Origin of the sequence: Fructilactobacillus hinvesii (assembly GCF_024029435.1) — a bacterium.
Classification (GTDB): Bacteria; Bacillota; Bacilli; order Lactobacillales; family Lactobacillaceae; genus Fructilactobacillus; species Fructilactobacillus hinvesii.
Map to the genome: position 1 here is coordinate 1,259,949 of NZ_CP097118.1, position 57,671 is coordinate 1,317,619.

45 protein-coding genes, 1 other RNA gene and 2 pseudogenes (2 of these 48 cut by a window edge) are annotated in these 57,671 nt (G+C 42.4%); 6 read left to right on the top strand and 42 right to left on the bottom strand.

The genetic code is table 11. The features are described from left to right. Nucleotides 1–754, bottom strand: partial view of an ROK family protein gene (locus tag M3M39_RS06490; RefSeq protein WP_252797037.1) — the 5' portion only. It extends 146 nt beyond the left edge of the window; the window shows 754 of its 900 coding nt (coding positions 1–754); its start codon is at nucleotides 752–754; its stop codon lies beyond the left edge, outside the window. A 119-nt stretch (nucleotides 755–873) separates the two neighbouring features. Continuing rightward, the gene (locus tag M3M39_RS06495; RefSeq protein WP_252797038.1) at nucleotides 874–2,049 is read right to left on the bottom strand and encodes a class I SAM-dependent rRNA methyltransferase; all 1,176 of its coding nucleotides are present in this window, start codon (nucleotides 2,047–2,049) and stop codon (nucleotides 874–876) included. A gap of 111 nt (nucleotides 2,050–2,160) precedes the next feature. Between M3M39_RS06495 and M3M39_RS06500 the strand changes: the two genes are divergently transcribed. From M3M39_RS06500 to M3M39_RS06510, 3 genes are all read left to right on the top strand, one after another. After that, nucleotides 2,161–2,934 (top strand): Cof-type HAD-IIB family hydrolase, encoded by a 774-nt coding sequence (locus M3M39_RS06500; RefSeq protein ID WP_252797039.1) that lies wholly within the window; start codon nucleotides 2,161–2,163, stop codon nucleotides 2,932–2,934. A 35-nt stretch (nucleotides 2,935–2,969) separates the two neighbouring features. Beyond that, nucleotides 2,970–3,339: a transfer-messenger RNA gene (gene ssrA, locus M3M39_RS06505) on the top strand. A gap of 59 nt (nucleotides 3,340–3,398) precedes the next feature. Beyond that, nucleotides 3,399–4,244 carry a flagellar type III secretion system protein FlhB gene (locus M3M39_RS06510; RefSeq protein ID WP_252797040.1) on the top strand — a complete coding sequence of 282 codons (846 nt, stop codon included), beginning with the start codon at nucleotides 3,399–3,401 and terminating at the stop codon, nucleotides 4,242–4,244. A gap of 177 nt (nucleotides 4,245–4,421) precedes the next feature. Here the strand turns inward: M3M39_RS06510 and M3M39_RS06515 are convergent, their stop codons facing one another. The 12 genes from M3M39_RS06515 to M3M39_RS06570 all read right to left on the bottom strand — a co-directional run bounded on the left by M3M39_RS06515 (nucleotide 4,422) and on the right by M3M39_RS06570 (nucleotide 18,512). Further along, nucleotides 4,422–5,291, bottom strand: coding sequence for an IS3 family transposase (locus M3M39_RS06515; RefSeq protein ID WP_338028471.1), 870 nt, complete (start codon nucleotides 5,289–5,291; stop codon nucleotides 4,422–4,424). Continuing rightward, the gene (locus M3M39_RS06520) at nucleotides 5,273–5,806 is read right to left on the bottom strand and encodes a helix-turn-helix domain-containing protein (protein WP_338028480.1); all 534 of its coding nucleotides are present in this window, start codon (nucleotides 5,804–5,806) and stop codon (nucleotides 5,273–5,275) included. The genes M3M39_RS06515 and M3M39_RS06520 overlap by 19 nt, the downstream gene beginning before the upstream one ends. Nucleotides 5,807–5,883: 77 nt before the next feature. Continuing rightward, on the bottom strand, nucleotides 5,884–6,414 hold the full coding sequence (gene hxlB / locus M3M39_RS06525; protein WP_252797042.1) for a 6-phospho-3-hexuloisomerase: 531 nt from the start codon (nucleotides 6,412–6,414) through the stop codon (nucleotides 5,884–5,886). A 10-nt stretch (nucleotides 6,415–6,424) separates the two neighbouring features. Beyond that, on the bottom strand, nucleotides 6,425–7,054 hold the full coding sequence (hxlA, locus tag M3M39_RS06530) for a 3-hexulose-6-phosphate synthase (RefSeq protein ID WP_476729706.1): 630 nt from the start codon (nucleotides 7,052–7,054) through the stop codon (nucleotides 6,425–6,427). 136 nt (nucleotides 7,055–7,190) lie between these two features. After that, a complete protein-coding gene (dld, locus tag M3M39_RS06535; protein WP_252797043.1) occupies nucleotides 7,191–8,873 on the bottom strand; it encodes a D-lactate dehydrogenase in 1,683 nt (560 codons plus the stop codon). A gap of 250 nt (nucleotides 8,874–9,123) precedes the next feature. Next, nucleotides 9,124–9,840 carry a gamma-glutamyl-gamma-aminobutyrate hydrolase family protein gene (locus tag M3M39_RS06540; protein WP_252797044.1) on the bottom strand — a complete coding sequence of 239 codons (717 nt, stop codon included), beginning with the start codon at nucleotides 9,838–9,840 and terminating at the stop codon, nucleotides 9,124–9,126. 104 nt (nucleotides 9,841–9,944) lie between these two features. Then, on the bottom strand, nucleotides 9,945–11,171 hold the full coding sequence (locus M3M39_RS06545; RefSeq protein WP_252797045.1) for an ArgE/DapE family deacylase: 1,227 nt from the start codon (nucleotides 11,169–11,171) through the stop codon (nucleotides 9,945–9,947). A 21-nt stretch (nucleotides 11,172–11,192) separates the two neighbouring features. After that, nucleotides 11,193–11,777, bottom strand: coding sequence for a GNAT family N-acetyltransferase (locus tag M3M39_RS06550; RefSeq protein WP_252797046.1), 585 nt, complete (start codon nucleotides 11,775–11,777; stop codon nucleotides 11,193–11,195). After that, on the bottom strand, nucleotides 11,777–12,565 hold the full coding sequence (locus M3M39_RS06555) for a 2-keto-4-pentenoate hydratase (protein ID WP_252797047.1): 789 nt from the start codon (nucleotides 12,563–12,565) through the stop codon (nucleotides 11,777–11,779). Before M3M39_RS06555 ends, M3M39_RS06550 begins: the two co-directional genes overlap by 1 nt. 672 nt (nucleotides 12,566–13,237) lie before the next feature. Continuing rightward, a complete protein-coding gene (locus M3M39_RS06560) occupies nucleotides 13,238–15,622 on the bottom strand; it encodes an Ig-like domain-containing protein (protein ID WP_252797048.1) in 2,385 nt (794 codons plus the stop codon). A 631-nt stretch (nucleotides 15,623–16,253) separates the two neighbouring features. Next, the gene (locus M3M39_RS06565; RefSeq protein WP_252797049.1) at nucleotides 16,254–16,949 is read right to left on the bottom strand and encodes a type 1 glutamine amidotransferase domain-containing protein; all 696 of its coding nucleotides are present in this window, start codon (nucleotides 16,947–16,949) and stop codon (nucleotides 16,254–16,256) included. 708 nt (nucleotides 16,950–17,657) lie between these two features. After that, nucleotides 17,658–18,512 carry a hypothetical protein gene (locus M3M39_RS06570; RefSeq protein WP_252797050.1) on the bottom strand — a complete coding sequence of 285 codons (855 nt, stop codon included), beginning with the start codon at nucleotides 18,510–18,512 and terminating at the stop codon, nucleotides 17,658–17,660. Between M3M39_RS06570 and M3M39_RS06575 the strand changes: the two genes are divergently transcribed. Next, nucleotides 18,481–22,530: a hypothetical protein gene (locus tag M3M39_RS06575; protein WP_252797051.1), complete on the top strand. Its 4,050-nt coding sequence runs from the start codon at nucleotides 18,481–18,483 to the stop codon at nucleotides 22,528–22,530. The genes M3M39_RS06570 and M3M39_RS06575 overlap by 32 nt on opposite strands. A 2,867-nt stretch (nucleotides 22,531–25,397) precedes the next feature. On the opposite strand, the pseudogene M3M39_RS07500 reads toward M3M39_RS06575, so the two are convergent. From M3M39_RS07500 to cdaA, 21 genes and pseudogenes are all read right to left on the bottom strand, one after another. Next, nucleotides 25,398–25,532 (bottom strand): annotated as a pseudogene (locus M3M39_RS07500) (KxYKxGKxW signal peptide domain-containing protein); the annotation flags it as partial. Between the two features lie 410 nt (nucleotides 25,533–25,942). After that, entirely contained in the window at nucleotides 25,943–26,794 is an 852-nt protein-coding gene (locus M3M39_RS06580) for a hypothetical protein (protein WP_252797052.1), read from the bottom strand. Beyond that, nucleotides 26,772–28,235 (bottom strand): glycosyltransferase, encoded by a 1,464-nt coding sequence (locus tag M3M39_RS06585; protein WP_252797053.1) that lies wholly within the window; start codon nucleotides 28,233–28,235, stop codon nucleotides 26,772–26,774. Before M3M39_RS06585 ends, M3M39_RS06580 begins: the two co-directional genes overlap by 23 nt. An 8-nt stretch (nucleotides 28,236–28,243) precedes the next feature. After that, nucleotides 28,244–29,020, bottom strand: coding sequence for an accessory Sec system protein Asp3 (gene asp3, locus M3M39_RS06590; protein WP_252797054.1), 777 nt, complete (start codon nucleotides 29,018–29,020; stop codon nucleotides 28,244–28,246). Next, a complete protein-coding gene (gene asp2 / locus M3M39_RS06595; protein WP_252797055.1) occupies nucleotides 29,021–30,643 on the bottom strand; it encodes an accessory Sec system protein Asp2 in 1,623 nt (540 codons plus the stop codon). It abuts the gene before it with no gap. Next, entirely contained in the window at nucleotides 30,636–32,231 is a 1,596-nt protein-coding gene (asp1, locus tag M3M39_RS06600) for an accessory Sec system glycosyltransferase Asp1 (protein ID WP_252797056.1), read from the bottom strand. The genes asp2 and asp1 overlap by 8 nt, the downstream gene beginning before the upstream one ends. 13 nt (nucleotides 32,232–32,244) lie before the next feature. Beyond that, nucleotides 32,245–33,486, bottom strand: coding sequence for a preprotein translocase subunit SecY (locus M3M39_RS06605; RefSeq protein ID WP_252797057.1), 1,242 nt, complete (start codon nucleotides 33,484–33,486; stop codon nucleotides 32,245–32,247). Nucleotides 33,487–33,509: 23 nt separating this feature from the next. Continuing rightward, nucleotides 33,510–35,864 (bottom strand): preprotein translocase subunit SecA, encoded by a 2,355-nt coding sequence (secA, locus tag M3M39_RS06610; RefSeq protein ID WP_252797058.1) that lies wholly within the window; start codon nucleotides 35,862–35,864, stop codon nucleotides 33,510–33,512. A gap of 409 nt (nucleotides 35,865–36,273) precedes the next feature. Further along, nucleotides 36,274–36,453: pseudogene (locus M3M39_RS06615) on the bottom strand (IS30 family transposase); the annotation flags it as partial. Between the two features lie 262 nt (nucleotides 36,454–36,715). Next, the gene (locus tag M3M39_RS06620) at nucleotides 36,716–38,071 is read right to left on the bottom strand and encodes an FAD-dependent oxidoreductase (protein WP_252797059.1); all 1,356 of its coding nucleotides are present in this window, start codon (nucleotides 38,069–38,071) and stop codon (nucleotides 36,716–36,718) included. Between the two features lie 153 nt (nucleotides 38,072–38,224). Next, entirely contained in the window at nucleotides 38,225–39,325 is a 1,101-nt protein-coding gene (locus tag M3M39_RS06625; RefSeq protein ID WP_252797060.1) for a M24 family metallopeptidase, read from the bottom strand. Nucleotides 39,326–39,404: 79 nt separating this feature from the next. Beyond that, a complete protein-coding gene (locus M3M39_RS06630; protein WP_252797061.1) occupies nucleotides 39,405–40,061 on the bottom strand; it encodes a class A sortase in 657 nt (218 codons plus the stop codon). Between the two features lie 83 nt (nucleotides 40,062–40,144). Then, entirely contained in the window at nucleotides 40,145–41,551 is a 1,407-nt protein-coding gene (locus M3M39_RS06635; RefSeq protein WP_252797062.1) for an MFS transporter, read from the bottom strand. A 100-nt stretch (nucleotides 41,552–41,651) separates the two neighbouring features. After that, on the bottom strand, nucleotides 41,652–43,043 hold the full coding sequence (gene asnS / locus M3M39_RS06640) for an asparagine--tRNA ligase (protein WP_252797063.1): 1,392 nt from the start codon (nucleotides 43,041–43,043) through the stop codon (nucleotides 41,652–41,654). A 317-nt stretch (nucleotides 43,044–43,360) separates the two neighbouring features. Then, nucleotides 43,361–44,407 carry a lactonase family protein gene (locus M3M39_RS06645; RefSeq protein ID WP_252797064.1) on the bottom strand — a complete coding sequence of 349 codons (1,047 nt, stop codon included), beginning with the start codon at nucleotides 44,405–44,407 and terminating at the stop codon, nucleotides 43,361–43,363. 62 nt (nucleotides 44,408–44,469) lie between these two features. Further along, nucleotides 44,470–44,784 (bottom strand): hypothetical protein, encoded by a 315-nt coding sequence (locus M3M39_RS06650; protein ID WP_252797065.1) that lies wholly within the window; start codon nucleotides 44,782–44,784, stop codon nucleotides 44,470–44,472. 14 nt (nucleotides 44,785–44,798) lie between these two features. Beyond that, entirely contained in the window at nucleotides 44,799–44,933 is a 135-nt protein-coding gene (locus M3M39_RS07470) for a hypothetical protein (RefSeq protein ID WP_274705459.1), read from the bottom strand. 81 nt (nucleotides 44,934–45,014) lie between these two features. Further along, nucleotides 45,015–46,829: a glutamine--fructose-6-phosphate transaminase (isomerizing) gene (gene glmS, locus M3M39_RS06655; protein ID WP_252797066.1), complete on the bottom strand. Its 1,815-nt coding sequence runs from the start codon at nucleotides 46,827–46,829 to the stop codon at nucleotides 45,015–45,017. Between the two features lie 166 nt (nucleotides 46,830–46,995). Then, nucleotides 46,996–48,342, bottom strand: coding sequence for a phosphoglucosamine mutase (glmM, locus tag M3M39_RS06660; protein ID WP_252797067.1), 1,347 nt, complete (start codon nucleotides 48,340–48,342; stop codon nucleotides 46,996–46,998). A gap of 24 nt (nucleotides 48,343–48,366) precedes the next feature. Then, nucleotides 48,367–49,092 (bottom strand): CdaR family protein, encoded by a 726-nt coding sequence (locus M3M39_RS06665; protein ID WP_252797068.1) that lies wholly within the window; start codon nucleotides 49,090–49,092, stop codon nucleotides 48,367–48,369. Beyond that, nucleotides 49,092–49,931 (bottom strand): diadenylate cyclase CdaA, encoded by an 840-nt coding sequence (gene cdaA / locus M3M39_RS06670; RefSeq protein WP_252797069.1) that lies wholly within the window; start codon nucleotides 49,929–49,931, stop codon nucleotides 49,092–49,094. The genes M3M39_RS06665 and cdaA overlap by 1 nt, the downstream gene beginning before the upstream one ends. 160 nt (nucleotides 49,932–50,091) lie before the next feature. Between cdaA and M3M39_RS06675 the strand changes: the two genes are divergently transcribed. Then, nucleotides 50,092–50,736, top strand: a complete 645-nt coding sequence (locus tag M3M39_RS06675) for a DUF1361 domain-containing protein (RefSeq protein WP_252797070.1) — start codon at nucleotides 50,092–50,094, stop codon at nucleotides 50,734–50,736. Nucleotides 50,737–50,784: 48 nt separating this feature from the next. Here M3M39_RS06675 and murB read toward each other — a convergent pair whose 3' ends face one another. Beyond that, a complete protein-coding gene (murB, locus tag M3M39_RS06680) occupies nucleotides 50,785–51,684 on the bottom strand; it encodes a UDP-N-acetylmuramate dehydrogenase (RefSeq protein ID WP_252797071.1) in 900 nt (299 codons plus the stop codon). 121 nt (nucleotides 51,685–51,805) lie between these two features. Here murB and M3M39_RS06685 point away from each other — a divergent pair, with 121 nt between their 5' ends. After that, complete coding sequence (locus M3M39_RS06685) at nucleotides 51,806–52,339, top strand: 3'-5' exonuclease (protein ID WP_252797072.1); 534 nt, start codon at nucleotides 51,806–51,808, stop codon at nucleotides 52,337–52,339. A 69-nt stretch (nucleotides 52,340–52,408) separates the two neighbouring features. On the opposite strand, the gene M3M39_RS06690 is transcribed toward M3M39_RS06685, so the two are convergent. From M3M39_RS06690 to rnr, 6 genes are all read right to left on the bottom strand, one after another. Continuing rightward, a complete protein-coding gene (locus M3M39_RS06690; protein ID WP_252797073.1) occupies nucleotides 52,409–52,879 on the bottom strand; it encodes a GNAT family N-acetyltransferase in 471 nt (156 codons plus the stop codon). Then, nucleotides 52,872–53,348, bottom strand: a complete 477-nt coding sequence (tsaE, locus tag M3M39_RS06695) for a tRNA (adenosine(37)-N6)-threonylcarbamoyltransferase complex ATPase subunit type 1 TsaE (protein ID WP_252797074.1) — start codon at nucleotides 53,346–53,348, stop codon at nucleotides 52,872–52,874. The genes M3M39_RS06690 and tsaE overlap by 8 nt, the downstream gene beginning before the upstream one ends. Before the next feature lie 8 nt (nucleotides 53,349–53,356). Next, nucleotides 53,357–54,331 carry a phosphate acetyltransferase gene (gene pta, locus M3M39_RS06700; protein WP_252797075.1) on the bottom strand — a complete coding sequence of 325 codons (975 nt, stop codon included), beginning with the start codon at nucleotides 54,329–54,331 and terminating at the stop codon, nucleotides 53,357–53,359. 9 nt (nucleotides 54,332–54,340) lie between these two features. Then, nucleotides 54,341–55,033, bottom strand: coding sequence for a uracil-DNA glycosylase (locus M3M39_RS06705; RefSeq protein ID WP_252797076.1), 693 nt, complete (start codon nucleotides 55,031–55,033; stop codon nucleotides 54,341–54,343). Nucleotides 55,034–55,096: 63 nt separating this feature from the next. Then, nucleotides 55,097–55,570, bottom strand: a complete 474-nt coding sequence (smpB, locus tag M3M39_RS06710) for an SsrA-binding protein SmpB (RefSeq protein WP_252797077.1) — start codon at nucleotides 55,568–55,570, stop codon at nucleotides 55,097–55,099. Nucleotides 55,571–55,582: 12 nt separating this feature from the next. Continuing rightward, nucleotides 55,583–57,671 carry the 3' portion of a ribonuclease R gene (rnr, locus tag M3M39_RS06715; RefSeq protein ID WP_252797078.1) on the bottom strand. Its footprint extends 251 nt past the window's final position, so 2,089 of the gene's 2,340 nt are visible here — the last part of the coding sequence; the start codon falls outside the window, past its right edge; it ends in the stop codon at nucleotides 55,583–55,585.

Below are 57,671 nucleotides of genomic sequence, written 5' to 3' on the forward strand. Positions count from 1 at the left end.
GCAAGGTAAATTGTGCCCGTACTTTAGCAATGAATTCTGGCGTGCAGACCCCACCACCTAAAACAACTTTGTCAGGACGGAAGGTTACCGTCAGATCAACTACCGCTTGGGCTGCATAGTAAGCAATGATATCCCAAGTTGGATCAGAAATTGGCGTATCTTGACCTTTAACTCCGTTTCGAGCTTCAAAGGTTGGACCAGAGGCAACTCCTTCTAAACAGTCACCATGCCATGGACAAGTTCCTTTGAAATCAAGGTCATCACGGTGGCGTTTAACTTTGATGTGACCAAATTCAGGAGTTCCTTTAACTCCGAGAAAGTCACCGTTAATTACAGAGCCCATTCCAATTCCAGTTCCGATGGTAATGTAACTAACTGACTTGATGTTTTCGTCGTGGCGTTTAGCACTTACGTATTCACCGTAAGCAGAACCATTTACATCGGTCGTCCAGAACATTGGAACGTGGAAACTTTCTTTCATCTTGCCTAAAAAGTCGATGTTACTCCAACCCTTTTTCGGCGTTTTGATAATCCAACCATAGGTATCAGAGTTTTTATCAATATCAATTGGTCCAAAGGAAGCGATTCCAAAGGCATCAATGTGATCAAATTTCTTAAAGTACTTAACAGTTCTTGCTAATGTTTCGTCAGGAGTTGTGGTCGGAAATTGGGTTTGGTCAACCACGTTAAAGTTTTCGTCACCAACCGCACACACAAATTTAGTCCCACCAGCTTCAATACTTCCATATAACATAATTTCATCCTCCTTGGACGGCAATTCAACTTACAAGTTAATTATAAGGCGGGAAAAATTGGAATGCAATAACTTTTGTAAACGTTTACACAAAAGTTATTTAAATTACCGTTTTCAACCTAGCGTTGTAATTTAAACCAAAGCCCTTTAATCGGGCTCTCTCGTTGGTATTCCGAGTTAAACGGAAAATCAAGCGGTTGCTTGAAGGCTTCCTTTTCGATGAAGGATTGCCCCCTTTGTTGGAAAGCAGCTTGGGCAGCCTGGCGCAATCCCTTGAGTGTCACTGCTGGAGTTTCAGTCGTAATAAAGACATCCGCTTCCTTAGTTGCCAACGTAAAGACCAGCTGCAAAAAGTGGTTCAAGTCCTTACGGATGTTAAAATTCCCCTTTTTGGAACGCAGGAAGGCCGGCAGATTAATGGTAATGACATCAAACTTCAGATGATGCTTGGTAGCATAATCCAAGTATCCGAATAAATCCATGGTCCGAACCTTTGGCATCTTTTGGGTAATCTCGTTAGCACTCAGTTCCGTCACCAAATTGGTTTTCGCATTGTTTTTTTGATCTACAGCCTCACTTTGCACGGCACCCCCAATGAGGCTAGCGGTCACAAAGCCGGTTTGATCGTATAACAAATGTAAAGCTAGTTTGGCATGGGAATTATTTTTGAGTTGCTGACGAACTTCACGATAGGCCAAATCCAAGCCTGGCTTCATGCCTCCAGCAAGTTGAATATCAAAATCAATCCCATTTTCCGTTACTACTTGTTGTTCATCTGGAAAAGCAGCTAAGTCTGAAACGGGAGTAATAGCAACTTGGGGCTCATACCGCTTGATTTCATAGACGTTTTTGTAATCAGCTAACGTCTGGCTAAGTGCATCCATGATAAAGCTACGTTGGTGGTAAAGGCCCGCATTTTCCCAGGTCAATAAAATTTGACCTGCAAAATTATCAATGGCTAAGCCACCGAGTCCATCTCCAATCCCATTAAACAACCGGTAGGCCGTCACGTTTTGTCCGACTAACGGAGCCCGTTTTTGGAAAGCCTGTTTCAACAGGTGTTCAAAAAAGGCTTCATTAATCGCTTGATTTTCTTTCCGACTTAAAATCCAACCGATACCGTTTCCTTCTGGGGCCAAATAGGCACTAGCAACGAAGTGTCCGCCTTTTTGCAGTGCCACAAATTCGCCGTTATCAGTAGCGTCCACTGGTTGTTCCAAATCCTTTAAGCTCAACTTAGGATAGCCGCCTTCAATTTTACTGGCCGCTGCTCCTGTAATTTCAATTGCTCGCATGAAAATTCCTCGTTTTTCTATAGTGTAGTTAGTTTCATTGTAACTTGAATCATTACCAATTAGTAGCGATTGAATGTTATAATAGAAACTTGTTTTGAAAGGAGTGAAATTATGTATAAATATTTAGTTTTCTTTGACCTCGACAGTACCCTCTTTGATAAAAACTCCCAGGTAACAGATGAAGTGGCTGCTGCCATGGATAAAATTCGGGCCAAGGGCGGACTACCAGTCATTGCCACCGGTCGAACCCTCTACGAAATTCCAGAAACTTTAAAAAAGACCAAGATTGATACTGCAGTGACTTCTAACGGGGATCACGGTATTTACCAAGGTAAAGAACTTTTTGAACGTCGGATTGATCCGCACACCATTGATGAGTTAGATGACTTTGCCAAACAAAATGGTAATTCAATTACCGTTTTAGACCAAAAAGGCAAGGGAGCTTCGCGCCACGATGAACTATTGAAAAAAGCCTGTGCCTTCGTGCACGCTCCACTTCCCAAGCTAGTTGATCGCGACTACTGGTACGAACGGCCGATTGACATGATGTTTGTCACCACTACTGATTTAGACGACGTCTACGAAGAAAAATTTGGCGACCGCTTAAGTTTTTACCGAAACTCTCCCTTCAGTATTGACGTTGTAGATCACGGGGCTTCTAAAGCCAGCGGAATTAAACAACTCATGGAAATGACTGGTTTGACCGGAATTCCGACCTACGCCTTTGGAGACGGAAATAACGACATTCCAATGCTCGATTTCGTTGATCATCCGGTCGTGATGGAAAATGGTCGCGAACGTGTAAAAGATCATGCAGAATTTGTAACTACGACCAACACTAACCACGGAATTGTCAATGGTTTACGGCATTTTGATTTAATTTAACCATTGGATATGGTACAATTGCAATTGTATCTATCGGGGTCGTTATGGATTCGACGGGTATGGTTCGTGCTCGAACTGCATTCCGCACGACGATGCGTTAAATCGTTCAGTTTAAATTATAACTGCAAAAAATAATACAAACTCTTACGCCTTAGCTGCCTAAACACCAGCTGACGTAGATCCAGCTAACTTCGTCCATGGGTTAGTTCTGGGTCCTAAATTTAATGGACTAACGCTTCTTTGTCTCCACCTGGGGCAAGAAGAAGAGACTAATCAGGTTAGCTTTTCATATTAGCCTTGGTTAATGGCGTGATGAAAAGCGAAGTTTAAATAATCAACCTATGAATGTAGACGTTCGAGTGGCGGCATATTCGGACGCGGGTTCAAATCCCGCCGACTCCATTAAAACCTGGCAGATTAAATTCTGGCAGGCTTTTTTATTTTTAAAATTAGGAGAATTATCTATGGAAATCAACAAAGGAAATTCAAATAAAGAAACATTTTTGAAAAAATCATTAAAAATTTTAAAGAAAACCTACTTAGTTGGATGGTTATTATTTATAGTAATTTTCTCTTTTTCTCTGTTTGGTTATATTACTGCAAATGGAGCTTATGATAAATATAAAAATCTCACTTCTTCCGAATTAGTAGGCCATCTAATGTCAGAAATAAGTACAATGGATTCTAGATTTTCAACAACTATAACCTGGTTATTCAGCATTATGACTGTCTTAATTGCATTTATAGGATTTTATTCATACCAACAATTAAAGATGTCTAAAGATCAAATAAAGCAAATTAGAAAAGAATTTGGAATTGAAGAAATTAATGGAAAGATACAAATGTTAAATAACGCTATTGAAAACGCAAGTTCATCCTTATTAAAGCAACAACAAGATTTCGAAATATCTTTAAAACAACAAAAGATTGATTACTATATAGTATCTTTAGAATTAGTAACATCGAATGTTGAAAATATTACTGAATCTACTAATAGTAATACGATTTATAATGATATATTAGGCGTATCTAGAGTGTTAAATAACATTAAGAATACAAGCAGTGAAATTAATAAAGATAAAATGCTTAATTCTTTAATTGCCTTTGGTAATGGTTTGTTCTTAATTGAACACAATAATAATATGAATAAAGATAAAAAAAATTATCAAAATTTTTTAAAAAAATTAAATGAAATTTCATCTTTATTTGGAGATATCCCTAAACAATCACAAAATACTAATAAAAATGATGAATATAACGAAGAATTAAAAAATATAAACGATATAATTAGTAAATTTCCAAATGAATAATAGTGGATATTAAATTAATGCATAAATTAAATATAAGTTATAAATTTATTGAAAATAATACTCTTTGTCAAATGGTACTGATGAGCAAATAATTTAATAAATGATTATATCACTAGGCGATGGAATCCTTAATGGATTCTGTTGCCTTGTAGTGCCCTATAAAAGTTGGACATGACATTATTCAGTTTTTAAGGATTTATTCCGATATTCAATCGGAGTAAGTCCTTTTTTGTTACCTGAAATTCTTTCCTTGTTAAACCATTTAACATATTCTTGGCAGACCTTCTTTAACGAAGTTAAAGAGGTCAATTTAATTCGATTTAAACATTCTCGTTTCAACAAGTTAAAAAAACTTTCAATTGGCGCATTATCAAGACAATTACCTTTCCTAGACATGCTTTGAGTTACGTGATTAGCTTTAATCCAGCTTTGATATGCTGGAATTTGATAATGGAATCCTTGATCTGAGTGAATTGTTACTTGCTTTAAGTCTTTTATTTTGCTCTTAGTTTCATTTAACATTCTTTCCACTAACTGAAACCTTTCATTATTATCTGCTACTAATGAAATGACTTCACTAGAAGCTTCATCAATAATAGCCGAAATATAAGCCTTCTTACCGTCAACTAGTTGAACCTGGGTAATATCAGTGTGCAGCACTTTAAACGGTATCTTTTCACTAAAGTGTTGCTTTAATAAGTTAGGCGCAATTTTCCCCACTTTTCCACGAAACGAGCTATATCTTTTGCTGGTTGGTTTAGAATACACTTTAGTTTTAATTCCCAATTGAGTCATTAATTTTCTAACTGTTTCTGGACAAATACTAATTCCACATTTAACCAATTTCAGCCAGATTCTTCTGTAACCGAAGGTTTCTAGATTTTTACTAAAAATGGATTTAATTTCTGATTTAACTTGCCGATATTTATCTGGTTGTTTGGCTCGTTTAAGATTGTAATAGAAGGTTGAGCGAGCCATTGAAAAGTAACGAAAAAGCTGTTTGAGCGAATACTTATGCCTCAAAGTATCTATGACCTGTGCTTCCAATTGTCGTTTTGTCCAATTTTGATGCCGTACTCTGAGGCTAGATGTTTTTTTAAGATATCAATCTCCATCTGATTTTCATTAATTTGAGCTTTTAGCTTAGAAATTTCATCTAAATAAGCTGACTCCTTATCTTGTGATAAGGGTGAATCTTTATATTTTTTCTTCATTGATGGTCTACCATGCCTTTTCGGTAAGAGCGCCTCAGCACCAAAATGATTAAATTGATAAATCCAATTTTGTACTTGACTTTGATTGAGTTTAAATTCTAATGCTGTAAGCCGAATACTAGTTTCATGAGTTTTATAGTAGTTTACCACGCTTAATTTAAATTCTCTGGAATAAATTTTATGTGATCGATTAACTTTTAACCCTAACGGTCCTTCCGATTTATAAATTTCGATCCATTGCAATAGATTAGTATTAGATTTGATGTTAAATTTTCTAGCGGTTTCCCTACTGGAAACCGGGTTATTTAAGTAAAATTCAACTACTTTAATTTTGAATTTTGTACGTATTTAGTCATAAAAATACCCAATAAAAATTAGATTTTTTTCTAACTTTTATTGGGCACTACAAAGCACATCCTGTTTTTTTATTCTAAATTAGCGTGACGATTCCGCATTTCTGCTTCGGTAATCCCAGCAAACTGCATATAAGCTAGCGTCAGGGCATCACCAAACAACCACACGGATTGTTCAAACAAACTCCCCATTGGTTGTACGGAAGCCTGCTCCTCTCCCACTAAGTTCTTACTCTTACCTGGTAAGAGCGTCACTTGTTGCGCCAGATCCGCTAGCGGAGAAACATCCGTCGTGGTCAATAACCACACATTAGCGCCTGCCTGTTGCGCCGCTTTTGCAATGTTAACGGTTCCGATCGTAGTTCCCGAGGCAGAGGCAACGATTAATAGATCACCCGACTGAATCGCAGGCGTCGTAGTTTCCCCCACTACGTAAGCCATTTTGCCTAATTGCATCAAACGCATCGCCAGGCCACGTAGCGCGAGACCCGAGCGCCCACCACCATAGACAAAAATTCGAGGAGCTTGGTGCAACTGTTCAAGCTCCGCCGGTTCGATTGCAACGTCTTGGTGCGCTAATTCTGCAATAATGGTTTGCCACATCGTCAATCGCCTACTTTAATTTGGCTTTGAATTCTGCAGCGGTCTTTTCTGGATCATCAGTCGTAGCAATCCCGCCACCAACAATCAAAAGATCTGGATTAGCAGCCTTCACTTCGTCCACGTTGTCGAGCTTAATTCCCCCGGCAATGGCAGTTTTAGTGTTTGTCACGTTTTCCTTAATCTTAGCAAAAGTAGCAAATGGAGTTTCACCCTTGGCCTGCAGGTCATATCCCGTGTGAGTGCCAATGTAATCAGCACCCATGGCATCAATTTCACGAGCCCGCTTAGCAACATCTTGGACTCCAATCATGTCCACGAGAATTTCCTTGCCATCATCATGAGCTGCTTTAACGGCGTCTTTAATTGATTGGTCTTCCGCAACTCCCAAAATGGTGGTAATGTCAGCTCCGTACTTAAATGCTTGGTTTACTTCGTAACTAGCCACGTCCATGATCTTTAAATCAGCCAGTAAGGTAATGTCTGGAAATTTTTTTCTAATTTTAGCTAAGCCTTCCAAACCAAAGTTGATCACCAAGGGAGTTCCGTATTCGAAGATATCGATACTATCCTTGGTTTTATCGATTAATTTGATTGCTCCGTCTACGTCTTCTAGGTCAATCGCGAGTTGAATTTTCATCATTAATTACCCCTTTTTACTTATTTTTTGTATGCAAGTACTACTGTATCATACTCAATTCCAGCTACAAAAAGATGTGCTCGCTGGATCTAACTAAAAAAGACAGCCGCTTTGACTGTCTTTTTGGTCTAAACCTATTTTATTGCCAGTTCTTTTTCTTGGAAGTTAATCCAATTCCAGGGTTAAACGTGTTCGTTGGGTCATTTTCCTTGTAGTGTTTTACTAACGTTTCTGGAGCATGGTAGAGGTGTCCCACGTTGTGTTCAGCTGGGTAAATTGCTCCCCGGGCATCAAATTGTTTCAGCATCTTGGGCTTCAATTCGTGAGCATCTACTCCCGGTTTCAAAATATAATCTTGGTGCATCACGTGATCCAAGAAGTGCCCATAGTACATTTTGTACTGAATTTGATCGTCAATTTCCTTTGGCAAAGTTTCAAACCATTTTTCTTCATTTCGTGGTAAAGCAACGTCCAACGGTAGGATTTGATTTCCTTCCTTTTGGTGGGTTTCCTGGTACCGAATTGGCACAGAAGCAGCTACGTACCGGTGAATGGCAGCCACATTGGCTTCATGATGGGTACATTCAAAGTAGTCCCCTTCGTTATTCTGGAAGAATTCGTCCAGATATTGCTTTGCTTCTGCAATCCCGTCATCAGAAACCTTCAGTTGCAAATAGTGAGTATATTTGTTCCGATACTCTTCCATCCTCTTGGGCAATTGGTTTGGGAACAGCACACTCGATTTTTGTAACGTTCGGTCAATGAAGTCCGGCTTAAACGTTGGAATGTGGCGTAACTTCCGTTCGGTCGCAGCTCTAAAGTTAAACAGGAACGGAAGCGGATTCGTTCCAAGGTATTCAATGACCATCAGGGAGTCTTTTCCATACTTTTTGGCTAAATCGTAAGCATCCCGGTGCATGTATTCCCCAGAAATCGGCAAATGTTTAAACTGAGTTAAAATGTGTCGTCTCAATTTTTCCAAGACGTCTGGATCGTTGGTTCCAATGTAAAAGACTTTCGTTTCCTTCGGTTTGGGATATGTATCTAAGCGAACCGCAAAGGCCACCAGTTTTCCGGCTGAACCAGAAACTTCGTAAAGTTCCTTCGGGTCAGCATTATAACGGGTTGGTTGGTCGGAAGTGACGTTTCGAACCCGTTCTTCGTAATTCCGGTTATGCCCGACCCGCTCTGGATCATACAGGACGTCTTGGGCGGAATAGTTGTGATTTTCCAGGTTAGTAATGATTTCTTCGGGGGTATCCCCAAGTTCAATTCCTAAGTGGTTAACTAGCTTCAACTCACCGTCAGCAGTAATCTGAGCGTAAAGTGCCAGTTCCGTGTAAGCTGGTCCTCGTTGAATCAAGGCACCACCAGAATTGTTGTTAACTCCCCCAATTACCGTAGCCCCAATGTTAGAAGATCCAATCACAGAGTGCGGATCACGGTTAACTTTGTCCAGGTTGGTTTCCAATTCGTGTAACGTTAATCCCGGAAAGGCAATGACCTGTTTGTTGTCATCAATCAGTTGCATCCCCTTAATCCGCATAACGTTAATCACTAATACGTCCCGATCATAACCCCCATCAGCGGGTACAGATCCTTCCGTTAACCCAGTATTGGCAGCCTGCATAATCACAACTAGGTCGTTTTTTTGCACAACCTGTAAAATCCGCCAGAGTTCTAGTAATGTTCCTGGACGAACCACGGCCAACGCGTCTCCGCGACCGGATCGATAACCTTCCCGATACTGAAGTGATTTCTCCTTTGAAGTAATTACGTAACGACTACCAACGATGTTTTCTAATTCACTGATTACTGACATTGTCCACGTCTTCCTTCTATGTTTTAACTTAATTATAAATCAAAATTTAGACAAATTCTATCGTTGGTTTCGATTTATGAAACCGATTGCAAAAAAACTGGCATCTTTGACGGACGCTAGTTTATTTTGCTTATTTGGTGCCAATCACCTTAATTTTTGATTTTCATCTTTTTTAAACAAAAAAGGCATAACCCATAAAAAATTTATGAGTTATGTCCTTTAGCAATCTTTTTTCTAAAACTAATTAATTTCACAAATTTGCGCGTTGAAAGAAAGTGGTAAACAATCGTTCCTGGCTCAGATCCTTTTGCCATAGGTCTTCTGGATGCCACTGGACCCCTAAAAGCAAACCAGAATCATCTTCCACTGCTTCAGGAACTCCATCATCTGCTTCAGCAACCACATGAAGATTGGGAGCAATACGGTGCAAGCCCTGGTGGTGACGTGAATTAACGCCCGTCTGAGTGCCCACAGCCTGTGATAGTTGCGTTCCCGGCTCAACTGTAATTTCATGAACTTCCGACTGGGACAGTTTTCCACGTTGTTCGTGAATTTGCGGATGACCTGGAAATTCGGTTGGTAAATCCTGATACAAACTTCCTCCAAACGCAACGTTTAAGAGCTGATATCCCCGACAAATACCTAACACGGGTTTGTGTTGATCTAACGCTGCTTTGGCAACCGCAAACTCAAACTCATCATGGGGTTCATAACTCGTCGTTAGCTCTGCTTGCGGACTTTCATGAAAAAACTCGGGATCAATATCCTGGCCACCAGGAATGATCACGGCATCCACCATTGCTACCAATTCTGGGGCTAATTCTGGTTTAACCACCGGTAAGATTACCGGAATGTGTTGATGCTTGGTGACCACATCGATAAACGTTTTCGGCAAACAATTAGCCAATGGTTGGCAGTAAAGATTTGGTTCTCCGAGATTCACGTTCGCTGTTATTCCAATTCGCATTGGTAATCTTCCTTTTTTTAATAGTTGCAATTCATCATTTTAAAAACCAAAAAAGCCTTTAAATCATTTTAAAGACCATTTTACTCTAATGTTTAATCTTGGGCTTACTTTAAGTATTCTGCAAACAGTTTTTCGTAAATTTCAATGAAATCAAACCACATTTGTTCAGAAGCTGCTTCGTTCGTCTGGTGCATCTTTAGTGGATTGCCCGGGCCAAAGACTGCGTAGTTTGCCCCCCGAAGCTTATCTCGTAACAATTCCGAAGCATCCGTCCCTCCGGCAGCACTCAAAACGGATAATTTATCCGTTGAAAATGGATTAAAGCCTTGCTTTTTCAACATTTCTGCTCCCTGGCGTTGTTCATCCGCTGAGTACTGCATCGTTTGCATGTATGGCGTGGCAATCTCGACGATTTCTTTAATTAATCGCGAGTCAGGATTAGCTACTACCGGCGGAATGTTCATCAGTAATTTTACTTGAATTTCTCCATCGTGCGTGGCGTTAAATTCTTCTAACCTCGCGTTAAAATCGGCAATCACCGCTTCGTTATTGTACTTGGGCACAATTCGAGTGTTAATTTGTGCTTCCGCTTTAGCGGGAATTGCATTAATTTGAATTCCACCCTTAAAAATATCAACAGTAAAGGTCGTGTTCCCTAACACGTCATCCGGTCGTTGGCTTGCTTTTTGCTCAATTTTAGCTTTCACGGCTTCTAAGAAATCCATTAGGTTCTGAATTGCATTAATCCCAAAGTTTGGGCGCGAACTGTGGGCGGCTTTTCCGATGGAAGTAACCACAAAATCAACTTCACCCTTATTGGCATAAACGGTCCGATAACCGGTGGGTTCTGCAATCAACAGCGTATCCGAATCATGCATAATGCCTGCCTGATGCAAAGCCCGCGATCCTCGCATGTCGCTTTCCTCACCAGCCGTTAACACTAACCGTAACGTCCCTTGTAACGGCACTTGACGTTCATGGGTTTCAATCATGGCAATCAATAAGGCAGCCACTCCACCTTTCATATCGGTGACCCCGCTCCCGTAGAACTGACCGTCCTTTTGAACCAGCTCAAATGGATTAGTGTCCCAATCGGCTTCATCAACGGCTACTGTATCTAAGTGTCCACTAACCGTGAAGACCGGTTTGTCACCGGTTCCAATCTCAGCAATCAAATTAGCTTGTCGATTTCCTAAATCGTGGATTTCACTCTTAATCCCATGTTCCGCTAATAAATCACGGACATATTCAGCAGCCGTAAGTTCGTTACCGCCAACCGTCTTAAAGCCAATCAAACGTTGTAAAATTGCTAATTTTTCCTGTCGTTCCATTTTATCCACCTAACTCTACACTTATTTTAATTTTTTAATGAGCACCAAATCGGTCTGCGGATCATCCCCTAATTCAAAGGTATGAGTGGTTTCCTGCTGAAAACCAATTGTCCGATAAAAGGCCTTAGCCTTCTCATTTTCACTCCAAACGCCGAGCCACATGTAATCTTCCCCCCGGTCTCTGGCGGTTTGTTCCGCAAAAGCCAGCAATTTACTTCCCAATCCCTGTCTTTTAAAGGCCGGTAACACGTATAGCTTTTCCACTTCGAGGGAGTAACCTTCATAATCCTCAGTTTGGGCAGCGTCAAAATTAAGCTTCATGTAACCCCCAATTTTACCATTGACTAGGATAAAGTAAAAGTCACAATTAACTTGTTGTAACTGATTTGCTACTTGAGTAAGTGAGTAATTTTGTTCTAGATAATTAGCAATGTTCTCATCAGCGGAAGACCCTCGGTAAGTATCCCAGAAGGTCGTCACAATTAGTTGATGTAATTCTCGTACCGTTTGTTTTGTATTTGTTAAGTGCTTAATCTCAGTGGTCATATAAACTCCAATATTAATTTCTACGCACAAAAAGCCCTCCCGTAAAGAAGGACGATTCATTATTTGACATCCAATGCGACCGAACCCAGTTGGTGATCAAAATCAGCTTGCCAATGTCCCCGCGTTAGTGACACCGGTAGTAAGAAAGTACCAGTCGAAACGTGCTCTCCAACCCGTAATTGTTGTCCCCGGCTCGCTAGCTTATGGACTAGCCACTGTAAGGCTTTCACCGGATTTCCCAGAACTTCACTCGAACTTCCTTGTGCCACCTGTTCGTGGTCATGAACCAGTTGCGCGTGCACTTCGGCTAAGTCCGCTAATTGAAAATTAGCTCCTGGGACTTCCGTACCATAAACAACCGCTCCACCGACCGCCGCATCTGCAATGACTAAATGCTTTGGAAGCTTCGGGAACCAGTCTTTAAACCGACAATCTGGTAGTTCAATTGCTGGAGCTACGGTAGTTTTAGCTAATAACGTTTCCAAGTCATCTCGTTCAGTTAAAGTTTCCTGAACGGTTAACACGAGTTCAACTTCGACTAACGGTGCTAAAAACATCTTCATCGGTAGCTGAACTCCTGAACGAAAGAAGCGTTCTTCTAACTGGGCACCATAAAGTGGTTCCGTAGCAGCAAACATGGACTGCGTCTCAGCACTAGTCAAGCTAATCTTATAACCACCTCGTTGGTGCCGTCTCAGCTCCATGAGCCGATCCTGCACTTGATAGGCTTGTTCATCAGAAAAAGCCGGAAAATCGTCCATGTTTAACGGTTCCTGGTCGGCGTAGGCTTGATATAAAATTTGCGCCAGTGCCTCTACATGTTCTGAATTTGCTACTTGGTCAGTCATCTTAACACTCCCTTTTCCTTAAAATTTAATCCAACTTAATGTTCGATTTTAGCTAGTATAACGTAAGTAAAAAGAATGTCAAATGGCATTTTAACGAACTACTTAATTTTTAAATTAATTAAAGTTCGTTTATCTTCAGACTAAACTTTTGACAATCTCAAATTTTATAATTATTTCGAACTTTAACTAAAATAAAAAATTCAAGTTCTACAATTTTTGGTACTAATAACATTAATTAAGTGAAAGTGATCAGTACTTTTTTATATAATTAGTGAAAATAAAACTGTTATCATACAGAATTAACCAAATTAAAAGACATTAATCCTAACAATCATATTCCTAGAAACGTAAAGGTTAAAGCAGCACTACAATTAAGCTCTAATATTACCATTAAACCAATCATGGTTATCGTAGTTTCTAAAATTTCAGAGTTAGAATCTTAATCTCTTTTTCAAGCAAACATTTCTCCAAATAATTATAAAAAAGGCGATAGAATCGGTTAAGGATTCCATCACCTAGTGTCAGACTCATTTATTAAACAACTTAATCATCAGTACCATTTAACAAAGAACTTTGAAAAAGACCTTAAAAATTATACTTTTATACAAATTTCACGTGGAAAAATCCAACTTTTAAAATAATCATAATCAAAGTACGCTCTATGAACAAAAACTATTTCTTTGTTTTTTTGCTAAATTTAAACAAGATTAACAAATTAATTATCAATAATCCAGCTATTTCAAATAAATTATTAGTCTTATATCCAGTTTTAGGAAGCTTCTGGTTGATTGAACTCGAATTTGATTTCGATTCTGACTGACCATTTAAATTTGTATCTAGTCCAAAAATTAGCTTGGAATTACCTCGTGCTATTGACTTTACTTTAGCTGCGGGATTTGTTGCTGATGCAGAGGTCGACGGCGAATCTCCGCCTTGTGATCCTGAAGCTGCTTCAGATGCGGAAGTTGACGTTGACCCTCCCTGTGAATCCGGATTTGTTGCTGATGCAGAGGTCGACGGCGAATCTCCGCCTTGTGATCCTGAAGCTGCTTCAGATGCGGAAGTTGACGTTGACCCTCCCTGTGAATCCGGATTTGTTGCTGATGCAGAGGTCGACGGCGAATCTCCGCCTTGTGATCCTGAAGCTGCTTCTGATGCGGAAGTTGACGTTGAACCTCCCTGTGAATCTGGATTTGTTGCTGATGTAGAGGTCGACGGCGAATCTCCGCCTTGTGATCCTGAAGCTGCTTCAGATGCGGAAGTTGACGTTGAACCTCCCTGTGAATCCGGATTTGTTGCTGATGCAGAGGTCGACGGCGAATCTCCGCCTTGTGATCCTGAAGCTGCTTCAGATGCGGAAGTTGACGTTGACCCTCCCTGTGAATCCGGATTTGTTGCTGATGCAGAGGTCGACGGCGAATCTCCGCCTTGTGATCCTGAAGCTGCTTCAGATGCGGAAGTTGACGTTGACCCTCCCTGTGAATCCGGATTTGTTGCTGATGCAGAGGTCGACGGCGAATCTCCGCCTTGTGATCCTGAAGCTGCTTCTGATGCGGAAGTTGACGTTGACCCTCCCTGTGAATCCGGATTTGTTGCTGATGCAGAGGTCGACGGCGAATCTCCGCCTTGTGATCCTGAAGCTGCTTCAGATGCGGAAGTTGACGTTGACCCTCCCTGTGAATCCGGATTTGTTGCTGATGCAGAGGTCGACGGCGAATCTCCGCCTTGTGATCCTGAAGCTGCTTCTGATGCGGAAGTTGATGTTGAACTGCCCTGTGAATCCGGATTTGTTGCTGATGCAGAGGTCGACGTCGAATCTCCACCTTGTGAGCCCGAAGCTGCTTCAGATGCGGAAGCTGACGTTGACCCTCCCTGTGAATCTGGATTTGTTGCTGATGCAGATTGAGACTGACTGGCAGGTAAAACTGTAGCATTAATGCTATCTCCAACATTACCGTCCTGATCTTGTGGCATAGCTGTTATTACTTCATTAGCATTTAAAGGACGATTAATATCAACAGTATAATGTCCATTTTCATCAACGGTACTACTCCCTAAATAAACTCCATTACTATCGGTAATAATAATTTTGTCTCCGGAAGTCCCAGTACCAGATAATGTTTGATCTCCACTTACCAATGGATCAATCTTAATCTTATGCATTTCTTTATTGAACTCTACTAAAACATGCGAAATCGGTAAAGCATTACCATTAGCATCAGTACCATTAACATTAATTATTTCATTATAATTAAGAGTTTTACTTAGCTCTAAATTATAACTACCATCGGTATTTACCTGAGTTTTACCAATAACGGTACCGTCTGAAGTGGTCACGGAGATATTACTTCCTGGCACTCCCTGACCAGAAATAGATCGATCTCCATCTAAGACTTCATAGGCATATGTTTTCATATTAACGCTAAACAAAGATGAATGATCATCCTTATCCCAGCGCATTGAACCATTCTGTTTCCATCTAGCAAACACATTAAGTAATTGAAAATTACCATTTTCTTGAGCATTTACACTATAAGGAAACCAATTTCCACCAGTGATGATATTCGAATCTGGTGAGCTATCAGTCCTATAGGCAATTGCAAAAAACTTATAATTTTCATCTTTTAATAAATTATTAAAATTTCCAGGGCCGCCATCTCCGTTAATTTCTGGATGTGTATTACCCGGGATTGCAAAAGATAATGCATCAGTATAGCCAGCTCCATTTTTAATTTGATCAATTTTATTTAAAATAAATGATCCATTTTTCACGGTAGCAACTTGATGATTATTATCTAATTTATAAAATAATTTAACGTCAATTTTACCTTGGAAAAATCCACTAAATCCTTCTCCAGCATTCACTGTTTGAGGATCTACATATATAGCACTCTCATTTCTATGTGTCGGAATTTCTGATAGTGAATTTGAATTATTTTGCTGTATATTGCTAGAAGCATATACGTTATAAACCAAAAAAGGACTTTGCATTAATCCCATTACCGGAATACTCAACACAATTGAATATCTTATAATGTTTTTATTAAATTGTTTCATATGACCCCTCCTATTAAAGTTAATAACAATCATATAATATAATTAAGTATATATTGTTTTGAAAAAATATAGCTTATATATCACTTATAAGTGATATAAATGTTTTAAAGTTATTATTAAATCAATGCTTCGTTTTTTTAATCATAGTTACAAATATAAAAATTTGTAACACTAAATAATATAGATTTTATAACCATGAATGTAAATTCATTATAAATAATAATTTATAATTATTATACTAAATAAAAAGTAATAACTTAAAATAGTAATGGCCAAACAAACGCTTAAGAAGATATTCCATTTTAACATCTTCTCATAATGGTTAAATTAACGGTATTCTAGATTGCTTTAGCAATCAAAATATCTGTCGAAAAAGGAGAAGGATAAGCATGGAACCTTCAAAATAAATAAAACTATTGAACCGAGATTGGAATATATTAATGACTGCATTAACTAGTAATTAGATTCAACTTAACCTAAACGTTGAAAATCTAAAAGCTGTTCATCGATCTTTGTGGACAAAGTTCCCACTTGGTATGGATGATTAAAATCAATGATAGAACTCGATCATCACTTAGATACTGCTTAAGTTTAACCGGTAAGATGTTAATTAGTTAAGATTACCATTAAATTAATTTTGAGAGTTTAAATTGTCTAGCAGTTTTTCAGCTACCGCCTTTGGCGATTCTGGATTTTGCCCTGTAATTAATTGGCCGTCCTGCACTACAAAACACTTAAACGGCCGTTCCTTGACAAATTCAGCTCCGTGAATAGTTGCGACCTTTTCGTTTAAGAACGGGACTCGTTTCGAATTTCCACTTAGTAATTCCTCACTAGTGGTAAAACCGGTCACCTTTTTCCCAGCAATTAAATAATTATCAGCAGTTAATTTGACATTCAACAGACCAGCAATTCCATGACAAACCGAGCAAACATAACCACCATTAGTATAAATAGTCTTTGTTAATTCTGCCAGAGCTTGATTATCTGGAAAATCAAACATGACCCCGTGACCACCGGTGAAATAAATCGCCGCATATTCTTTCGGATCGATCTGCGTTGGGGTCAACGTTCGTGACAACCCCAGTGTTTGATAATCATGCTTTAAATATGTTTTCATAGTAATCTCATTAACATACGTATCCTTCATGCTTCGCGGATCAAGTGGAACATAACCACCATTTGGGGTCACGTAGGCAACTTCCCACCCCGCTGCTTCCACGACTGAAACAAATTCGGCTGATTCACCTAACCATAATCCAGTCAGATGGGTAGTTCCTGCAAAGTTAGCTACGTTAGTTTCCACCACTAAAATTTTCTGTTTCATTAGTTTTCCTCCTTCTTCTTACCTTATTTTAAATCACTTTGCTCTTTCGAAGCCAAAAAATTCCTTGGCTAATTAACTTTTAATTAAATTTCGCTATCTTAAGAAAAAAGAAAGGGCACGTGCCAATGACACCTACCGCAAAAATTAATTTATTATCAGATTTAATAACAATCAAATCCGTTAATAAACATTAATCTGAAGTTGCTCAATACTTAAAGAGCATCTTTCAAAAATGTCTTATCCCAGCTAAGTTAATCACTTACAAACCCGAACGATAAAATCTAATGGTCAAAATTAGGAAGCTGATCCCTTTGTACTAACTGAAAAAGATGGAAAACTATATTGTCACTGAGCTTATGATATGAAAAATGGCCTGGCTGAAATGGTAACATGCTCGAACTCTATATGAATATAGGCCATCCTTTCCCATGCACAATCCAATTATTAATCACATTATGATTTTTGGTCCTAGTAATATTGCATAGTTTCAATAAATTCATTGAAAAGGAAATATACTTTAACTTTATTTAAATATATAAGAATTTAATCCTTAATAATAATTTGAATATCTAAATTAAAGGTTGCTTTCATTAGATTAACTCAAAAGCCCCCTTTTAATTTCAAAAAAATACCCTCCAAGTTAAAATACGTCATTTAACTTGGGGGGTATTATTTAAATTTAATCAAATTCTTTCTCACGGAGATTGATTAACTTCTTTTATTTCGTTTTTCGTAAGCAAAGAATAAGAAAAATCCCAAAATTCCAAAACCAGCAAGTGAGAATACTAATAGCGACAAAGTAGAATTTGAATACTTACTTTGATGTTTTTGATTAGAATTATGGTTCTTGTTAAATTGTTTAACATTATTAGAACTATTTTTGTGCCTATTATTTCGATCACTAGGGTAACCATTAGCGCTATTCTGATCATTATTAGAATTAATATTTGTTTGAGAACTAGCAACCATAGTGTTATTAACCTCGCCATTCTGAATCTGCGAGTTATCATTAGAAATTAATTGCTGAACTGCCATTCCAACAAATGATGGAATGATCGTGTTTCCATTAACAGATGCTAATCCAGCAAGTGAACCAGTTCCAACTACATGGATCAAACCATTAAGAGCATTCATAAAATCATTTGTATCTCTGTTAGTATTAATTACTCTGGTTTCATCATTAGAAAAACTTGTCAAATCTCTTCTGACAGCCAATTTACCGATAGTAACAGATGATCTAACTGAACCACTTAATGATTTATAAAGCATTTGGCTTGTTGACGAAGATTGTGAACTAAATTTATTCATGGAAGTTAAAACTGAAAGACTAGTTGAAATAGAGCTTAAATTCATTGAACTGGCTTCTGATGTAACCACTGAACTAGATTCACTTGTAGAATTTGACATAGAAATACCAATACTTAATGAATTATTCCTTGAACTCAACTTACTACCATAAATAGATTGAGAATCACTAACTGATCCTGATGTAGTATGCGATCCATTTATAGAGCTTAAAACGGATGAGTTATTGGATAGAGATAAAGATTCTGAAAAACTCATTGATTTCGAGGTTGAGTCAATGACAGATGTGCTTGCACTCATTGATTTCGAAGTTGAATCTGTAGCTGACGTGCTTGCACTCGTTGACTGTGAAGTTGAATCTGTCGCTGACGTACTTGCACTCATTGATTTTGAAGTTGAATCTGTCACTGACGTACTTGCACTCATTGATTTCGAAGTTGAGTCTGTCACTGACGTGCTTGCACTCGTTGACTGTGAAGTTGAATCTGTCACTGACGTGCTTGTACTCATTGATTTCGAAGTCGACTCTGTCACTGATATGCTTGCGCTCATCGATTTCGAAGTCGAGTCAATGACAGATGTGCTTGCACTCGTTGATTTTGAAGTTGAGTCTGTCACTGACGTACTTGCGCTCGTTGATTTTGAAGTCGAATCTGTCACTGACGTACTTGCACTCATTGATTTCGAAGTTGAGTCTGTCACTGACGTGCTTGCGCTCATTGATTTCGAGGTTGAGTCAGCGACAGATGTGCTTGCACTCGTTGATTTTGAAGTTGAGTTAATTACTGAATCACTTGCGCTCATTGATTTCGAAGTCGATTCTGTCGCTGACGTGCTTGTACTCATTGATTTCGAAGTTGAGTCTGTCACTGACGTGCTTGCGCTCATTGATTTCGAGGTTGAGTCAGCGACAGATGTACTTGCACTCGTTGATTTTGAAGTTGAGTTAATTACTGAATCACTTGCGCTCATTGATTTCGAAGTCGATTCTGTCGCTGACGTGCTTGTACTCATTGATTTCGAAGTTGAGTCTGTCACTGACGTGCTTGCGCTCATTGATTTCGAGGTTGAGTCAGCGACAGATGTACTTGCACTCGTTGATTTTGAAGTCGACTCTGTCGCTGATGTGCTTGCACTCGTTGATTTCGAAGTCGACTCTGTCGCTGACGTACTTGCACTCATTGATTTCGAGGTTGAGTCAATGACAGATGTGCTTGCGCTAGTTGATTTTGAAGTCGATTCTGTCACTGATGTGCTTGCGCTCATTGATTTCGAGGTCGAGTCAATGACAGATGTGCTTGCACTCATTGATTTCGAAGTTGAGTCTGTCACTGACGTGCTTGCGCTCATTGATTTCGAGGTTGAGTCAGCGACAGATGTACTTGCGCTAGTTGATTTTGAAGTCGATTCTGTCACTGATGTGCTTGCGCTCATTGATTTCGAGGTCGAGTCAATGACAGATGTGCTTGCACTCATTGATTTCGAGGTCGAGTCAATGACAGATGTGCTTGTACTCATTGATTTCGAAGTTGAATCTGTAGCCGAAGCACTTGCGCTCACTGATTTTGAAGTTGACTCTGTCACTGACGTACTTGCACTCATTGATTTCGAAGTTGAGTCTGTCACTGATGTGCTTGTACTCATTGATTTTGAAGTTGCCTCTGTCACTGACATGCTTGCGCTCATCGAGTTTGAAGTCGATTCTGTCGCTGATGTGCTTGCACTCGTTGATTTCGAAGTCGACTCTGTCGCTGACGTACTTGCACTCATTGATTTTGAAGTTGAATCTGTCACTGACGTGCTTGCGCTCATTGAGTTTGAAGTCGAATCTGTCGCTGACGTACTTGCACTCATTGATTTCGAGGTTGAGTCTGTGGCTGACGTGCTTGTACTTATTGAGTTTGAAGTTGAGTTTGTCGCTGAAGTACTTACGCTCGTTGATTTCGAAGTCGACTCTGTCGCTGACGTGCTTGCGCTCATTGATTTCGAAGTCGACTCTGTCGCTGAATCACTTTCACTCACTGACTGCAAAGTTGAATCTGTAGCTGACGTACTTGCACTCGTTGATTTCGAGGTTGAGTCAATGACAGATGTGCTTGTACTCATCGATTTCGAAGTCGACTCTGTCGCTGATGTGCTTGCGCTCATTGATTTCGAAGTCGATTCTGTCGCTGATGTGCTTGCACTCGTTGATTTCGAAGTCGACTCTGTCGCTGACGTGCTTGCACTCGTTGATTTTGAAGTTGAATCTGTCACTGACGTACTTGCGCTCATTGATTTCGAGGTTGAGTCAGCGACAGATGTGCTTGCACTCGTTGATTTTGAAGTTGAGTCTGTCACTGACGTGCTTGTACTCATCGATTTCGACGTCGAGTCTGTAGCTGACGTGCTTGCGCTCATCGAGTTTGAAGTCGACTCTGTCGCTGACGTACTTGCGCTCACTGATTTTGAAGTTGACTCTGTCGCTGATGTGCGTGCACTCGTTGATTTCGAAGTTGACTCTGTCGCTGATGTGCGTGCACTCGTTGATTTCGAAGTCGACTCTGTCTCTGACGTACTTGTACTCATTGATTTCGAAGTCGACTCTGTCGCTGACGTACTTGCACTCGTTGATTTCGAGGTCGAGTCAATGACAGATGTGCTTGCGCTCATCGAGTTTGAAGTCGACTCTGTCGCTGACGTACTTGCGCTCACTGATTTTGAAGTTGACTCTGTCGCTGATGTGCTTGTACTCATTGATTTCGAAGTTGAGTCTGTCACTGATGTGCTTGCACTCGTTGATTTTGAAATCGACTCTGTCACTGACGTGCTTGCGCTCATTGATTTCGAAGTCGATTCTGTCGCTGATGTGCTTGCGCTCATTGATTTCGAAGTTGAGTTTGTTACTGACGTACTTACGCTCATCGAGTTTGAAGTCGACTCTGTCGCTGATGTGCTTGTACTCATTGATTTCGAAGTTGAGTCTGTCACTGATGTGCTTGCACTCGTTGATTTTGAAATCGACTCTGTCACTGACGTGCTTGCGCTCATTGATTTCGAAGTCGATTCTGTCGCTGATGTGCTTGCGCTCATTGATTTCGAAGTTGAGTTTGTTACTGACGTACTTACGCTCATCGAGTTTGAAGTCGACTCTGTCGCTGATGTGCTTGTACTCATTGATTTCGAAGTTGAGTCCGTCACTGACGTGCTTGCACTCGTTGATTTTGAAGTTGAGTTTGTTACTGACGTACTTACGCTCATTGATTTTGAAGTCGAATCTGTCACTGATGTGCTTGCACTCGTTGATTTTGAAATCGATTCTGTCGCTGACGTACTTACACTAGTTGATTTTGAAGTCGATTCTGTCGCTGACGTGCTTGCACTAGTTGATTTCGAGGTTGAGTCAATGACAGATGTACTTACGCTCATCGAGTTTGAAGTCGACTCTGTCGCTGACGTACTTGCGCTCACTGATTTTGAAGTTGACTCTGTCACTGACATGCTTGCGCTCATCGAGTTTGAAGTCGATTCTGTCGCTGACGTGCTTGTACTCATTGATTTCGAAGCTGAGTTTGTCGCTGACGTACTTGCACTCGTTGATTTCGAAGTTGACTCTGTCGCTGACGTGCTTGCGCTCATTGATTTCGAAGTCGACTCTGTCTCTGACGTGCTTGTACTCATTGATTTCGAAGCTGAGTTTGTCGCTGACGTACTTGCACTCGTTGATTTCGAAGTTGACTCTGTCACTGACGTACTTGCGCTCGTTGATTTCGAGGTCGAGTCAATAACAGATGTGCTTGTACTCATCGATTTCGAAGTCGACTCTGTCTCTGACGTACTTGCGCTCATTGATTTTGAAGTCGATTCTGTTGCTGACGTGCTTGCGCTCATTGATTTTGAAGTTGACTCTGTCGCTGATGCGCTTGCACTCGTTGATTTCGAAGCCGACTCTGTCGCTGACGTGCTTGTACTCATTGATTTTGAAGTTGAGTCTGTCACTGATGTACTTGTACTAATTGAGTTTGAAGTTGAATCTGTAGCCGAAGCACTTGCGCTCACTGATTTCGAGGTTGAGTCAATGACAGATGTGCTTGTACTCATTGATTTCGAGGTTGAGTCAATGACAGATGTGCTTGCGCTCATTGATTTCGAGGTTGAGTTTGTCGCTGACGTACTTGCACTCGTTGATTTCGAAGTCGACTCTCTCACTGACGTACTTGTACTCATTGACTGCGAAACAGATTCCGTAGCGGAAGTAGTTTCTGAAATAGATTTACTATCAGAAATCGATTTTTGATTGCTTTGACTGGCTGATGCAGACTTTGAATCGCTAACACTTTCATTTCGGTAAGAAGTACTTGCCGATGAAGAAACACTGTCATTTATTGATTGACTGGTTGAAGCTGAATCTGAGTAGATCATAGAAGCACTCATTGAAATCGAATCATAAATTGAATGCTGAGCTGAAGTTGATGTGCTTCGTGAAGCAGACCCTCGGTCATCGGTTGAATCATTAGACTCACTTGCAATCGACTTAGATTCCGAAATAGAAACAACATTTTGAAATGAAGCACTATTCGATGCAGAACTTGAATAACTTAAACTACTCGACCCAGATGCAGATGAACTAGCAGAATTATTACTATTCCGTGATGAAACTGATACACTAATTGAATCTGATTGGCTATGGGCCGCGGATTCACTTTCAGACACTGAAGTTGAAACACTTGTTGATATCGAATCATGATTGTAGCTTGGATTATTTGATAAAGAAGTTGAGGCTGATATTGATTGACTCTGAGCAGTTGATTCACTAATAGAAGTAGATTTCGCTGCTGAATTTGATTGAGACCCCCAACTAGATTGAGAAGTTTGGCTTGTGGATTTAGAATCAGAAGTACTATCGGACGTACTTAACGAGCTATAGTAACTTTGCAAACTATCAACGATTGAATTCTTGTAAATATTAGACTCAGCTTCAGAAATAGTCTGAAGGACGACAGAAGTTGATTTAGATTTTGAAACACTTAATAAACTAGTTGATTGAGTAGTTGACTGGCTAATAGATGCAGATGCACTAGCACTTTGCTTTAAAGAACCACCAATTGAAGTTGAAATACTTTGCGAAACAGGAATATTAGAAGTAGACGCAGAGATTGAGGCGTCGTTAGAAATTGAATCTGAGAGAGACATTGAATCACTCACAGAATAATGCTCACTAGCATGTAAGAACCAGCTTGGGATGGCGTCTGCTTCACTTTTTGATTTAGAAATACTAAATTTAACTGAGTCAGCATAGCTATCAACTGCACTCATAGAAGCATCAACAAATGATGTTGATATTGATGAACTAGTTGAATTTGAAACTGTTAAGCTTCCAGAAGTACTTTGTGAATTAATTCCAGAATTTCTAGAATCAATTTTGCTAGCACTAACTGAACTCAGTTGTGAAGTAAGATTACTTTGCAATGAAATCGAAGCACTAATACTTCCGTACTGATCAATTCCTTCCTGGCTAGCAACACTTGCCGAATCAACAACACTTTGAGCATCCAATGACGTATTTTCAGCACTAAACTTCATATATTCAGAATTACTTTGGTAATTGCTCAAACTAAATGAATTTGAATTTGATTGCGATATACTCAAAGAATTCAAATCAGATTGGTTGTAAGTTCCTGAATTTTTCCCCCAGCTATTGGACATACTACTTGATAAAGTTGTAATCAGTGAATCTTCTAAACTGATTGATGCTGAGGCAGATTGAAATGGAATGTTAGTAATAACCGGAATCGCTTGAATTCTGGAAAAAGTTTCAGCGTTGGTTGATGAAACAGTTGCATTGTAAATTCCCAACGCAATTTCAACTGCATCTTTAAATCCGCGGCTTACGACGCTATCTCCAAGCTTATTTGTGACATAATTTTCCAAATATTTTGCGGCTTTATTAATTAAATCAAGAGATTGGACTCCTGCTTGAACATACATTTCATCACCGGGTTGAAGACCATATTCATGGGGGTTTACATCAACGGTAATACTTTGATTGTAGCGATTCGTTGTATATGGTTGCTTGTTAACTTTTTCCCATTGCCCTGTCACTGGATTCCAAATGTAAAGAGTGGTCTCTTGATCATTACCAATCGTCAGCCAGCCCTTACTGGTTTCAATTTTAATAACCCCAGAATTACCATCATAAATAAAATGGTTTCCACTAACAACTCCATCAACGTTAGGGGAAATCCCTAAATCGTTAAGATTAGGAATATTGATATCAATCCCAAGGCTTCTTAATGCAGCATCAGCCTTATCAATGGCATGATTAACACTATTAATAAATATATTTGTATTACTATTCTGACCAGCTGGTTGATTAGGAATCTTAGTTTCTGGTTGACCATTTGCAGCTAAAACAAAATGGTTACTGCTAATTTGAGATTGGCTCCCACTCATAGAAGCAATCACTGAATCCTGCATGGAACTGCTTAATGATTTTCCATTAGAAAGTGACATCTTTAGTTGTTCTTGCACTAACGTTGATTCACTAGCTTTATGACTATCACTAACATTTTGTGAAGTTGAAACGGATTCTGACCCTTCAACTTTTCGAGTATCAGAACTCAACTCCAATGTTTGTCCAATTAAACTATTTTCTGAATTAGAAGTAGATTGAATAGTAGATTGATTAGCAGTTAAACCAATTTTAGTAGCGCTGTTAGATTTATCAAACTGATTAGAACTATTTTGATCTGTTTGAATAGTACTATTTGACTCATTAGTAGAAGAAAGGATTACTTCAATTCCTCTAGTTGCAACCTTTTTATCACTAGCAGAAACGTTCTTCAGGTTAGATACACTAGTACTGTCATTTGGTAACGAACTAGCAACTGTAGTTATCTTGGAATTAGATTCCCCCGATAATTCCTTGCTATTAAAACTTGATTCCTCACTTTGTGAAGTACTATTAGAAATGCTCTGTTCGCTTGCAGAAATTGAAGTACTTTCACTTGCAGACGTCACTGATGACCGTGAAATTTCAGAATTCAACTCGGAGTGAGCAGGAATTGTTGTAGATTGCTGATTTACTAACAGTTGATCATTATCATCAACCTCCCGTTTTAACTGCTGGGTAGCATCAGCCCTTGTAATCGGCGTCCCTAACAAGATACTAGCTACCATCCCAGAAACAGTAGCAGTTCCTGCAACTAGCCACTGTTTGCCAGCTTTATACATCCGATACCGCGTTTTCTTATTGGTATCAAAGAGTGCATCAAACCGGCGTTGGTTAAATTTTTTCATTCTCCCTACACTGCCTTTCTTCTATGATTTTGGTTGCCAGTGATTATCAAAGAGAGCCATAATCTAAAAAAACACTCCTGCATTTTCATAAAAATTATTTCTGGTTAAGAATCATCTCGGATAACCTCTGTCTAATATTAATTATCACATTGAAAGATTATTTTATCAATATGTAAATTTAGAAGGTTGTTTATCTAATGCTTCCCAAATAACTACAATAGTATAATTACATTATTCAAATTACTGTTATCTCCTCCTATAATCGCATATAGAATTTAATTAAAAAATACCTATATCCCCAACATCTATAAATATATAGGTATTACTTCTTTAGAAAATTTAGTGATGACGAGACATTCTTTTACAATAATAATCAGGCTGTTAAAATTAACTTGTCTGTCAAAACTAAGCTATTTTTTTATTAATTTAATTTTATCTAAAGGAACATCAAAGCCTTTAATAATATCATAATCAGCACGATTTACTTCAACCGTTTGAATTGAAGAAATCACATCCGTTAAAATATCACGTAAATTCCCCCGAATATTTTTCTGATCATCTAGCGGACTTTCTACTAATCGCAAGACATTATGTGACTTAGTTCCGTTTAAAACCATTAATTCAACTCCCATGTAATTAATGATAACCTTATCTTTTTCAGAAACGATTGAACGCACTTGGGCATTATAAAATTCGTTTAAGGTGTTGTAGCGCTGTTTAATCTTGTGCGTCACAGGATCCTCAACTGTAATCAAGTTAATCACGCCCTGATAGAGATAGTAACGAACTACTGGACGATATTGTTGATCATAAAAAACCATTTCCAACATTTCGTTTTCAGCATAGAACAAGTTGCTAAAAATCGTGCCATCGTAAGCATACTCTTCAATATAATCAAGGGTGCCATCTGGGTTCGTGTATCGAACATCTTGAGCAGCCCTCCGCGTATTTGGATACAAAAACTCTTTGCCAATTTCGCTTCCATGGTGATAGATTGAGATACTGCCGTCTCGGTTCACAAAAATCTTGTCCCACGTAGGTACTGGCACATCATTAAAGAATCGGTAACTCCCAAGGTGATACTTTCTATGAGTTAATCGGTCTAAGACGTTTACCCCATTAACATCGCTTTCTCCGAAGTACTTGCCAATGATGGGTGCGGATACCAATGAAATTACATTAGGCTGCTGATCAGGACTTTCTGCCTTAATCCGTTGCCACTGATTGTCTGTAACAATGTTATTTACTAGTACGTAATCCATCGATTAAATCCCTCCATTTTTTTGCTGTGCTGTGATCCTGGAAATCTTCAACTGAATCAGTCGTTGCCGCTTGCAATTTCGAATACTCGTCATCATCCATGATTTTTTTAAGTACGCCACTAATCTTTTGAACGTTAAAATCATCATCATCGCGTTTAAATGCAGTTAAATAACCATTAACGCCATCTTTAATTAACTCCTGTGCTCCAAACCGAGCATCAAAAGTAATAACTGGCAAACCGGCATTGAGGGCTTCAATGTATGTCAAACCAAATCCTTCAGAGAAGGACGTCGAAATAAACGCATCATACTTCGGATAAACGTGTTCCAACTCATGAGAAAGCCCCTTCATGGTGATGTAATCCTCAGCATGACAATCCTTAATGGTTTGAACTAAGTCCTTTTGTTTTTCTCCTTGACCATAGATGTCAAACTTAATCTTCATTCCTTGATCGTGAAGCTGGGCCACTGCTTTAATGGCAATGTCAATGTGCTTTTCGGCCGCCAATCGTGAGGCAGTAATCAAGCGGAATGGTGAATGGGAGCGACGGCGTTTTTGTTTCGTAACCCCATCACGAACTCCACCCACTGGGATAGCTTCCACGATGGACTTCGCCGTTGGATCATCCACAAGCATGTCATCTCGCTGTAACTTGGTAGCCGTAACCGCCTTATCGACGGCATGGAGGTGTTCTAACATGTATTCATAGTGGTCGTTCCACAGTGGATACTTTGGATCATCCCGGTCAGAAAGCTGATCAGCATGCACGATGTAAACCAGCTTCGAATTTGGAATCCGGTTTTCCATCAAAACGTCGTCCGCAAATTCACCCCGGTCAATGATAAAGTTACTCTCGCCCCCGTACGCCTTGTCAACTTGTTCAAAGAAGTACCGGTGTAATTCATACAGGTTCCGGAAGAAAAGGTGTTGATCATGTTCGTTAAAGAGATGGATATTAACCACGTTTGAACCCCGATGCTGATCGTTTTCAATCGAGTACATCACCTTGCGTTCGTTATTTTTGGCCGCAAAAAGTTCCACCCGCGAAACGCCCACTTGTAAAACCGGGTTATCAGGTTTTTGCTTGTCACGTCCCTTGTAGAAGTGTTGAATGACCCGCATTCCTGAATCAGTGACGAATTCTTGCTTCCGATTGGTATTAGTACTATCGACAATCATGTCAGATTTTTGGGGTTTAACCCGTTTAGCTAATCCCATTTTGAGGTAATCTCCACCTAAAACTAGGTATTCCCAGAGGTTCAAAACTTCGGAATCTTTTAATCCCCACCGGTCCATTGCCTCGTGCAGTTCAGGAACTAAGTTTAAAAACAAAAAGCGAAAGGGTAATTTAGCCTGCTGGAAACGATCGGCCCGATAAAACTCAGCGTGTTCCACTCCTGAGTTTCCTAATCCCATTGCTTGGTTAATGAAAAAATTCATAAAATAACCTACTTTCTTTTCGACATCAATGCTTGTGCCTCACTCATCAACTTTTGCGCGGCAGCGTCTTCTGACCAACAAGTTACATTGTGCAAGTGATAATGATCCTTGAACTCTTGTAAGACGTCAGCCAGTCGCTCAGCAGACCACTTCGGCGTGATCCGCACAACACGAAGCGGGTGGTTTAACGTTTCAGCTTCCAGTGGGGTAGCATCAATCACCCGCTTTTCCGTCCGAATCATCAGGTTTCCAGTTTCCTCGGGATTTCCCCAATCCTGCCGTGGCAATAAATCAACCGCTGCCATTGGGGGACGTGGTTCTAAAGTCATCATATCCCACAGAGAAACTGGCAGTAAATACATCCGCCGAAAGGTTACCTTTTCATTATTGAACTTCTCTAAGGCAATCTCATAGTCATGAGTCTCATCACTCAGCTCAAAGCTCAGTTCTTGGGTGAGTTCGAGCTTTTCATCAACTAATTGATTCTGTTCATCATAAGCAGCAACCAAAATTCCCACGGATTCTTTAGGTTCAATTTCTGCGTCAAGGACCAGTTGATACTGCTCGTTACGCGGTAATTGAGGTAACAGCTTACTGCCGTATCCAATTGATTGCGGGGTATTCTCTGGCAGCTGGGTGCTCCACCAATGAATTTTTTTGCCGGCCGGTTGTAATTCATTTTGATACTCAACCACGCCCGTCGTGTTGTAATTAATTTGCGCTCCGTACGTATCGGTATTCGGATCGGCAGTATCCCATGTTAAACTATATAGTTTTTCCACCATTTAGGACCCCTTTCGTTGATGCTTTTTTTTCAAAGTTTTCTTTTTTGGCTTATGTGGTTGCTTACGATCAAACTGCGTTAATAGATACCAGTACTGCCGTTGGAACCAGTCAACAATTGGTCCCGTTTGGTCGTTGTGCCGCCCTTCAAATCCTTTTGCAAGCAACTTTCCCGTGGGATTTAATTCGATAAAACGATCTCGAATTCCCTGGTAAGCATCCTTGTTGTAATCATCTTGCAGCATGTAAGCAATTGCCAACGTTGTATTGGATAGGTGTCCCTGCTCCAAGTTTTTCCAGTAACGTTGATCAAGCTTGTGACTAGCAGCGTCTGACAAGTCTGACTCATAATACAACTGCATGTCTTCACTGGTCCGAAAGTCATTTGGTCGCTTCACCCGACCGTTTTGAGCAATCGTCCCTAGTTCCGCTAATGGTTTCCCTAGGACAATTCCAACCGGATTTAACCGAGCGCCGTAGTACAACGCACCAAAGGTTCCCATGGACATTCCAGATAAAATTAGTTCCGATGACTTAAAGTGCAGTCTTTGTAATGTTTCTTTAATGATGTCCACAATCCGTTGCTCAAACGCTTGATCTCCCATGTAGAAGGCTCCCCCTTCCAATCGCCAATCAGAGATCAGGAGGAACGGAGCCCCGTAGTTTTGCATCATCCGCCGTCCTTCGTAACCTTCCTTGGTCCGATATCCGGCAAAGTAAACGTTGAGCGGTGGTTTCATATCTCCTGCATCAAAGTAAACTCCCACACTCCCATGCAATTTTTTATCAGAGATCACTTCGTCACTAGGCATCATTTCCCCGTAGGGACCACGTGCCCGCCGCACGTGCAGGTTTCCAATTTGAAGTTTCCCCTCACCGCGCGCGTAAATCAAAGCTTGAAAGAATGACACGCGCTCGTTTCCAATCACATCAATACTTTCCTGTAACTCGTCGCCACTCACAAACTTTGACTGAATTACCTGTTGCGTATTGGCATCAATTTGGGTTAACTTTAGCGCAATCTCATTTTCAGGGTCCGTATGATATTCCAATGCTACTTTATTGGCCATTTTCATCGGTAGATAAAAAGAATCCATCGGCATTGTAATCAACTGCCAATCATCAGTAGGTTTTAACTCAAGCTCATGATAGATGTTGCCTCGTTGACTCACAGACCGCAACTTATCCCAGTTAAAGTGCCAAGCCCGCGGTGAAAATCGATATCCATCCGGATCGTAGTAAAAGAAGTGTTGGATGTCACTAATTAAGCGGTCTGGAACGGTTGGATCGTATTCAAAAGCTCCCTTGAGGTCCAATAAATCCCGTGTTTTTGCAGGCAAGTCCAAGTCTTGTTGTACTAATAGCTGATTAGCAGGAAGTTGATCCATGACATGGTGGTTATCAAACCATGGAAAACCAGCATCTAAGATAAAGACAGCGTTTCGAAACTTGCCGTTTAACTTACCATTAGACTTAAAGAACGGTTGCCCTTTTTGTGGTTCTTGATCAAGAGATTTATCCACACTATGGTAATACTCATAATCAGGCGTAAAATAGGTTGCTGCTTGACTGTAATCAGCTTGCCCTACGTGAATCACGGGCGTCACAAATTTAGGCTTAGCCATGGCCTAATACCCCCTTCCAACGACCTAAAATCTGATTGCGCTCGTAGGTTTCCATCAGATCAACGCTGGCTACAACCGCCTGGTTCCAATGGTGTAAATGCTTGATAAAATAGTTCATTTGCTCCACTAAATTGGTCAGATCTTGATTTTCAAACCCGTTTGCTTCATTGCGGATCAAATCAGTGGGAGCCGTACTAATCATTGGTACTCCGGCAGAAACAGCTGCTACTTGTCGCTTTAAATCAGCTTGATTGCTCATATCAATAAACAACCGGACGCGTTGAAACAGGTCATTGGTCTGTTCCTTGGGTTTTAAATATTGAATTTGTTCGTTAAAGAGGCTGGCCTGGTAGTAGTGGTGTAAATCAGCTTCAGCAAATTCTGCATCATCATCTGTAATCTGGGTATCAAGGTAATCCAGCCATTCCGATTCCGTTTGAAAATTGGTGGGCTTGCCCATTTCAATGTAACGTTGATAATCGTCGCTGTTTACGTCTACCCCCAGTTCATTAAGCATCCAATCATCCTGAAGCTGTCGAATCACTGTTTGAACTTGCTCGTTGCCACCAATTAATAAGACCAACTGGTCGTTAGTAAACAGTTCTGGCAATAAAGTTTGAACCGCAGTCGTAAGCTGGGCTTCACTTTGATTACGAATCTGCCAGTAAATCAATTGGGCTTCAAGCTCGTTACTACTTCCAGGTGAAAACGTGGTTGGATACGGTTCAATGGCACTAATCGAGTTAGAAAGCGTTACTCCAGCAGTATGCTGAAAGTGATCCGCCATTTTTTGACTGGGAAAGACCCATTGGAGCCGGGGATAAAGATCGCTCAGTTGCTTAATTTCATTAAAATCAACTCCCGACTCTAGTAAACCTATCATGTGGTCAGCCGGTAAAGCCAAGTGGAATTGATTAGTTTGCATTGCTCCACTCCGGTACGCCACAATTACCTGTTTCGGTACTTGAAAATGTTGTTGATATCGTTCCTGTACCAATGCTTCTAAACTGGGGTAAGTGTCACGTTGGAAGTGACTGCGAAATTGGGATTCAATCCGAAATTGCCCCCTTTGATCCATCGAAAAAACCGGTTTGTGAAATGGAGTAAACCAGGTTTTTTTGTCAACCTGTCCCGTTGGTAGCAATTGGGTTATCGTACTCAAGAAGCCATCCGCAGAATAATCGTCTAGTTGCTGACTTCCGTCTTCACGATAGTACGTAATGCGTTCAACTTCCGTCTGACGGTGTGTATTTACCTGGGCAACGGTTTTTTGATCTCGATACAACATAATCTGGTTCCCCGTGACGTTGAAAAAGGGTTCCACATCATCTGGTAGGGAAAAATCATAGATGGTTATTGGCATTCCTTCTACATCATGAACCTCTTGCAGATCAGCAAAAGCATCCCAATAGGGAATATCTGGCATTCCCAGGTCCTGTAAGTCACGCTTCAACGTCAATGAAGGTTGCAAAATCGCGAGTTCGACCGGTTGTTCAGTCTCTAATAACATCTGCGCGAGAACTACCTCTGATAAATCTTTCAGTGGTTGTCCGTGCCGATCAGAAAAATTTGGAATAATTAAAACCACGCTAACCTCCCCCTTAATCAAAAACGCGATAATGTTCTTTACTGTACAATGCTCGAATTTGTTCCCACATTCCTTGAATCAAGGTAATCAAAATTGCCAAACTACCGATGTAAATTGTGTAATTAGCAATCCCGGGCCACTTTAATCCAAGCAACAACGGAATTAGTGCGATAACCGCCAGGCACAAACCACCCAGAGTGGCCATCAGCCAGAAGCATCGCATCAAATAACTCGTCGTTTCATGACCAGGGAACACGTCTAAGATATATTCATTATTTTCTTTCATTTGTTTTGATAACCGGAGCGGTTGCACCGTAATAAATCCAAATCCATAGGTCAATAATAAGATGATAACCCCATAATTAATGATCCCGGCAACCGTCGTTTGATTCGTAATGGACTGAATGAACTGGGCAAACCAGTTACTCCGTAAGGCGGCATTGGAAGCTAATAATCCCCGTGGTACTAAGAATAACGTTGATGAGAACATGAATGGCATTGCTCCCGCCAACAACAATTTAAATGGTAGATAAGAAGCACTCCCACTCCCCTCCATCAACGGCCGTTGCAGTGGAATGCGTAACTCGATTTGGAGTAACATTACTAAAATCACAATTACGACTAACGAAACGATACCAGCCGTAATCAGATGCGGCACCGTTAGTTTGTAGTTTAAGGTTTGCCATCCGGCTTGTAGCATCCGTGGCATTCCTAGTAAAACTCCCGGCAGGATTAAAATGGAAATTCCCCCCAGTCCTTTTTCGGCGTTCAAGTTCCCCATAAAAATGGTGATCATCGTTCCAGCAATTAGAATCATCAAGACTCCAAATTGGACCCATTCGGTTGGAATCGTCATGTTCATGAAGACCACTGGAACCAGGGCTGGTGAAAGATAGCCTAGCATTTGAATTCCTTGCAAAAACGCCAGGGACAGTGAAATAACTTTTTGAATGTAACCCGTTTGGTTAACTGTCAACCGATTCACCCAGTCTAAATCTAGCGCTATAATCGCTTGCCAGACAATCAAGCCGATCATGTAAGGCCCTAGTCCTAAGGAAAAAAGAGTTGGAACTTGCAACTGACTTCCAATCGTCACTCCCATCATCTGCAGATATGTTTGTTGCTTTAAGGCCGCTTTGGCCACTGCCGGATCAATTCCAGGGATGATAATGGACTGACCAATGAGGAAAATCGTTAGAAGCGCGAGCGTCCACAAGACTCGGGTTAGTAAAAGATGTTTCCGTAAAAATTTCATTGCTAATTACCACTTTCTTGCGCTTATGGGAACTCGATGTCAACGGTTCCATCTGATTGCGGAATCACTTCTGAGTTGGTTAAGTTCTTCACCACTTGCAGTTTGATCTTTTCTCTCATTTTCTGGTAGGCCTTTTGGGCTTCTTTTTGGTATTCAAAAATTGGATTAACTTGGGCAATCGAACGGCTCTTTGTCACCCGCATCAAAATGTCCAGTTGATCCACTTGATCCACCCACGCTTGATCAATCGCTCGTAATAAGGACAGCCGTTCAAAGTACAACCATTGGTCTTGGTACGGCAACTTTTGGTGCATCCGTTTTAATCGGTTACTCATTACCTCAGACAGGAGTTCTAATTGGTCCGACTTTGGTTGCTCCTCAATGCTTCTTTTCGTTTGATAATCGGGATCAATGTTTTGGTAGATAAACTCAAGCAGGGTTTGCTTAGAATTAAGCCACTGTCCCTGTTTATTGACAAACTGCTTCGCCACGAATTCAAAACATGGTTTAACGACCTCATCCAGAGATGGTGCTTGCATGATCCAATTTCTAGTTTGATAGACGCTTTCTCGTTGAATCCGCGAAACTTCACCGTATTGTAACGTTTCAAACCGGGCATTCCGTTCTCGGTTCGTTAAAATCTTTTGCGACCGATCAATGGCATCGTGAAAGCGACCGTGTTTACTCAACGTTTGCTTTTCATCATGAGCGTGTTCATAGGTAAACTTTCGCACTGATTTTGGGGCATTTTCAATCACAACTTTATCTTCAAGTGAAACATAGAAGACACTAGCTCCGGGAGCCCCTTGTCGACCGGCCCGACCCCGAAGTTGATTATCGATTCGTTTGTTTTGCATCCGTTCGGTTCCAAGGACCAACAATCCTCCTAGTCTTTCGACTTCAGGAGTAATGTTGATATCCGTTCCACGACCGGCCATGGAAGTCGCCACCGTAATGGCCCCTACTTCTCCAGCGTGTTTAATAATCTCTGCTTCTTTCACTTCACTCCGAGCGTTTAACAAGCTGTGTGGGATTCGTTCCTTTAACAGCAAATTCGAGTAAAGGATAGATAACTCCAATGAACCAGTTTCCACTAATACTGGACGACCCTTAACGTGCGCTTCTTTAACCACGTCTAAAGTAGCCATCAACTTAGCTCGATTGCTAATGTACAGATGGTCTGGGTAATCTTTGCGAATATCGGGGCGGTTCGTTGGGACCTTAAACACCGACAGGTTGTAAACCTCTAGGAATTCCTTGCGATCTGTAGCCGCGGTCCCCGTCATCCCGGCCAGTTGGTTAAACATCCGGAACAATTCTTGGTAGGTAATTGTGGCCATCGTCCGTTGTTCAACAGAAATCTTCACGCCTTCCTTTGCTTCTAAGGCTTGGTGCATTCCAGCCTGCATCTTCATTCCGGGTAATTCCCGTCCGTTTTCGGCATCAATCAGCACCACTTCGTCATCTTTAACCACATAGTTCCGATTTCGTTTTTGAATGTAATTAGCCCGTAATGCTAACACTAGGTGCCGGTAAAGTTCGGTCCATGTTTCTGAAAGCAGGTTGTCAACGTCCAAATATTTTTCCATTTTGACAATTCCCTGCGGCGTGAACCACGCGTTTTTCAGGTCATCACTAATTTGGTAGTCTTCATCCTTAACCAATAACTTAGCAACCCGATCTGCACTTTGATAGTAGTTTGATTGAACTCGTGGCACCCCAGCAATCACCAGCGGTGTCTGTGCCGTATCCAGTAACACGGCATCTGCTTCGTCCAGCAGGGCAAAGTTCAAGACTCGTAGATGTTGATCCGTTATAGTTTTGGCTAAGTTATCGAATAAGTAATCAAACCCGAGCGTACTGTTAGTTGTGTATACAATGTTGGATCCATAAATTTCGTCTAAATCACGATCTTCTGGTTTCTGTCCTAATTCAGGAACTGCGCTAGCAACCGTCAATCCGAGCCACTGGTACAATTTCCCCATATCATGGGCATCCCGGGCGGCCAAATATTCATTGGCAGTAATCAGAAAGTTTCCAATCCCGGTTAAGCCATGGAGATACATTGGCATCGTTGCGGTCAGGGTTTTTCCTTCTCCTGTTTTCATTTCAGCAATGTTGCCATCTTCCATTGCGACCGCGCCAAGGATTTGCACTGGAAACGGACGCATACCTAAAACTCGTTCTGCTGCTTCACAAACCACGGCGTAAGCCTCTGGCAAAATGATTTTCAGACGCGAACGTTGTCCGTCAACTTGTTTTTTCAAAAGGGCCGTTTGGTATTGCAATTCCTTATCAGGCATGGCATGGTAGCGATTAGCCAAGTTTAAAATTAATTTTACCGTCTCTTGGTATCTTTTTTTTCGTAACAAAGCCATTCTCTATCTAAACCTCTCTCGCACAATTTGATACTTAACAGTAATTGCGTTCTCCTAAAAAAAATTATATAATTCACCCATTATGATAAAAAAAAATAAATCACTTAATCAAAACATCGAAAAAAGTTTTCAGCAACTAGAATCCAATCTCCCTGAACCAGAGAAAACTAATTTAAAAGTTGTTTATCTGAAAATCATTGTGGGTTTAGTTGGGTTAATGCTAGTCGCTCTAATCGTAAGCTCAACCATCGCCTTTTAGGTATTTAAAGATAAAATTAATGGTCTTTACTTCATTTGATAGCTTTAAAAATATAATAAAAGAGAATAAATTCAATTTATTGTATCATTTTTTTAAGCACCCGGCAATTTTATTAATAATAATTACATTTCTAAAGGGACAATTACAAATTTATTTCAAACGGTCTTTAAAAACCACAATGGCCGTATGGTAATCATGAATTTTTAACGGCTGATTATTAATTAACTCTAAGGCTTCAAAAAGTTCATCATCAGAAACTTTTTCAAAGTTAGTTTTCTTCGGGAAGAACCAGCTTAATCTCCGGTTGAAATATTCATTACTACCTCTTTTTCAAAGCGAATAAGCGTGACCAAAGTCACTGCGATCATAAGATGTTAAAATGGAATATCTCAAAGTAATATCTTCTTACTGGTTTGTTTGGTAACTACCATTGTAAGTTATTACTTTGGGGTTTTTTTATTTTATTTAGCGTTCGAAAAAATTATAGAATTTGCAGAAATTTTAGTCATAAAAATACCCCCTAAGTTAAAATTTTAACTTAGGGGGTATAGCTCAAAGCTAGCTCTTTTAATTATCTTAGCTAGAGTTTTATTTATTTTTCTTTGGCTGCTTGAGCTTGAGCTGCTTGAGCCAAGATGTTCAAGTAGTTAAATGGCCGGTCAAATTGTGGTTGGAACAACATATCAACCATCGCTAAATCATCAATTGTATTGTGGTTTTGAATGGCCACAGATAACACGTTGGCTGATTGAGAAACGTCATACATACTGGTTAATGAACCACCCAAGATCTGCCGTGAATTAGGATCATAAACTAACGACATCAAAACTGGTTCCGTCGTTAACATGAACTCTGGGCGGTAGTTATCTTCCACCACTACCTGACGAGCGTTAATTCCTTGATCCTTGGCAGCTGCCATCGTTAATCCGGTCGAAACGTACGTCCGATCATACAATTTTAATCCAGAAGAAGACTGCGTTCCCATGTACTTAACCTTATCTTCAGTTAAGTTTTCACCCACTAAGATTCCCTGCCGTACGGCATTCGTAGCTAATGGGATGTAAGCATTTTGACCAGTTGGGTTGTAGTACACAGCAGCACTGTCTCCAGCAGCAAAAATATCGGGATTAGATGAATGCATGTATTCATCGGTAATGATGGCTCCGTTTGGCATCATGTCAACCTTGCCCTTCAATAAGCCGGTATTCGGCCGGAACCCAATGCAGAGGATGGCAATATCAGAGTGAATTTCGTCACCGTTTCCAGTTAAAACAGAAATCCCACCGTCTTTTTCTTCAAAGCCAGTTACCTTTGAGCCCAATTCAAGGTTTACGCCGTTTTTCTCGTAGTCAGCGGCTAAAATATCCGTGAATTTCTTATCAAAGTATTTGTAAAGAACCCGGGTTGAACCATCAATCAAGTTAACTTTGTAACCCTGTTTGGAGTAAGCTTCCGCTAACTCAGCACCAATGTAACCAGAGCCAATGATGGTAATCGATTTTACCTTTGGAGCTTCGTCGAAAAGTTTCTTAGCATCATGCCAGTTCTTGCAGAGGTAAACCTTGTCACTTTGGATCCCGTCAATCGGAGGAACCACTGGTAAGGAGCCAGTCGTCATGATCAACTTGTCGTATCGAGTTTCGGTTACGTCTCCTGACTTTAGATCCTTAACCTTTACAATCTTTTGGTCGGGATCAATTTCTGTCACTTCATGTTCCATTTGGACATCGGCACCGAGGCTCTTTAATTCTTCAGGACTGGAGTAGAACAATCCTTGGGGGTCATTATTCTTGATCTCTTTACCAAGATACAAGGCAATCCCACAGGATAAGAACGAAATGTTATCGTTCTTTTCATAAACCGTTACTTCAGCTTCTGGATGAGAGGCTAAGGTTTGCTTAATGGCAAAGGTTCCTGCGTGAGTACAACCAACTACAACAACTTTCATGGTTAATCCCTCTTTCAAATTATTACTTATCATTTACTGCTTCTTAATATACCATGTTGTGAAAAAAGGTACAATGCAAACGCTTTATTTTTGTAAAAATTAATTTTAATCAATTGAATTTAGAGAATACTTCAAATAAATCAAGGTTTTTGCTTATTTTAAAATATTTTGCAAAGTTTTTGCGGTATGTGTAAATGGTTCACAACCATCGTCCGTCACCCGGACACAGTCCTCGATTCGAACTCCGGCTACCCCGGGAATGTAAATTCCCGGTTCAATCGAAAAGCACATGTTTTCAGCAAGTTTTAAATCATTACCTTCCATGATGGACGGAAATTCGTGTTCACTCATTCCCATTCCGTGACCTAACCGATGAATGAAGTATTGCCCGTAACCGGCCTCGTCAATAATGTCTCTGGCAATCCGATCTAACTCTGCAGCTGTAATCCCAGGCCGTACGGCAGCTTGAGCAGCCAGTTGGGCCTGCAGACAAACGGAGTAAATTTCTTGTAATTGATCACTAATGGTGCCAACGGCTACCGTCCGACTAGCGTCACTGATGTAACCTTCGTGAACCGTTCCGAGGTCTAGCAACACCAACTCATGTTCCTGAATCTTATTCATCGCGGTATCCCCATGGGGTTGAGAAGCATGCTTTCCTGCTTGAACCAGCGTGGCAAAGCTCATTTCCATGACTCCCCGTTTTTTTAATTGATACTCAATTTCAGCGGCCACGTCTGCTTCCGTTTTTCCCGGTGCAATCGTGTCAAAGGCCACCTGAAAGGCAAAGTCTGCTTCTTTGCCCGCCACACGTAATTTCTCGATTTCATCCGGGGTCTTAATTAACCGCATCCGTTCAATCACCGGCGTTAAATCAGTTGTAAACTGGGCCGTAGGAAACTCTGATTGTAAGGCTTGCAGTCGCGCAACCGTTAGCTGATTCTTTTGAATCCCCCACTTTACGGGGTGATCCACTCGTTCTTTAACGTGGGCTGCAATCATGGCAAACGGCTGCTCGTGATCAAGGTAGCCATACACTGGGTGAGTCCATCCGGTATTTTGAATGTCTTCGACTTCAAGGGCTGGAGCAAAGAGGAACGGCTCTTGGTCAGGAAACACCACCAGAGCTAAAACCCGTTCAATCGGATCACTACCAAATCCCGTTAGGTATTGAATTGCTTCTGGATCACTAATGTAGGCAACGTCTAATTGTTGTTTTTGCACTTCTGTTTGTAGTTTTGCTAATTTATCCATGCGACAACCTCCTTCTGTTTGCCCGTATCTTACCACAATCAAACAAAAAAGCCATCTAAATTAATAGATGACTTACTGGTTATTTCATTAATTCACCGGTCACAATCAAGCGCCGGGTTTCTCCGGGATTTCCACTGGCACAAGTCACCAGCGTCAGTAATTTTTTCCCAGGAACGTCGTTTAGAACTGAGACATCCGTTTCTGGAACCACCTTAATCTTTGTAATTCGATATCGACAGGTTTGCTTGCCCGCCTTCACCGTTACAACTTGGTCTTTTTGGGCCTTGGCTAACGGAGAAAAAAGAACGTCGGGATTCTGCATGTGGTGCCCAGCAAGAGTGTAGTTTCCTTCCCCTAACTTCTGTTCCGGTTTCATGGTTCCCGCCCCAATCGTCAGGTTTTCGGAGTTTAAGCCCTTAAAAATCGGCAGGTTGATTTTTAAAGCAGGAATCTCAATTGAACCAATTGCATCCGTCTTGCGCGCCTTTTCACTCTGAACGATGGCATTTTCAGAAACGGCCTGCACGTTTTTATAGTTATAGGTTCCGGTTTGCTGTTCGCCCCGCTTCACTTCTTGTTGGGAAATGTTAGTAACCTTTTGGTGACTCTGCCACTGAATCCAGTAGCTTTCTATTTGAGAACTAAACACCAGAGTTAGCCCGACTAACAGGAGTAACACCAGTAACACCCGTTCCGCCCACTTTAACCAGGGACGCTGTGGTTTCGATTGTGCCATTGTTAAAATCCTTTCATGAAAAAGACAGCCATTGCCACCAATGACTGTCTGTCGTTTACGTTAATTTTAGCACATTCTGCTCGTTATTTTTCATCTTTTGACCCGGTAGACCGAATCAGCAAAGCAATGATAAAGCCAAGCACAGCTACTCCAAAGAAGGTCCAGTAAACCGCGTGGAATCCGGTTTGATTGGCCATCAGGTACGAAGAACCCCCGTGCATTGCTTTGGAAGTAACGTTCACCAAAATCAAAGTGGCTACGGCCACTCCGGTCGAACCCAGGACCTGCCGAACCGTGGTAATCACGGCCGTCCCATGGGAAACCAAGTCGTTTGGTAACGAATTGGCTCCTAAAGTCACAGCGGGCATCATCACGAAGGCGTTTCCCCCTTCGATTAACATGGCAAGCACAATCATGCCCCAAATGTTCGTGATGTGAATTAGGGATAAAATCCCCCATCCGACCACAATCATGCCCATTCCAACTAGCATGGTCGGTTTAAAACCAATCTTATCGGCCAGCGTTCCCGTTACGGGGTTCAAAAGACTTAAAAGTGCTGCACCGGGCACTAGCGCCATTCCAGAAACAAAGGGTGAAGCGCCTAGCACTTGTTGGTAATACAGTGGAAAAATAATCGTCACTACAATTAAGGAAATGTATGAAAAGCCAGTTAACAATACCGCCAGGTCATAGTTAAAGGTTTTCATGACCCAGAGATCCAGCATTGGTTCTGGCATCGTCAACTGCCGGTGCACGAAAAAGCCCAATAGAATCAGGGAAACTGCCAAGATCACCAGCAGCGTTAACCAGTTAGCACCTGGTTGACCGGCCTTTGTAATCACATATAACAAACCAATCAAACCAAGGGAGTAAAAGACCGAGAGCCAATCCAACTTCGAAGGGATTCTGGGCATGACGTCCCGCATTACAAAGAATGATAACAACAAGACCAGAGTAATCACTACCATAAAGAAGATGAAGAGTCCCCGCCAACTAGTAAAGCGCAACACGATTCCCGAAATAATCGGACCACAGGCGAGCGCCGAACCCATAACCAAGCCGGCAATTCCCATGATGGTTCCCCGTTTTTGTTCGGGAGTGATCTCTAGCAATACCGTTTGATAAGAAGGAAACAGCACGCCGACGGCAGCAGCTTCCATGATTCGACCGAGCATTACTAGGTAAAAATTAGGCCCCCAAAAAATAATCAGGGTTCCTACGTCAAAGAGCAATAAGGCGCCCATAAAGAGGGTCTTAAAGCTGACGTTATTTAACAGCCACGGACTAATCGGCATCGTAATACACATCACTATCATAAAGCCAGTGGTAAGCCATTGAACCGTGTCGGCTGAAATCATAAAGTACTTCATGAGGGTTGGGTACGCCGTCGAAAGCGACGATTGACTGATAGACATCGTAAAGGTTCCAACCAACATGGTTGCAATGAATAACCACCGGGTCAACGGCTTCATTGGGGTTTCCGTTTTCATATAAACCATCCTTTCAAAAGCAATCATTTGCCGATAATCATTATAAACCAGTTAAATTGCAAAAGAAATAGGGAACGTTCTTCACGTTCCCCATTCTTTTTTAGAAATTGATACTGCCTTGAACCCGTGGATATGGAATCACGTCACGAATGTTATCCATTCCAGTTACATACATTAGTAAACGTTCAAACCCAATTCCAAAGCCGGAGTGCTTCGTGCCTCCGTACTTTCTGAGTTCTAAGTACCAGTCATATTCTGATTCTGGTAAGTTGAATTCGTGTAGTTTGGCTAGCAAAACGTCTTCACGTTCTTCCCGTTGACTTCCACCGACCAGTTCTCCAATCCGCGGAACCAAGAGGTCTACAGCGGCAACCGTCTTTTGATCCTCATTGTCCCGCATGTAAAAGGCCTTGATTTCTCGAGGATAGTCGGTTACAAAGACGGGCTTATGAAAGACCTGTTCGGCGAGATACTGTTCGTGTTCAGCCTTTAAGTCAATCCCCCACTTCACTGGGAACTTGAAGTTAACATCGGCATGTTCCAAGCGGTCAATAGCTTCGGTGTAAGTAATCCGGGCGAAGGGCTCAGCGACCGTTTGGTGCAGACGCTCTAACAGATTTTCATCGACGTGGTCGTTTAGAAATTGCAAATCTGCTTGCGCGTGGTCTAACAAGTATTGAACCACGTACTGCAACAGACCTTCAATTTCGTCAATGGTTTCTGGAAGTCCTGCAAAGGCCATTTCCGGTTCAATCATCCAAAATTCAGCGGCATGGCGCTTGGTGTGGGAATCTTCGGCCCGAAAAGTGGGGCCAAAGGTATAGACGTTGCGAAAGGCCAGCGCAAATGGTTCCACTTGCAGTTGCCCACTCACGGTCAGGTTGGTTTCCTGACCAAAGAAGTCCTGCGAGAAATCCGTCTTGCCGTTAGCATCTTGCTCCGGATGATCAGGATCTAACGTGGTAACCCGGAACATTTCTCCCGCCCCTTCGGCATCACTACTAGTGATGATCGGGGTGTTCACGTACACGAAGTCATGGTGTTGCAGGTATTCGTGAATCGCAAAGGCCGCCATGGAACGAATCTTAAAGACCGCGTAGAAAGTATTAGTTCGAGGCCGAAGGTGGGCAATCGTCCGCAGGTATTCGAGCGAATGGGCCTTCTTTTGCAGGGGGTAATCTGGATCAGAAATCCCTTCAATCACAACCTCATCCGCGTGTAATTCAAACGGCTGGGGTGCGTCTGGTGTTTCTACTAGTTTCCCCGTAATTTTAACCGTGGAACTAATTGGTAACTTGATTACATCCTCAAAATTTTCCAGCTGATCCCGCTTAGCAATCACCTGTACGTTTTTGATGTAGGAACCATCGTTTACCTCAATAAAGGCAATCTTTTTTGAATTTCGAATCGTCCGCACCCAACCAGAAACCGTAATTGGTGCACTGGTAAAATCACGCTGTTCTGTATATAAATCTTTTACTAAAACATCCATCGTCTTACGCTCCTCCTTTAAACTAACCGGTTCAAGCCAAAAGAAAAAGACCTCGTCACAAGGGACGAGATCTTCGCGGTACCACCCAAATTGTTTTTCTCAGAAAAACCAACTCTAGTTCGTAATAACGGTCGAACTACCGGTTCCGCGGTGTCTGCATGACACTTTCCAGGTGTTAATTGTAAGTGCTGTCTACTGGGCTTCCACCATTTCCCAGCTCGCTGAACACAGTCCTACTTACGCTCGTCCTGACACGGTCTTAATTTAATTTCAATATACAATATTACCCGTCAAAACGCAATCATTTTCAAAGGAAGCTAGTCTTTTCGTTGCGCCACGCAGGTTCCCTCTGGAACCACGAAGTCCTTTTGGATCAGCGTTAACTTACCAGACGTTGCATCTCGTTGAAAAAGAGTGGCATTGTCGGTGTTTTGGTTGGCTACAATCAGAAATTCTTCCGTCCGGTTAAAGTTAAAGTCCCGAGGAAATTCGCCTTCCGTTGAAACCCGTTGAATTTGTTCGAGGTGTCCGTTGGGTTGAACCGCAAACACAACGATGCTGTCATTCCCCCGGTTGGAAACGTAAACAAAGCGGTGATCGCTAGAAAGGTGAATGGCGGCTGCACCGTTGTGTTCCGTCCAATCAGCTGGAATCGTAGAAACAACCTGTTCAATTTCAAACTGTGCCGTTTCTTCGTTGTAGTTTAAAACCGCTACTTTACTGCTCAGTTCACCGACCAGGTAAGCCTTTCCGAGTTCTTCAATGTAAGTAATGTGCCGGGGGCCAAAGCCTGGTTCAAGCGTTAATTCGCTGACCAGCTTCATCTTCCCTTCGGGGGTAAGATCGTACAGAAAAATCTGGTCTAACCCCAGGTCACAAACCACTAACCGACCATCAAACGAGATGTCAACATAGTGGGGGTGCGGTCCATCAGCTTGTTCCGGCTTCGGACCAACCTTTCCCTCATCGTGAACTCGATCCGTAGCCGCAAGTAAACCGTTCGGTCCAATCTTAAAGATGGTTACGTCTCCAGTATGGTAGTTCGCAGTGTAAACATTTTGCCGTTTTTCATCCACCGTAATGTAAGCGGGACTACTACCAACTTCCACAATTTTTTGCATTTCTTTTGCTGGCATGGTCGTTCCATCTAAATCAACCACCCCACCGTGTAATTCATCATCTTCCATGACCCGTTCCACGGCGTAAATCCGGCGGGCCTTTGATTCAGCCACGTAGGTCGGAGAACCGGCTTTCGCAACTAACTGTAAGTTTTGCAAAGCCGGCTTGTCCGTATCCAATTCAATTTGATAAATTCCCTTACTTTGATTCTTGGTATACGTTCCAATCAGAAATTTTTCAATCATATTTTCTGCCTCCAACTCATTTTTGTTCATTGTATCACAATACTTAAACCCCGGCAAAGTGCTTATCCGATGTGATTTTCCTTTAAAATCATCGCCACTTCATGCTCCATCTCAGGCGTCCGTTGCCATTCTTGAAACTCCTGAAAGTCCTCATCAGGCATCGTAAAGTGTTGGTTAATGTAATTTTCATAGTTTTCGACGTGCACTGAATGGGGAATATTCAGCTGTAAGATGCGCACCTCGCGTAAAAGCTTTCGTTCTACCGCTAGTTCAGCCCGCCCGTTTTGTACCATGTTGCTAATTTCGACGTACTTGCTGCCATCCAACCGGGTGATTTCTTCAATCAAAGTTAAGGTTTCGTGACTTTTTTGTGTCATCGTCTGCTCCTACTTTACCAGTGCCGTTTGTGAACCGTGCGTAATCCGCGTCGGTCTGCGCTCAGTTTGTTTTGTTGTTGCTTGAATTTTTGCCAGGTCGTTTCCTTGCGATCATGTTTATTTTGTTTGGTCCGTTTTGTGTATTTCATCTCTGTCACCTTCTTTTATTCGTAAAAAAGAAAAGAATTGCAACCACAATTCTTTTCCCACTAATTTAATTATACAATTTTTTATTCAACCGTAACACTCTTAGCTAAGTTCCGTGGTAGGTCAACGTTTAAGCCCTTGTTCAAACTAGTGTAGTAAGCCAACAGTTGGGCGGGAATTACACTTAAGAGCGGTGTAAGTAGTTCGTCAACGTCCGGAATAATGAAGGTATCATCAGGACGAGCTAGACTCTTTTTCACGATGGATAAGGTCTTGGCTCCCCGAGCCGCCGTTTCCTCCAAGTTACTCCGAGTTAAACCGGCCGTTTTGGCTTGAGTAATAATTCCAATGACCGGAGTCCCTTGTTCAATCAAAGCAATCGTGCCGTGCTTTAATTCTCCAGAGGCAAATCCTTCTGCGTGCACGTAGGAAATTTCCTTTAATTTCAAAGCGGCTTCGATGGAAACGGTGTAATCAATCCCCCGCCCAATGTAAAAAGCTTGGTTGGCTTTTACAAAGTATTCCTGAGCAATTTGATTAATTTCGTTCTTTTCGTCTACGATACTTTGCATTCCTTGAGCGACAAGTGCTAACTGGTTCTTCAAATCAAAATCTAAGGCAGCTTGTTTCCCCTTTGCTTCCCCAACGGCCTTGGCCAGGATGGCTTCTAGCGCAATTTGAGCGGTGTAAGCCTTCGTAGAGGCAACCGAAATTTCTGGACCTGCTTGTAATAACAACGTAAAGGTTGATTCCCGTGACAACGTTGAGTTAGCCACGTTCGTAATCGTGAGGCTCGGTAATTTTTGCTTGTTAACGTTTACTAATACCTGCCGGCTGTCAGCCGTTTCTCCACTTTGGGAAAGGAAAATGAAGAATGGTTTTTCAGAAAGTAACGGCTCTTCGTAGGCAAATTCGGAAGCCACGTGCACTTCGGCTGGAATCCCGGTTAGTTTTTCTAGTTGCATTTTCCCAACTAACCCTGCGTGATAACTAGTTCCAGCTCCCACAATGTAAATCCGATCCGACCCTTTAATACTATCAATTAGGTCTTGATCAAGGGTTGGGTGTCCTGCTTGATCCAAGTATTCAGCAGAGAGTTTCCGCATTACGTTTGGTTGTTCGTCGATTTCCTTAAGCATGTAGTACGGGTAGGTTCCCTTGTCAGAAGCACTTGGGTCTACGCTTACCTCGAAGGTTTCACGTTCTACAACGTTTCCGTTAGCGTCGTTCACAATGACTTCATCGGGCTTCACGATGCACATGTCCCCGTCTTGGATTTCTAAGAAGGTGTGCGTTACGTTCAACATGGCAATTGAGTCCGAGCAAACCACGTTGCATCCATCCCCCAGTCCAATTAACATAGGACTCTTGTTTTTAGCGACGTAAATCGTTTCTGGTTCTTCTTTATCCATCAACATAAAGGCGTAAGAAGAGTTTTCCAAGAGCGACAGGGTCTTAGTGAAGGCATCCTTGGTGCTCATGCCGTCTTTCACAAATTTATCGATTAATTGAACGACCACTTCTGTATCAGTTTGGCTGTGGAAATGAACGTCTTGTAAATATTGATCCTTTAGTTCTTGGAAGTTTTCAATCACACCGTTGTGAACCAGGTAGAAACGTTCATCGCTAGAAAATTGGGGGTGGGCATTTTCAATCGTTACCCCACCGTGGGTAGCCCAGCGCGTATGACCAATTCCGGCAGTTCCCTGCACTTCTGGTCCAATCTTTTTCCGTAAATCAGCGATGCTCCCAGTGGTTTTTACTAGGTAGTTCGTTCCATCCGGTTGATCAACAAAGATTCCAGCTGAATCATAGCCCCGGTACTGTAGCTTTTCTAATCCGCTGACTAAAATTTCAGTAGCATCTTTATTTCCGGTTACTCCAACTACTCCACACATAATTAACGTCCTCGTTTCTAAATTGGTATAGATGTTTTAAAATGCTTTTGTTTGTCAACACAATTTATATATTAGTGTTTTCATTGGTCCTTGTCAAACTATAACTTGAAATTGGTCTATGCCTAGTAGAAAAAAGAACGATTCATAACGAACCGTTCTTTAGACCCTATTGATTAGCTTTTTTAACGACGTCAGCAATTTGGTTGGCGTATTTTTGACTGTCTTCTTGGGTCGCAGCTTCGACCATCACCCGGAGTAATGGTTCCGTTCCGCTCGGCCGAACTAAAATCCGCCCGTTCCCGTTCATTTCAGCTTCGACCCGTTCCATTTCGGCTTGCACAGCAGGGGCATCCATGGCGTGCTTCTTATCAACCACCCGCACGTTCACCAAACTTTGGGGATACTTGTGCACCTCAACGGCTAGTTCTGAGAGTGGCTTTCCGGTTGCCTGCATGATTGCCATCAATTGCAGACTAGTCAGCATCCCATCTCCGGTCGTGTTAAAGTCCAAAAAGACGATGTGGCCGGATTGTTCTCCACCAAGGTTGTAGCCACTCCGGTTCATTTCTTCCACTACGTACCGGTCGCCGACCTTCGTCTTCACACTCTTTAAGCCGTGCGCTTCCATGGCCTTGTACATTCCGAGGTTACTCATGACGGTCGTAACAATTGTATCTTGTTTCAACCGGCCGTGTTCATCCATGTATTTACCACAGATGTACATGATTTTATCCCCATCAACGATGTTGCCAAGTTCATCGACCGCAATGCAGCGATCACCGTCTCCATCAAAGGCAATTCCCAGCTGGGCTCCTTCGGCAACGACCAATTTTTGGAGTTGCTCTGGATGAGTAGAACCAACTTGGTCGTTAATGTTAATCCCGTTGGGGGTAGTTGCCATCGTCGTAAAGTCCAGGCCTAAATCAGCGTACAAACGAGGGACCAAGGAACTCGTGGCTCCGTTCGCCGCATCCACAACCACCTTCATGCCGTCTAGGTTGTCGTTGATCGTTTGGGCCAAGAAATGGAGGTATTTTTGCCCTGCTTCTGTATAGTTATCGGCCGTCCCTAGCCCAGCTGCTGCCGGGCGTGGCAGTTCATCAACCGGATTTTCCAGCATGGTTTCAATATCAGCTTCAATGTCATCGGAAAGCTTGTAGCCATCTCCACCAAAAAACTTAATCCCATTATATTCGGCTGGATTATGGGAAGCAGTGATCATCACGCCAGCATCAGCATCTTGATCCCGCACGAGGTAAGCGACTCCCGGGGTAGTCACAATTCCTAACCGTAAAACTTCAATTCCAACGGACAAAAGGCCCGCTACCAAGGCATCCTCTAGCATTTGTCCAGAAATCCGCGTGTCGCGTGATACCAGCACTCGCGGTTGGTGGCTTTCTGCGCTCCGCTTCGTCAAAGCATAGCCACCGGCTCGACCGGCCCGAAAGGCCAGCTCTGGGGTTAATTCTTGATTTGCGACTCCACGAATTCCATCAGTTCCAAAATATTTCATTTTTACTCCTTTATACGCTTCAAATTATTTTTCCTCATCATTTTTGGGGGTTTCTTTTTGTACGGTAAATTTAACGTTCGTCGTTGATGGGGAAATCACCACGTTAACGGTTTTACCGTGATCATCAACGGCATCAATAATGGCCGTCTTGGTCGTTGATTTTCGGACATCATCCGGTAGGTTAACCTTGGCAACCACCTTGGCAATCCGTTCCATCTCATTTTCTGGTCCCGTCACGTTAACCTGTTTTAGGTCTTGTTCCACTTTGACAACTTTGTACCCTTCCATGATTTGGTTTTTATCGTACTCCACGTTTACCGGATAGGTCTTCGTTTTACGTGGTTGAATGTTCACCGTGATGGTGGCCGGTTTAATCGTAGCTTGTAGCTCTGAGTTTAATCCGGTTTGTTGCAGGCGAACCGTGTGCTTTCCAGGGCCTAAGTCGTTTAAATCTGCAATTACCTTAAAGTTCCGGGTGTTGGCCGTTGTAGTTACGAGCGCTGCGGGCCCTTTCAGTTGGACTTGGACTTGTTCTGGATACCCAATCACAAAATATTTCTCTGAATTTACGTTTAACTGTAACGGAACCGAGATTTGTTTTTTGGTATCGGAGGTCAGCTGCTGGTTGGCTTGCGTGCTCCGTGAGTTGGGATTGCCCAGTTTCGCCTGATTCACAATCAAAAAGAGGCCGACAGCAATCACAAACGACAATAACAACGCAAAGGCCTTACTGTTAAAGAAGCGGTGCATTACTTTCCACCTCCCATGAGCTTGGCAAAGATGTCATGCAGTTCACTGCGCCAGGTCTTTTTCTGGTTCGGACGCAACAGGTGACTCCGGAGGTACTTTAAGTAATCTTCCTGACTCATCCCACGTAATAACTCGTTGTTTTGGGTAAACGAAACTTCGCCCGTTTCTTCTGAAACCACAATCGTAATGGCGTCCGTAACTTCTGACAACCCAACGGCAGCCCGGTGGCGGGTTCCCAGTTCTCGAGGAATCAAATTGCTATCTGATGGCGGTAAATAGGCATTGGCAGCTGCAATCCGATTATCTTTGATGATTACCGCCCCGTCGTGCAAGGGAGTATTGGGGATAAAAATGTTGATCAAAAGTTCACTTGAAACATCCGCGTCCAACGCAATTCCCTTTTCAATCCACTCTTCCAATCCAGTTTTCATCTGAATCGCGATCAAAGCCCCAATCCGCCGTTTCGAAAGGTATTGAATCGCTCCATCAAGTGCCTTAATCAACTTCTCAGTCCGTTCGTTAGCCTGCTGTGACTGTTTGAACATAGACTGTTGGCCCAGTTTCTCCAGACCGCGCCGAATTTCTGGTTGAAAGATCACGATACAGCCGATCACTCCCCAATTGATAACTTGGTCTAAAATCCAAGACGTCATCGTCAACCCAAGGTACCAACTCAAAACTTTGGCAATTACCAAGACCACAATTCCGCGCAAGAGCTGGATGGAACGGGTACCCTTCAACAGCATGATTAACTCATAAATTAAAATCCACACCACCAAAATATCCAAGACGTTGCTTAAATTGTGCAGTGTGAGAATGTTACTCCAATTGATTCCCATTCGTTCGTGTTCCTTCCTAGCTAGGCGATTTCAAGAATAATTATAGCACTCCCCTAGGCGTCTTTAATAGGGAAGAAAGTGGGTTTTAAGAAACATTTTAATAGTTTTTTTTTGCCATTTGCGGTTTAATGGAAGCAGACTATTTTGAGGTGATTGCAATATGACCAGCAGAAAAAAATGGCAAGTCCGCTTATTCTTCATCGTGTGGCTTGTCTTCATCAAACTCTTTATTAAGGACTCGCTCTTTGGATTCCTCCTATTAAACACCTTTTTAGGCTATCTTCCAATTGAACTGAGCTTTCACATCGGCAAGCCCAAACAAAACGTGCTGATTTTTTGGTTCCTCACCCTCGTTTGGATCCTCTTTTATCCAAACGCTCCGTATATCTTAACTGATCTCTTACACCTCTCGTGGCTCCATCCGAACGATATTAACGGCATGTTAAAGTTGGATGGCCACATTTGGTTTTTATATACCTGCCTGCTCATCAGCGCGCTAACCTGTGCCTTTTTAGGTTTTTGGAGTCTGATTCACGTGGCCAAGGCGATTACCGCCAAGCTTCACGTTGCAACCAGTTTCACTACAATGTTAGTTACCTGTGGCTTAATCTTTTTGAGTTCAATCGGGCTCTACATCGGTCGGTTTCTCCGGGTGCATACCGTTTATCTCATTGCTAACCCGAAATTTTACATGCACATGTTCGCAAACATGTGGAATCGAGAAATGTTAATTTTCGTCATTTTAATGACCATCATTCAACTCGTCATTTACTGGATCTACACCATCATGCAGGATCGCGACTAAATGTGAAAAGCCTCCCTCGAGTTACACAATTAACTCAAGGGGGGCTTTTTAATTTGATTCACCGATAATGCGAACTTCCGTTTCTAAGTGAATTCCCGTTTGGCGAAAAACCGTTGCTTGCACATGTTGAATCACGTGCAGGTAGTCAGTTGCCGTGGCGTGATCCACGTTAACAATAAAACCCGCGTGCTTCTTTGAAACTTCAGCACCACCAGCTCGATATCCCTGCAATCCTGCTTCGTGAATTAATTTTCCTGCGAAGTGACCCTTTGGTCGTTTAAAGACACTCCCACAGGACGGGTATTCAAGTGGCTGCTTGGACTTACGTAAGTAGTTTAAATGATTCATCTCGTGTTGAATCAAGCACTTGTTTCCGGGCCGCAATTTAAAGGTCGCAGCGAGGACAATTGCGTCCCGATCTTGAATCGAACTATGCCGATAGCCAAATTCTAGCTGATCATGCGACCAGACCTCAACCGTGTGCTCCTGCGTTAAAACGGTCGCAGATTCTAGCACGTACTCGGTTTCACCTCCATAGGCACCCGCGTTCATAAAAACTCCGCCCCCAATGCTGCCCGGAATTCCCGCCGCAAACTCTAACCCGGTTAACCCGGCTTGTTGTGCCACCTTCGTGGTTTCAATGTAAGCAGCTCCGGCTTCAGCAAGAACCCGGTCTCCATCAACGTGAATAGCATGCATTGCCGTTAAAATAATGGTGAGCCCCCGAATTCCTCCATCCCGGACAATCAGGTTACTAGCGTTCCCCAACACGGTTACGGGCATGTGGAGCTGGTCGGCGTACTGCACCAATTCTTCCACCTGTTGATCAGTTTCTGGAAAGGCCAAAAAGTCAGCTGGTCCACCAGTCTTAGTCCAGGAATAGTGGGCTAATGGTTCGTGCTTTAAAATTTTAAAATCGGTAAATTTAGTGGTTAAATCAACTGTCATCGTCCTGTTTTCCTTTCAGTCATCTTTCTCCATTCTAACACGCTGGTCAGGTGAAAACTACGCAAAAATGGTATACTAAAATCATTGAAACAGCGAGATAACAAGCATAAGGAGAGGTTGCATGAACTTTATTGCCATTGATTTTGAAACCGCGGCGAGTCAACGCGCGAGCGCTTGTTCCGTAGCCCTCACCGTTGTTAGAGACAATCAGGTCGTGGACGAATTTTATTCCTTAATTAATCCTGAGACGTCCTTTAACTGGCGTAACGTCCAGGTTCATGGAATTCACCAGCGCGACGTTCAACAGGCCCCAACGTTTCCCGCCATCTGGGAAATTATCAAACCCTTCTTCAAGCCCCATCGATTGGTAATTGCCCATAACAACCGGTTTGACAATAGCGTTTTAAAAAAGAGTATCGAACGGTATGGGCTTTTAGTGCCCCATTATCAAACCTTGGATACCGTTAAGACTGCCAAACAATTCTATCCAGAATTTCCTAACCATAAGCTAAACACCGTCAGTGAGCGGCTGGGCATTACCCTCAATCACCACCATAATGCCCTTGACGACAGCCGCGCCTGTGCCCAAATTTTACTAACCGAACGGAAACAATTTGGAAGTGCCGCGCTACAACCATTCATAACCAACGTTTAACCAACGACAAACTAAAAACGATCATCCGCCATTCCCCTAATCAGAGTAATTACGAATGATCGTTTTTGCTTATTTCCTCCGGTGCATGGTGATTAGCGTCTCTGTAGTAGCAGTCGTTTGAAATCCTGCCTGGTGGTAAAGGTGTTGCGCCCGGGTATTACTAGGTTTAACCGTTAAGACTAACTCGGATAACTGACTCTGAGTTTCAAACCAGTCCAAGGCCATCTCTAAAAGTGCACTACCTAAGCCCAAGCCCTGGTAGGCATTCAAAACAGCAATCCCGAGCTCCCCAGTGATTGAACTAGTTTGGGTAATCGTGACTAGTCCGATCAACTCGGCTCCAAGCGCTGCCACGACCACCAAGTTCGTGCCAGAGGCGTTTAATCGTTCTAAAGCAGCCGCTTCCGCTGCCGGGGTCTGGTGGTCTAGATTATCATCAACCGTGATTAACTTAGTTTCATGTCGAAGCTGGGCAACCAAGGTTAATAACGCAGTCGCATCAGTAGCGCGAGCAGCCCGTAATTGTACTTCATCACTCATGAGGCAGCTCCAGCTTTGTGAGTAACGTTACAAAGCGGTCGCCATGCGCCCGTAACGTTACATGCCGATAATCAGGAGCAATATCATCCTGCCGATCAATTTGAATTCGTAGGTAATCCGTCGGCAGCTCCTGGGCTGCAAATTGCGACCACTCCACAACACTAACTCCGTCGCTATCAAAGTATTCGTCCAGGCCTAAATCGGCGGCCCCACCGGTCTCAAGCCGGTAAACATCCATGTGGTAGAGGGGCAATCGCCCTGATTGATATTCGCGAATGATGGGGAAACTCGGACTTTTCACCGTTTGCTTAATTCCGAGTCCCCGAGCAATTCCCTTGGTCAGCGTTGTTTTACCGGCTCCGAGGTCTCCATCCAGCAGGATCACGTCCCCTGCTTGCAACTGCTCAGCTAGTTTCCGACCCAATGCCTCCGTTGCTGCCGGCGTGGTGAGCGTTCCTTCCTTTTTCATGGGCAATCTTATAAGGCTTGAGTAGCCGTGATAATGGCTACCTTGTAAACATCAACGGCATTGCAACCGCGAGAAAGGTCAGAAACCGGTTTGTTAAGCCCCTGTAAAATTGGTCCAATGGCTTCAAATTCCCCCAGTCGTTGGGCAATCTTGTAACCAATGTTACCGGATTGGAGATCGGGGAACACAAAGACGGTGGCACCTCCAGCAACAGCTGAATCAGGCGCTTTGGCTTTTGCAACGGCTGGAACAAGGGCAGCATCAAACTGCAATTCTCCGTCTAACGGCAGATCTGGATTTTGTTGCTGTGCAATTTCGGTAGCTTTTTGCACCTTTTCTACTTCGGCTCCCTTGGCTGAACCTTTCGTTGAAAAGCTAAGCATTGCTACTTTAGGATCAACGTCAAACAACTGAGCCGTCTTGGCACTTTCCAGGGCAATTTCAGCTAGCTGATCTTCGTTGGGGTTAATGTTAATCGCACAGTCTGCGAAAATAAAGCGGGCATCCGCTTTTTGCATAATGAATGCGCTACTAATCAAGTTTACATCCGGTTTAGTTTTGATAATTTGGAGGGCTGGTCTAATTGTGTCTCCAGTAGGATGAATGGCCCCAGAGACCATTCCGTCTGCTTGTCCCATGTAGACCATCGTGGTTCCAAAGTAGTTTGGATCCTTTAACCATTCTAGAGCCTCCATTGCAGAGGTTTTACCTCCCCGGCGGTCCACGATGGCTTGCACCATGGCTTCGGTTTGTTCACTATCGATGTTTTGGTAATCCAAAATTTCCACGTCATCAAGGTTTACATTCACCTTGCGAGCGCTTGCCGTGACCTCTGCTTCGGTTCCCAATAAAATGGGTTTAACTAAATCCTCTTCCTGTAAACGGTGCGCAGCGCTGATAATCCGTTCGTCCGTTCCTTCTGGAAAAACAATTCGCGTCCCTTGTCCCTTAATTTTAGCAGTTAAACTTGCAAATAAATCCATGGCGACCTCCTAATTTGTCATTGTTACGTGTTCAGGTAATTGCCAATCAATCGGGGCTTCTCCCATGGCTGTTAGTGCCGCATTGGTTTTTGAAAATGGTCGCGAACCAAAGAAGCCACGATTGGCAGACAGCGGACTGGGATGAGCAGATTGAATCACAACGTTGGTTTCCTGATCAATCAGCTTGATTTTATTACGCGCTGAGCGACCCCACAAAATGAAAACAACTGGTTCTGGACGTTCAGATAGTTTTTGAATCGCATAGTCCGTCAGTTGTTCCCAACCGTGACCCTGGTGTGAAAACGCCTGACCGTCACGGACGGTCAACACCGAGTTGAGGAGTAAGACCCCTTGATCGGCCCAGTGCTTCAAATAGCCATGATTCACTGGTTTAATCCCCAAATCGTTTTCTAATTCTTTATAAATGTTGCGTAACGACGGGGGGACAGCAACGTTTGGTTCCACCGCAAAACTCAATCCAATGGCCTGATGTGGTCCATGGTATGGATCTTGGCCCAAAATAACCACTTTCGTTTCTGAAAATGGCGTCCACTCAAAGGCCTGAAAAATACGTTGCATGGCCGGATAAATGGTCTGGGTCTGGTATTCATGTACCAAAAACTGACGTAATTGCTGGTAGTAAGGCTTTTGAAATTCCGGCTCCAGGACCGGCCACCAGTCGTTATCAATAAACCGTTTCATGTCTGCTCTTTCCTCCCATCCTGCACCTTCATTATAACAAAAAAAAGAACGGTCACCCGTTCTTTAATAATGTTTCATCACCCGATCAATTTGCCGTTGCTGATCGCGGCGCTTGATGGCTTCTCGTTTGTCATAGCTATGTTTCCCTTTGGCCACTCCAATTAAGACCTTGGCAAAGTTATGCTTCAAATACATCTTAAGGGGGACCACCGTTACTCCCTTAGTTTGCACAGCATCCTCAAGGTGTTTAATCTCCTTTTTGTGCAACAATAACTTCCGGTTGCGCAACGGATCGTGATTAAATTGATTCCCCTCGGTGTACTCATTAATGTGGACGTTCATCAGGTAGGCTTCCCCGTTGCGAATGGAAACGAAACCATCCTTCAGGTTGACCCGGCGCTCACGGACCGATTTAATTTCCGTTCCCGTGAGTACCAATCCCGCTTCGTACGTCTGTTCAATGAAATAATCGTGGCGGGCCTTGCGGTTCGTAGCCACCGCGTTATCAGTTTGGGGCTTCCGTTTCGTATGCGCCATTTGCATCAGTCCTTATTTTCGTTTCTGAATTGTAAATTGGTGTTTATGATCCTGCTTCTGATTGGGCTTTTGATTGTTGTGATTGCGGTGTTGGTTAGAACCATTACGATTTCCTGGACGCCGACTATCATTGTTATACCGCCGTTTTTGGTTACTGTGATGTGCTCGTTTAGGTAGCAGCTCACTGGTAGGCGTTTTTTCTGGATCAACGATTTCAAAGTCGACCGTACTCTGATCCACGTCAACTCCCACACACTTGACCCGCACGTCTTGACCAATCTTAAAGGTCCGTTTTGTATTCCGACCCACGAGCGCCATGTATTTTTCCACGTATTCGTAATAGTCATCGGTCATCCGGCTGATGTGAACCAGTCCTTCGACCGTATTTGGCAACTCAATGAAGGCCCCAAATTTCAACACGGAGCTCACTACCCCATCAAATTCTTCGCCAATCTTGTTGCTCATGTACTCAGCTTTCATCATGGCATCAACGTCACGTTCCGTATCTACGGCCCGCCGTTCCGTTTCAGAAGCATGCACGGCAATATCGCTTACCACGTCAGCATAAGTTTGCTTAGTTTGGTCATTAATGCCGTGGTCTTCATAGTAATGAATCAAGCGGTGAATAAACATATCAGGGTACCGACGAATTGGGGAAGTAAAGTGCGTGTAATACTTAGCTCCCAACCCAAAGTGCCCAACACACTTTTCATTATACTTAGCCTGTTGCATGCTCCGCAACAGCATCACGGAAACCACGGCTTCTTCGGGTTTTCCTTCGACCTTGGTCAAAATGTTTTGCAACGTCTTCGGTTGTAAGTGATCCGGATCGGCTTTGACGTTAATTCCAAAGGCCGTTAAGAATTCAAAGAAGTCCTTAATCCTGGTTGGATCTGGATTTTCGTGAATTCGGTAGATGAACGGAACCTTTGACTTATGGTAAGTCTCTGCCACCGTTTCGTTAGCAGCTAGCATGAATGATTCAATTAACCGTTCGGCCGTTCCCCGGGTCCGAACTTGAATGTCAATCGGGTGCCCGGCTTCGTCTACGATAATTTTAGCTTCATCATCAGCAAAATCGATTGCGCCCCGGCGCCGCCGCGCCTTGTACAGAATCTGGTGCAACTCGTTCATGGTTTCAAACATCGGCACCAAACCAGCGTAGTGCGCCCGGGTTTCTGGATCATGATTTTCCAAAATCTCGTTAACAGCGTTGTAGGTCATGCGCGCCGCGGACTTCATTACACTAGGGTGAATCCGGGATTTAATGACCCGCCCCTGGGGTGTAATTTCCATTTCACAACTCATACACAACCGGAGTTCGCCCTCGTTTAGAGAACAAATTCCGTTTGATAAACGACGGGGCAGCATAGGAATAACCCGGTCAGTTAAGTAAACGGAAGTCCCCCGCTTGTAGGCTTCTTCGTCTAACAAGCTCCCAGGTTTTACGTAGTGACTCACGTCTGCGATGTGAACCCCTAAGTGATAATTCCCATTAGGTAACTTCCAGGCGGTTACGGCATCATCCAAGTCCTTAGATTCTTCGGCATCAATCGTAACGAGATCCTGATCGGTAATGTCTTCGCGTCCTTTTGTTTCTTCGGGGAGCACGTGATCTGGAATTTCATCCGCAGCCTCAAGCACGTCCTCTGGAAATTGGGAAGGAACGTCATTCGCATAGACAATTTGGAGAATATCAATTCCCGGATCATCAACACTCCCGATCACCTGCTTGGCCACACCGACCATGTAATCTGGATGTTTAGCATTTGGATATTCGGTAATATCGGCCGTTATCACTTCTCCGGGCGTCGGGTGTAACCCTGCATCGGCTACGTAAAATTTCATTCCGGTTAATTTCTTGTCCCGGAGTTTTACCTGACCAAGGTAGCCCAAGTCATCGTCAGTTTTTAAAAATTCACCCACCACGTGATCGTAGTGGTGATCAACAATTTCAACGACTTTTCCCTGGGGCCCTCGATCGGAGTTCTTTTGGGATCCCTTGGTGATTTGCATCTGGACCTTATCCAGATTCATCGCTTTCATGGTGTCATCGGGAGCAATAAAGGCATCCGGCAACTGTTCGTCGTAGGCTACGAAC

Bases quoted from the DNA above. Each gene is read 5' to 3' on its own strand.
- M3M39_RS06495 (WP_252797038.1), bottom strand. From the start codon at position 2,049: ATGCGAGCAATTGAAATTACAGGAGCAGCGGCCAGTAAAATTGAAGGC.
- M3M39_RS06500 (WP_252797039.1), top strand. From the start codon at position 2,161: ATGTATAAATATTTAGTTTTCTTTGACCTCGACAGTACCCTCTTTGAT.
- M3M39_RS06510 (WP_252797040.1), top strand. From the start codon at position 3,399: ATGGAAATCAACAAAGGAAATTCAAATAAAGAAACATTTTTGAAAAAA.
- hxlB (WP_252797042.1), bottom strand. From the start codon at position 6,414: ATGTGGCAAACCATTATTGCAGAATTAGCGCACCAAGACGTTGCAATC.
- hxlA (WP_476729706.1), bottom strand. From the start codon at position 7,054: ATGATGAAAATTCAACTCGCGATTGACCTAGAAGACGTAGACGGAGCA.
- dld (WP_252797043.1), bottom strand. From the start codon at position 8,873: ATGTCAGTAATCAGTGAATTAGAAAACATCGTTGGTAGTCGTTACGTA.
- M3M39_RS06540 (WP_252797044.1), bottom strand. From the start codon at position 9,840: ATGCGAATTGGAATAACAGCGAACGTGAATCTCGGAGAACCAAATCTT.
- M3M39_RS06545 (WP_252797045.1), bottom strand. From the start codon at position 11,171: ATGGAACGACAGGAAAAATTAGCAATTTTACAACGTTTGATTGGCTTT.
- M3M39_RS06550 (WP_252797046.1), bottom strand. From the start codon at position 11,777: ATGAATCGTCCTTCTTTACGGGAGGGCTTTTTGTGCGTAGAAATTAAT.
- M3M39_RS06555 (WP_252797047.1), bottom strand. From the start codon at position 12,565: ATGACTGACCAAGTAGCAAATTCAGAACATGTAGAGGCACTGGCGCAA.
- M3M39_RS06560 (WP_252797048.1), bottom strand. From the start codon at position 15,622: ATGAAACAATTTAATAAAAACATTATAAGATATTCAATTGTGTTGAGT.
- M3M39_RS06565 (WP_252797049.1), bottom strand. From the start codon at position 16,949: ATGAAACAGAAAATTTTAGTGGTGGAAACTAACGTAGCTAACTTTGCA.
- M3M39_RS06570 (WP_252797050.1), bottom strand. From the start codon at position 18,512: ATGAGTTTTTCAGAATCTTTATCTCTATCCAATAACTCATCCGTTTTA.
- M3M39_RS06580 (WP_252797052.1), bottom strand. From the start codon at position 26,794: ATGGATTACGTACTAGTAAATAACATTGTTACAGACAATCAGTGGCAA.
- M3M39_RS06585 (WP_252797053.1), bottom strand. From the start codon at position 28,235: ATGAATTTTTTCATTAACCAAGCAATGGGATTAGGAAACTCAGGAGTG.
- asp3 (WP_252797054.1), bottom strand. From the start codon at position 29,020: ATGGTGGAAAAACTATATAGTTTAACATGGGATACTGCCGATCCGAAT.
- asp2 (WP_252797055.1), bottom strand. From the start codon at position 30,643: ATGGCTAAGCCTAAATTTGTGACGCCCGTGATTCACGTAGGGCAAGCT.
- M3M39_RS06605 (WP_252797057.1), bottom strand. From the start codon at position 33,486: ATGAAATTTTTACGGAAACATCTTTTACTAACCCGAGTCTTGTGGACG.
- secA (WP_252797058.1), bottom strand. From the start codon at position 35,864: ATGGCTTTGTTACGAAAAAAAAGATACCAAGAGACGGTAAAATTAATT.
- M3M39_RS06620 (WP_252797059.1), bottom strand. From the start codon at position 38,071: ATGAAAGTTGTTGTAGTTGGTTGTACTCACGCAGGAACCTTTGCCATT.
- M3M39_RS06625 (WP_252797060.1), bottom strand. From the start codon at position 39,325: ATGGATAAATTAGCAAAACTACAAACAGAAGTGCAAAAACAACAATTA.
- M3M39_RS06630 (WP_252797061.1), bottom strand. From the start codon at position 40,061: ATGGCACAATCGAAACCACAGCGTCCCTGGTTAAAGTGGGCGGAACGG.
- M3M39_RS06635 (WP_252797062.1), bottom strand. From the start codon at position 41,551: ATGAAAACGGAAACCCCAATGAAGCCGTTGACCCGGTGGTTATTCATT.
- asnS (WP_252797063.1), bottom strand. From the start codon at position 43,043: ATGGATGTTTTAGTAAAAGATTTATATACAGAACAGCGTGATTTTACC.
- M3M39_RS06645 (WP_252797064.1), bottom strand. From the start codon at position 44,407: ATGATTGAAAAATTTCTGATTGGAACGTATACCAAGAATCAAAGTAAG.
- M3M39_RS06650 (WP_252797065.1), bottom strand. From the start codon at position 44,784: ATGACACAAAAAAGTCACGAAACCTTAACTTTGATTGAAGAAATCACC.
- M3M39_RS07470 (WP_274705459.1), bottom strand. From the start codon at position 44,933: ATGAAATACACAAAACGGACCAAACAAAATAAACATGATCGCAAGGAA.
- glmS (WP_252797066.1), bottom strand. From the start codon at position 46,829: ATGTGTGGAGTAGTTGGAGTAACCGGAAATAAAGATGCTACTGAAATT.
- glmM (WP_252797067.1), bottom strand. From the start codon at position 48,342: ATGAAATATTTTGGAACTGATGGAATTCGTGGAGTCGCAAATCAAGAA.
- M3M39_RS06665 (WP_252797068.1), bottom strand. From the start codon at position 49,092: ATGCACCGCTTCTTTAACAGTAAGGCCTTTGCGTTGTTATTGTCGTTT.
- cdaA (WP_252797069.1), bottom strand. From the start codon at position 49,931: ATGGGAATCAATTGGAGTAACATTCTCACACTGCACAATTTAAGCAAC.
- M3M39_RS06675 (WP_252797070.1), top strand. From the start codon at position 50,092: ATGACCAGCAGAAAAAAATGGCAAGTCCGCTTATTCTTCATCGTGTGG.
- murB (WP_252797071.1), bottom strand. From the start codon at position 51,684: ATGACAGTTGATTTAACCACTAAATTTACCGATTTTAAAATTTTAAAG.
- M3M39_RS06685 (WP_252797072.1), top strand. From the start codon at position 51,806: ATGAACTTTATTGCCATTGATTTTGAAACCGCGGCGAGTCAACGCGCG.
- M3M39_RS06690 (WP_252797073.1), bottom strand. From the start codon at position 52,879: ATGAGTGATGAAGTACAATTACGGGCTGCTCGCGCTACTGATGCGACT.
- tsaE (WP_252797074.1), bottom strand. From the start codon at position 53,348: ATGAAAAAGGAAGGAACGCTCACCACGCCGGCAGCAACGGAGGCATTG.
- pta (WP_252797075.1), bottom strand. From the start codon at position 54,331: ATGGATTTATTTGCAAGTTTAACTGCTAAAATTAAGGGACAAGGGACG.
- M3M39_RS06705 (WP_252797076.1), bottom strand. From the start codon at position 55,033: ATGAAACGGTTTATTGATAACGACTGGTGGCCGGTCCTGGAGCCGGAA.
- smpB (WP_252797077.1), bottom strand. From the start codon at position 55,570: ATGGCGCATACGAAACGGAAGCCCCAAACTGATAACGCGGTGGCTACG.